This is a genomic window from Spiroplasma endosymbiont of Danaus chrysippus (assembly GCF_902809815.1).
Classification (GTDB): domain Bacteria; phylum Bacillota_I; class Bacilli_A; order Mycoplasmatales; family VBWQ01; genus Spiroplasma_E.
On sequence record NZ_CADDIL010000003.1, the window covers coordinates 173,015 to 230,685 of the forward strand.

At 23.6% G+C, this 57,671-nt stretch carries 59 protein-coding genes and 3 pseudogenes (2 of these 62 running past the window's edge); 23 read left to right on the forward strand and 39 right to left on the reverse strand.

Going from position 1 to position 57,671, the window contains the following annotated elements; genetic code table 4:
• Window positions 1-424, forward strand: the 3' portion of a protein-coding gene (locus tag SPIRDC1_RS04610; RefSeq protein ID WP_174480761.1) for a hypothetical protein. It extends 2 nt beyond the left edge of the window; only the last 424 of its 426 coding nucleotides appear in the window; only part of the start codon is in view: it crosses the left edge, with 1 base visible at window position 1; it ends in the stop codon at window positions 422-424.
• A gap of 196 nt (window positions 425-620) precedes the next feature.
• Here the strand turns inward: SPIRDC1_RS04610 and SPIRDC1_RS10495 are convergent.
• The 12 genes and pseudogenes from SPIRDC1_RS10495 to SPIRDC1_RS04660 form a co-directional block, all read right to left on the reverse strand.
• A pseudogene (locus tag SPIRDC1_RS10495) lies at window positions 621-1,029 on the reverse strand (transposase); the annotation flags it as partial.
• Window positions 1,030-1,112: 83 nt separating this feature from the next.
• Window positions 1,113-1,391, reverse strand: a complete 279-nt coding sequence (locus SPIRDC1_RS04620; protein ID WP_174480763.1) for a hypothetical protein — start codon at window positions 1,389-1,391, stop codon at window positions 1,113-1,115.
• Between the two features lie 3 nt (window positions 1,392-1,394).
• Window positions 1,395-1,652 (reverse strand): hypothetical protein, encoded by a 258-nt coding sequence (locus SPIRDC1_RS04625; RefSeq protein WP_174480764.1) that lies wholly within the window; start codon window positions 1,650-1,652, stop codon window positions 1,395-1,397.
• Between the two features lie 604 nt (window positions 1,653-2,256).
• Window positions 2,257-3,078, reverse strand: coding sequence for a RecT family recombinase (locus SPIRDC1_RS04630; RefSeq protein WP_174480765.1), 822 nt, complete (start codon window positions 3,076-3,078; stop codon window positions 2,257-2,259).
• The gene (locus tag SPIRDC1_RS04635) at window positions 3,071-3,211 is read right to left on the reverse strand and encodes a hypothetical protein (protein ID WP_174480019.1); all 141 of its coding nucleotides are present in this window, start codon (window positions 3,209-3,211) and stop codon (window positions 3,071-3,073) included. The genes SPIRDC1_RS04630 and SPIRDC1_RS04635 overlap by 8 nt, the downstream gene beginning before the upstream one ends.
• A complete protein-coding gene (locus tag SPIRDC1_RS10275; protein ID WP_255495916.1) occupies window positions 3,204-3,329 on the reverse strand; it encodes a hypothetical protein in 126 nt (41 codons plus the stop codon). Before SPIRDC1_RS10275 ends, SPIRDC1_RS04635 begins: the two co-directional genes overlap by 8 nt.
• Before the next feature lie 9 nt (window positions 3,330-3,338).
• Complete coding sequence (locus tag SPIRDC1_RS04640; RefSeq protein ID WP_174480766.1) at window positions 3,339-3,530, reverse strand: hypothetical protein; 192 nt, start codon at window positions 3,528-3,530, stop codon at window positions 3,339-3,341.
• Entirely contained in the window at window positions 3,523-3,747 is a 225-nt protein-coding gene (locus tag SPIRDC1_RS04645) for a hypothetical protein (RefSeq protein ID WP_174480767.1), read from the reverse strand. The genes SPIRDC1_RS04640 and SPIRDC1_RS04645 overlap by 8 nt, the downstream gene beginning before the upstream one ends.
• Window positions 3,737-4,396: a PD-(D/E)XK nuclease family protein gene (locus SPIRDC1_RS04650; protein WP_174480768.1), complete on the reverse strand. Its 660-nt coding sequence runs from the start codon at window positions 4,394-4,396 to the stop codon at window positions 3,737-3,739. Before SPIRDC1_RS04650 ends, SPIRDC1_RS04645 begins: the two co-directional genes overlap by 11 nt.
• Window positions 4,389-4,511 carry a hypothetical protein gene (locus SPIRDC1_RS10280; protein ID WP_255495917.1) on the reverse strand — a complete coding sequence of 41 codons (123 nt, stop codon included), beginning with the start codon at window positions 4,509-4,511 and terminating at the stop codon, window positions 4,389-4,391. Before SPIRDC1_RS10280 ends, SPIRDC1_RS04650 begins: the two co-directional genes overlap by 8 nt.
• Window positions 4,512-4,528: 17 nt before the next feature.
• Window positions 4,529-4,768, reverse strand: coding sequence for a hypothetical protein (locus SPIRDC1_RS04655; RefSeq protein WP_174480769.1), 240 nt, complete (start codon window positions 4,766-4,768; stop codon window positions 4,529-4,531).
• A 587-nt stretch (window positions 4,769-5,355) separates the two neighbouring features.
• A complete protein-coding gene (locus SPIRDC1_RS04660) occupies window positions 5,356-8,418 on the reverse strand; it encodes a DNA polymerase III subunit alpha (protein WP_174480770.1) in 3,063 nt (1,020 codons plus the stop codon).
• Between the two features lie 326 nt (window positions 8,419-8,744).
• On the opposite strand from SPIRDC1_RS04660, the gene SPIRDC1_RS04665 reads away from it, so the two are divergent.
• A complete protein-coding gene (locus SPIRDC1_RS04665) occupies window positions 8,745-9,467 on the forward strand; it encodes an ankyrin repeat domain-containing protein (protein ID WP_174480771.1) in 723 nt (240 codons plus the stop codon).
• Between the two features lie 103 nt (window positions 9,468-9,570).
• Here SPIRDC1_RS04665 and thiI read toward each other — a convergent pair whose 3' ends face one another.
• The 7 genes from thiI to rsmD form a co-directional block, all read right to left on the reverse strand.
• Entirely contained in the window at window positions 9,571-10,743 is a 1,173-nt protein-coding gene (gene thiI / locus SPIRDC1_RS04670) for a tRNA uracil 4-sulfurtransferase ThiI (RefSeq protein WP_174480772.1), read from the reverse strand.
• A 23-nt stretch (window positions 10,744-10,766) separates the two neighbouring features.
• Window positions 10,767-12,455 carry a hypothetical protein gene (locus tag SPIRDC1_RS04675; protein ID WP_233214981.1) on the reverse strand — a complete coding sequence of 563 codons (1,689 nt, stop codon included), beginning with the start codon at window positions 12,453-12,455 and terminating at the stop codon, window positions 10,767-10,769.
• A gap of 50 nt (window positions 12,456-12,505) precedes the next feature.
• On the reverse strand, window positions 12,506-13,279 hold the full coding sequence (locus SPIRDC1_RS04680) for a type III pantothenate kinase (RefSeq protein WP_174480774.1): 774 nt from the start codon (window positions 13,277-13,279) through the stop codon (window positions 12,506-12,508).
• Between the two features lie 2 nt (window positions 13,280-13,281).
• Window positions 13,282-13,956: a diadenylate cyclase gene (locus SPIRDC1_RS04685; RefSeq protein WP_174480775.1), complete on the reverse strand. Its 675-nt coding sequence runs from the start codon at window positions 13,954-13,956 to the stop codon at window positions 13,282-13,284.
• A 213-nt stretch (window positions 13,957-14,169) separates the two neighbouring features.
• On the reverse strand, window positions 14,170-14,676 hold the full coding sequence (locus SPIRDC1_RS04690; protein ID WP_174480776.1) for a hypothetical protein: 507 nt from the start codon (window positions 14,674-14,676) through the stop codon (window positions 14,170-14,172).
• Window positions 14,677-14,866: 190 nt separating this feature from the next.
• A complete protein-coding gene (gmk, locus tag SPIRDC1_RS04695; protein WP_174480777.1) occupies window positions 14,867-15,445 on the reverse strand; it encodes a guanylate kinase in 579 nt (192 codons plus the stop codon).
• Window positions 15,446-15,459: 14 nt separating this feature from the next.
• Window positions 15,460-16,017, reverse strand: coding sequence for a 16S rRNA (guanine(966)-N(2))-methyltransferase RsmD (gene rsmD, locus SPIRDC1_RS04700; protein WP_174480778.1), 558 nt, complete (start codon window positions 16,015-16,017; stop codon window positions 15,460-15,462).
• An 86-nt stretch (window positions 16,018-16,103) separates the two neighbouring features.
• Here rsmD and def point away from each other — a divergent pair, with 86 nt between their 5' ends.
• Together def and SPIRDC1_RS04710 are read left to right on the forward strand one after the other, a co-directional pair.
• Entirely contained in the window at window positions 16,104-16,709 is a 606-nt protein-coding gene (gene def, locus SPIRDC1_RS04705) for a peptide deformylase (RefSeq protein WP_233214982.1), read from the forward strand.
• 159 nt (window positions 16,710-16,868) lie between these two features.
• On the forward strand, window positions 16,869-18,581 hold the full coding sequence (locus SPIRDC1_RS04710) for a ribonuclease J (protein WP_174480779.1): 1,713 nt from the start codon (window positions 16,869-16,871) through the stop codon (window positions 18,579-18,581).
• Between the two features lie 70 nt (window positions 18,582-18,651).
• On the opposite strand, the gene SPIRDC1_RS04715 is transcribed toward SPIRDC1_RS04710, so the two are convergent.
• From SPIRDC1_RS04715 to SPIRDC1_RS04730, 4 genes are all read right to left on the reverse strand, one after another.
• A complete protein-coding gene (locus SPIRDC1_RS04715) occupies window positions 18,652-18,849 on the reverse strand; it encodes a hypothetical protein (RefSeq protein ID WP_174480780.1) in 198 nt (65 codons plus the stop codon).
• A gap of 84 nt (window positions 18,850-18,933) precedes the next feature.
• Window positions 18,934-19,929, reverse strand: a complete 996-nt coding sequence (locus SPIRDC1_RS04720; protein WP_174479968.1) for an IS3 family transposase — start codon at window positions 19,927-19,929, stop codon at window positions 18,934-18,936.
• 84 nt (window positions 19,930-20,013) lie between these two features.
• The gene (locus SPIRDC1_RS04725; protein ID WP_174480781.1) at window positions 20,014-21,147 is read right to left on the reverse strand and encodes a phage portal protein; all 1,134 of its coding nucleotides are present in this window, start codon (window positions 21,145-21,147) and stop codon (window positions 20,014-20,016) included.
• Between the two features lie 2 nt (window positions 21,148-21,149).
• Complete coding sequence (locus tag SPIRDC1_RS04730; protein WP_174480782.1) at window positions 21,150-22,208, reverse strand: hypothetical protein; 1,059 nt, start codon at window positions 22,206-22,208, stop codon at window positions 21,150-21,152.
• A 458-nt stretch (window positions 22,209-22,666) separates the two neighbouring features.
• Between SPIRDC1_RS04730 and SPIRDC1_RS04735 the strand changes: the two genes are divergently transcribed.
• From SPIRDC1_RS04735 to SPIRDC1_RS04770, 9 genes are all read left to right on the forward strand, one after another.
• Window positions 22,667-22,876 (forward strand): hypothetical protein, encoded by a 210-nt coding sequence (locus SPIRDC1_RS04735; RefSeq protein ID WP_174480717.1) that lies wholly within the window; start codon window positions 22,667-22,669, stop codon window positions 22,874-22,876.
• A gap of 17 nt (window positions 22,877-22,893) precedes the next feature.
• Window positions 22,894-23,016: a hypothetical protein gene (locus SPIRDC1_RS10285; protein ID WP_255495914.1), complete on the forward strand. Its 123-nt coding sequence runs from the start codon at window positions 22,894-22,896 to the stop codon at window positions 23,014-23,016.
• Window positions 23,009-23,650: a PD-(D/E)XK nuclease family protein gene (locus tag SPIRDC1_RS04740; protein ID WP_174480718.1), complete on the forward strand. Its 642-nt coding sequence runs from the start codon at window positions 23,009-23,011 to the stop codon at window positions 23,648-23,650. Before SPIRDC1_RS10285 ends, SPIRDC1_RS04740 begins: the two co-directional genes overlap by 8 nt.
• A 3-nt stretch (window positions 23,651-23,653) precedes the next feature.
• Window positions 23,654-23,878, forward strand: a complete 225-nt coding sequence (locus SPIRDC1_RS04745; RefSeq protein WP_174480719.1) for a hypothetical protein — start codon at window positions 23,654-23,656, stop codon at window positions 23,876-23,878.
• Entirely contained in the window at window positions 23,871-24,062 is a 192-nt protein-coding gene (locus SPIRDC1_RS04750) for a hypothetical protein (RefSeq protein WP_174480720.1), read from the forward strand. The genes SPIRDC1_RS04745 and SPIRDC1_RS04750 overlap by 8 nt, the downstream gene beginning before the upstream one ends.
• 110 nt (window positions 24,063-24,172) lie before the next feature.
• Window positions 24,173-24,997 (forward strand): RecT family recombinase, encoded by an 825-nt coding sequence (locus SPIRDC1_RS04755; protein WP_174480783.1) that lies wholly within the window; start codon window positions 24,173-24,175, stop codon window positions 24,995-24,997.
• Between the two features lie 604 nt (window positions 24,998-25,601).
• Window positions 25,602-25,859 carry a hypothetical protein gene (locus SPIRDC1_RS04760; protein ID WP_174480332.1) on the forward strand — a complete coding sequence of 86 codons (258 nt, stop codon included), beginning with the start codon at window positions 25,602-25,604 and terminating at the stop codon, window positions 25,857-25,859.
• A gap of 3 nt (window positions 25,860-25,862) precedes the next feature.
• The gene (locus SPIRDC1_RS04765) at window positions 25,863-26,693 is read left to right on the forward strand and encodes a hypothetical protein (RefSeq protein ID WP_174480784.1); all 831 of its coding nucleotides are present in this window, start codon (window positions 25,863-25,865) and stop codon (window positions 26,691-26,693) included.
• 126 nt (window positions 26,694-26,819) lie between these two features.
• A complete protein-coding gene (locus SPIRDC1_RS04770; protein ID WP_174479940.1) occupies window positions 26,820-28,058 on the forward strand; it encodes an IS256 family transposase in 1,239 nt (412 codons plus the stop codon).
• A 51-nt stretch (window positions 28,059-28,109) separates the two neighbouring features.
• On the opposite strand, the gene SPIRDC1_RS04775 is transcribed toward SPIRDC1_RS04770, so the two are convergent.
• Window positions 28,110-28,403 carry a hypothetical protein gene (locus SPIRDC1_RS04775; protein WP_174480785.1) on the reverse strand — a complete coding sequence of 98 codons (294 nt, stop codon included), beginning with the start codon at window positions 28,401-28,403 and terminating at the stop codon, window positions 28,110-28,112.
• Window positions 28,404-28,523: 120 nt separating this feature from the next.
• On the opposite strand from SPIRDC1_RS04775, the gene SPIRDC1_RS04780 reads away from it, so the two are divergent.
• From SPIRDC1_RS04780 to SPIRDC1_RS04790, 3 genes are read left to right on the forward strand one after another with little or no spacing between them, the layout of a single operon-like run.
• Window positions 28,524-29,387, forward strand: coding sequence for a hypothetical protein (locus SPIRDC1_RS04780; RefSeq protein ID WP_174480786.1), 864 nt, complete (start codon window positions 28,524-28,526; stop codon window positions 29,385-29,387).
• A gap of 42 nt (window positions 29,388-29,429) precedes the next feature.
• Complete coding sequence (locus tag SPIRDC1_RS04785) at window positions 29,430-33,449, forward strand: ABC transporter permease (protein WP_174480787.1); 4,020 nt, start codon at window positions 29,430-29,432, stop codon at window positions 33,447-33,449.
• Window positions 33,450-33,469: 20 nt separating this feature from the next.
• Window positions 33,470-34,474 (forward strand): ABC transporter ATP-binding protein, encoded by a 1,005-nt coding sequence (locus SPIRDC1_RS04790; protein ID WP_174480788.1) that lies wholly within the window; start codon window positions 33,470-33,472, stop codon window positions 34,472-34,474.
• A gap of 477 nt (window positions 34,475-34,951) precedes the next feature.
• On the opposite strand, the gene SPIRDC1_RS04795 is transcribed toward SPIRDC1_RS04790, so the two are convergent.
• Window positions 34,952-36,190 carry an IS256 family transposase gene (locus tag SPIRDC1_RS04795; protein ID WP_174479940.1) on the reverse strand — a complete coding sequence of 413 codons (1,239 nt, stop codon included), beginning with the start codon at window positions 36,188-36,190 and terminating at the stop codon, window positions 34,952-34,954.
• A 743-nt stretch (window positions 36,191-36,933) separates the two neighbouring features.
• Here SPIRDC1_RS04795 and SPIRDC1_RS10020 point away from each other — a divergent pair.
• Window positions 36,934-37,083 (forward strand): annotated as a pseudogene (locus SPIRDC1_RS10020) (transposase); the annotation flags it as partial.
• Window position 37,084: 1 nt separating this feature from the next.
• Here SPIRDC1_RS10020 and SPIRDC1_RS10500 read toward each other — a convergent pair.
• The 6 genes and pseudogenes from SPIRDC1_RS10500 to rpmB all read right to left on the reverse strand — a co-directional run.
• Window positions 37,085-37,918 (reverse strand): annotated as a pseudogene (locus SPIRDC1_RS10500) (IS256 family transposase); the annotation flags it as partial.
• A gap of 255 nt (window positions 37,919-38,173) precedes the next feature.
• Window positions 38,174-38,851, reverse strand: a complete 678-nt coding sequence (gene phoU, locus SPIRDC1_RS04815) for a phosphate signaling complex protein PhoU (RefSeq protein ID WP_174480791.1) — start codon at window positions 38,849-38,851, stop codon at window positions 38,174-38,176.
• A 37-nt stretch (window positions 38,852-38,888) separates the two neighbouring features.
• A complete protein-coding gene (gene pstB / locus SPIRDC1_RS04820) occupies window positions 38,889-39,824 on the reverse strand; it encodes a phosphate ABC transporter ATP-binding protein PstB (RefSeq protein ID WP_174480792.1) in 936 nt (311 codons plus the stop codon).
• Window positions 39,749-41,770, reverse strand: coding sequence for a phosphate ABC transporter permease PstA (gene pstA, locus SPIRDC1_RS04825; RefSeq protein WP_174480793.1), 2,022 nt, complete (start codon window positions 41,768-41,770; stop codon window positions 39,749-39,751). The genes pstB and pstA overlap by 76 nt, the downstream gene beginning before the upstream one ends.
• 14 nt (window positions 41,771-41,784) lie before the next feature.
• Window positions 41,785-42,750, reverse strand: a complete 966-nt coding sequence (locus SPIRDC1_RS04830; protein WP_174480794.1) for a PstS family phosphate ABC transporter substrate-binding protein — start codon at window positions 42,748-42,750, stop codon at window positions 41,785-41,787.
• Between the two features lie 210 nt (window positions 42,751-42,960).
• Window positions 42,961-43,152 (reverse strand): 50S ribosomal protein L28, encoded by a 192-nt coding sequence (rpmB, locus tag SPIRDC1_RS04835; protein ID WP_174480795.1) that lies wholly within the window; start codon window positions 43,150-43,152, stop codon window positions 42,961-42,963.
• A gap of 230 nt (window positions 43,153-43,382) precedes the next feature.
• Here rpmB and SPIRDC1_RS04840 point away from each other — a divergent pair, with 230 nt between their 5' ends.
• On the forward strand, window positions 43,383-43,730 hold the full coding sequence (locus SPIRDC1_RS04840; protein ID WP_174480796.1) for an HPr family phosphocarrier protein: 348 nt from the start codon (window positions 43,383-43,385) through the stop codon (window positions 43,728-43,730).
• 107 nt (window positions 43,731-43,837) lie between these two features.
• Window positions 43,838-44,359: a transcription elongation factor GreA gene (greA, locus tag SPIRDC1_RS04845; RefSeq protein WP_174480797.1), complete on the forward strand. Its 522-nt coding sequence runs from the start codon at window positions 43,838-43,840 to the stop codon at window positions 44,357-44,359.
• A gap of 313 nt (window positions 44,360-44,672) precedes the next feature.
• Here greA and SPIRDC1_RS04850 read toward each other — a convergent pair whose 3' ends face one another.
• Window positions 44,673-44,894, reverse strand: a complete 222-nt coding sequence (locus SPIRDC1_RS04850; RefSeq protein WP_174480798.1) for a hypothetical protein — start codon at window positions 44,892-44,894, stop codon at window positions 44,673-44,675.
• A gap of 145 nt (window positions 44,895-45,039) precedes the next feature.
• The gene (gene asnS, locus SPIRDC1_RS04855) at window positions 45,040-46,458 is read right to left on the reverse strand and encodes an asparagine--tRNA ligase (protein WP_438363301.1); all 1,419 of its coding nucleotides are present in this window, start codon (window positions 46,456-46,458) and stop codon (window positions 45,040-45,042) included.
• Between the two features lie 181 nt (window positions 46,459-46,639).
• Between asnS and SPIRDC1_RS04860 the strand changes: the two genes are divergently transcribed.
• The 3 genes from SPIRDC1_RS04860 to tsaE all read left to right on the forward strand — a co-directional run bounded on the left by SPIRDC1_RS04860 (window position 46,640) and on the right by tsaE (window position 49,042).
• Window positions 46,640-47,176, forward strand: coding sequence for an NUDIX hydrolase (locus SPIRDC1_RS04860; RefSeq protein WP_174480800.1), 537 nt, complete (start codon window positions 46,640-46,642; stop codon window positions 47,174-47,176).
• A gap of 194 nt (window positions 47,177-47,370) precedes the next feature.
• Window positions 47,371-48,366 (forward strand): IS3 family transposase, encoded by a 996-nt coding sequence (locus SPIRDC1_RS04865; RefSeq protein WP_174480801.1) that lies wholly within the window; start codon window positions 47,371-47,373, stop codon window positions 48,364-48,366.
• A gap of 205 nt (window positions 48,367-48,571) precedes the next feature.
• Window positions 48,572-49,042, forward strand: a complete 471-nt coding sequence (tsaE, locus tag SPIRDC1_RS04870) for a tRNA (adenosine(37)-N6)-threonylcarbamoyltransferase complex ATPase subunit type 1 TsaE (RefSeq protein ID WP_174480802.1) — start codon at window positions 48,572-48,574, stop codon at window positions 49,040-49,042.
• 41 nt (window positions 49,043-49,083) lie between these two features.
• On the opposite strand, the gene SPIRDC1_RS04875 is transcribed toward tsaE, so the two are convergent.
• The 5 genes from SPIRDC1_RS04875 to SPIRDC1_RS04895 all read right to left on the reverse strand — a co-directional run bounded on the left by SPIRDC1_RS04875 (window position 49,084) and on the right by SPIRDC1_RS04895 (window position 56,111).
• Window positions 49,084-50,451 (reverse strand): rhomboid family intramembrane serine protease, encoded by a 1,368-nt coding sequence (locus tag SPIRDC1_RS04875; protein WP_174480803.1) that lies wholly within the window; start codon window positions 50,449-50,451, stop codon window positions 49,084-49,086.
• Window positions 50,451-51,317 carry an RluA family pseudouridine synthase gene (locus tag SPIRDC1_RS04880; RefSeq protein ID WP_233214983.1) on the reverse strand — a complete coding sequence of 289 codons (867 nt, stop codon included), beginning with the start codon at window positions 51,315-51,317 and terminating at the stop codon, window positions 50,451-50,453. Before SPIRDC1_RS04880 ends, SPIRDC1_RS04875 begins: the two co-directional genes overlap by 1 nt.
• Window positions 51,262-51,969: a signal peptidase II gene (gene lspA / locus SPIRDC1_RS04885; RefSeq protein WP_174480804.1), complete on the reverse strand. Its 708-nt coding sequence runs from the start codon at window positions 51,967-51,969 to the stop codon at window positions 51,262-51,264. Before lspA ends, SPIRDC1_RS04880 begins: the two co-directional genes overlap by 56 nt.
• A 31-nt stretch (window positions 51,970-52,000) precedes the next feature.
• Complete coding sequence (gene ileS / locus SPIRDC1_RS04890; protein ID WP_174480805.1) at window positions 52,001-54,763, reverse strand: isoleucine--tRNA ligase; 2,763 nt, start codon at window positions 54,761-54,763, stop codon at window positions 52,001-52,003.
• Window positions 54,764-55,115: 352 nt separating this feature from the next.
• Window positions 55,116-56,111: an IS3 family transposase gene (locus SPIRDC1_RS04895; RefSeq protein WP_174479968.1), complete on the reverse strand. Its 996-nt coding sequence runs from the start codon at window positions 56,109-56,111 to the stop codon at window positions 55,116-55,118.
• A gap of 764 nt (window positions 56,112-56,875) precedes the next feature.
• Between SPIRDC1_RS04895 and SPIRDC1_RS04900 the strand changes: the two genes are divergently transcribed.
• Complete coding sequence (locus SPIRDC1_RS04900) at window positions 56,876-57,043, forward strand: hypothetical protein (protein ID WP_174480806.1); 168 nt, start codon at window positions 56,876-56,878, stop codon at window positions 57,041-57,043.
• A gap of 152 nt (window positions 57,044-57,195) precedes the next feature.
• On the opposite strand, the gene SPIRDC1_RS04905 is transcribed toward SPIRDC1_RS04900, so the two are convergent.
• Window positions 57,196-57,671: the 3' end of an Mbov_0401 family ICE element transposase-like protein gene (locus tag SPIRDC1_RS04905; protein WP_174480807.1), read on the reverse strand. 700 nt of this gene lie beyond the right edge of the window; the window shows 476 of its 1,176 coding nt (coding positions 701-1,176); its start codon lies off the right edge, out of view — the gene reads right to left on this strand; the stop codon is at window positions 57,196-57,198.

The following is a 57,671-nucleotide window of genomic DNA, read 5'->3' on the forward strand; positions in this document are numbered from 1 at the left end:
GAAAAATAAAGCACTTAAAAAATTACAGTTAATAACTGTATCATTATTTATTTTAACTATTTTAACTTTAATTATAGGATTAATATTAATAGATTTTAGTCATTTTAATCTTTTTTATTTAAACAAAAAATTAAATTGTATTAATGGATTTGATTTGTTAAAACACTTTCGATTAAGTTTTATCATAGAGCATTCTGCAAAATATTTTTATAATTTTGGAACTCATCATATTAAAGAAAATTATTATGAATGAATTGAATTACAAAGTGGAATTTTTTTGGTTTTATTTTTACTTCCAATTTTATTTTTTATAACTATATCATTAACTTTTTTCATTATTGGTTTAAAAGTAAAAATAAAAAATAATAATTTTTGAGATGCTATTCAAAATTGTGAAATAATCAATAATTATTACATTCATTAAAATTATGTTTCTAAATTTATTTTATTACATTTAAAAATAACCATTTGGGAATGTTTAGTAATCTGTGTGACTTACAAAAATAACTATGTTTAATTAATTCTAGTAAATATAATTTATATATCTAGAAAGAGTGAGTTACAGATGGCTAAAAAAGATAATCTTAATAACAATGATCCAATATCAAAAGCAGTAGATNACTCTTGCAACTGCATTCTAATATCTGATAAAGTCATACCTTTTGCATATAGTGAAAGAACTTGTTGATCAAAACCATCAAATCTTCTCTGTCTTTTTGTGATTATTACTGGTTCAAAATTACTATTGCGATCTCTTGGTAGATCAATTTCAATTTTACCTTGTTGAGTTATTAATTTTTTTGATGTTGTACCATTACGAACATTGTCATTATTACTGCGTTGATTTCTTTCGTGTCCTAAATAATTTTGCATCTCAGAATTCAACATTTTTTCTACCAATCGTTTAGTTAATTCTTTATATAAGCCTCCCTCTTTAAAAACTGTTGTTAAATCCTCAGTATTTTCTAATAATAAATCTACTGCTTTTGATATTGGATCATTGTTATTAAGATTATCTTTTTTAGCCATCTGTAACTCACTCTTTCTAGATATATAAATTATATTTACTAGAATTAATTAAACATAGTTATTTTTGTAAGTCACACAGATTACTAAACATTCCCAACTAAACCAATTGTTCCTAATCCTAATAATATTTTTTTACTACTATTAATTAATTTAGTTTTTGAACTTGGCATTTGATTTAAATTTCAAATATCAATTCCTAATTTTTTACTAAATAATAAAGCATTTATACTTCCTAAAATAGGATTATCTATTAATTGACCATAATATGAAGATGTTCCTATCATTGCACTTAATGGTGCAATTCCAGTTCTTATTAATTTTAATAAAGTATAATTTGATTGTGAGTTTTCTGTATTTGGCATTTTCTATTCTCTTTTTATAAATTTAAATTTCATATTTCCAATAGTATCTCTATTATTACCGACAATAATTAAATATCCAGTTTGATTATTTTCTAATATTCATGAATAATAAATATCTTGTGGATATAATTTTGGATATAAATTTAATGCTAATAAATAACATAAAGCATCTTCTTTATTTTTTAATAAACTTACTGTTTTACATATTATTTCTTTAGGACTTTTTTCATTATAAAATCATTCAGTTTTAATGTTTCTCATTATTTCACATCCTTTTATGAACTCATCAGCACCGTTTACTACGGTGGACTATAGAATTATAATGTTATCCAAATTTTAATAATTCTATAGTTTCGTTCTGTATAAAATAAAATTTAGGACTTACATTGACATATTTAAATAAAAATAGGAGTTAAACAGGTTATATGTCAAATGCCTATCATTTTATTTAATCTTTTATTATTGCTATTGCTCCTAAAATAAGAGCAACTAAACAAAATAATAATATGATTGCTATTGGTGTAGTTGCTATCACTATTAATAATATTCCTCATCAAGGCATTATTTACTCTCCTCTTTTCATGTCATTTCAAACTGAATTTTAAATTTTCCAAATAAAATAAATGCTAGTAAATTATAAGGAATAGAGATTAAAGATAATAATAAAAATATTGGTAAAATTAATATTCTTAATAAGATATAAAATAATTTCATTAATCAAATTCACCTTTTTATATAAATTCAAGTACTTTATAATAAGCAGTAAGTTTACCGGCTTCTTTTAAAGAATCACATAAACAAATACTAATTTGTTTTTTTATTCAAATAATTAATTTTTCTTTATTCATATTAAATTTACCTTTCACTAGACCTCAAAATTTTCTATAATTTCTTCTTCTTTTTCTAATTCTTTTAATTTAGATAAAGTAGAATTTATATCAGTATTATCAATATTATTATTTGAATTAATAATTTTTATTTCATCACCAGTATTATCTTTATAAGCAATTGTTTCTTCATCAATTACTACACCTTGGTCTAATTGAAGTGCTAAATTAATATCATCTTGATTATTTAATACTATAATTGGTGTTTTATTAATTTCTCTAATTAATGCTTTAACTACTGTTTTTAAAGACATTTGGTCAAAACTAGTATTTCAAGGACTATCTTCACGCTTAGTTTTACTAAATTTTTTTCTTCATTCTTGACATTCTTCAACTGTCATACCTTTATAAAAATTATTAACTTTACCATTTTTATCTAAAAGAGAAATATAACAATAATAACCAATAGTAGTAATAGTTTTTCTTTCAAAAATTAATGCTGGATTAATTTCTCATTTATTATTTTCTTTATTAAATTTATGTGCTGATGTTATTTTTTCTCTTTGAAAATCCATTACTAATCCAGTTCTTTGTAATAATGTTAATCAACCATCTTCTTGAATTTGCAATTGTAATTCATCACCATATGGAATTAATGCTAATTCTTTTTTAATAGGATTAATTGAAAGATTTAATTTATATAAATTAATTAATGCATTAATTAAACTTTGAGTATTCATATTTTTTAAATCTTTACTAGAATTTATAATCATTTCATAATAATTTCTAAATTTTACATATTCTTCTTTATTACTTTTAATAAAATTAGGAATTTTTAATTCATTTTTATTATTACTCATTATCAAATTCACCTCTTTCAATTCTTTTAATTCAATTTTCTAATTCATAAAGTTTCGATGAATCTTGTCTTAATACATTATTTAAAAAATCTATTCTTTCTTTTATACAAGCGATTATTTTTTCTTTATTCATTATTTTCTTCTCCTTCATCTCAAATTATTTTTTCAGCATTTAATATTTTTAAAATTTCATCTAATTTTTTATTAATTTTTCCTATATGTTTTAATAAAATTAAAATTGATTTATCCATAAGTTACTCCTATCATTTTTTAATTGTTTTAAATCTATTATCTAAATGTACTTCAATATTTTTACTAGGATTAAGTATTAAATGACTATTAATAACAATTCAATTATTTTGATTACTATCTAATTTTTTAGGTAACTTATCAAATTCAATTGAATTACAAGAATAAATAGTTTTTTCTTTAATTGTTTTTTCATTAATCATTTTTATTTCTTCTCAATCATTCTTTAATATTATTTTTTAAAATATTTAATTCTTTAATTTGACCTCTTAAAACATCTAATTCTCATAAATTTAATTGATTTAAATTAATTTCTTCAATTTGATATTCTAAAAATTCAATTCTAGCATTAAGATTTTTAACTAATAATTCATTAAAATTACATTTTTTATTTTTACAATATTCCAATTTATATTCCATTTTTATTTTCTCCTTTAAAATATTTTGTTTTTGCTTTAAATCATTCAAGTAATAATTCATTCGTTATTTGAATTTCAATTTCTTCTTGAACATTTTTATTAGTTAAATAAACATAAGTTTTATCTGATATATTAATGCCAACTTGACCACTTTTAATCATTCAATAATAAGCAGTTAATTGTAATTTAATTCTTTTTAATTTATCTTCATCAATACAAGCATAAGTTTTATAATCAACTAAATAATATTTATTTTCTTTTTTATCTAAATAAACTAAATCTGGTGTTCCGGCAATTACACTATCAACAATAGGTTTTTCTATAATAAATTCATAATTATTTTTATTTTTAAATTTTTCTTGTAAAAATATAAGTGATTTTTTACAATAAGAATAATTTATATTATTAGTTACTGGTTTTAATTTTTTTAATAAATTATTAATAATATTTTCTTGATTAATATTTTGTAAATATAATTCATTAAGTTTATGAACTCATTTACCACGATTTGAAGCATTTTTTAATATTTCTGGTGATATATGACTATAGCCAAAACCTAAATAATTATCAATAATTCTAGAAACTGATATTAATTCTTTATCATCTAAAAAATATTGATGAGTTTCTTTTTTAAAAAAGAATTTACTCATATTTATTTCTACCTATTAATATTCAAAAACATTTATTACATAATCTATTACCAAAAGAAGATTTTTTTCTACATCTATCACAAGAACCATTCATTCTATATTCTCTATATTCCATAAATATTGTTCCTTTCATTAATTAAGTTTTTCATTTAATTCCTTATTATTTAAATTTATATCTAATTCCATTACTAATATTTCATAATGTGTAATAAATGCTGGTTCTTGATTTTTTTGACTATTATAACTGCCAGTTAATATATGATGTTTATAATTTTTATGAAAATTAATAACATTTTCAATTGTAGAAAATAATTTATATTTTGTTTCATAAACATAATTAACTTTATATTTTAATAAATAAGCATATTTCATTTTTAATTTCTCCTTTATTTTTTTTATTGTGTTATGATATTGTTAATGAGGTATGTATTTATATATAAAACCCCCTATTTTTTAAATAATACAAATGTAATTATTAATATAGATTAATGGGTTCTTTACTGAGCCATAATAAGGCTATTCAAATTAATCTATAATTACATTAAGCGATACAGTGTAACATTTTAACTTGCTTAACATTAAATGCTCTTTTATTCTGATATAGAAGCATTTACATGCAGTACTCACTATTAGACTTCTACGACAGTTTTATGAAGTTTTAATCTTTTAACAAAAAAAAGAACGATAGTTATATCGTTCTTTGTTATCCGTTTTATTTTATGAATCTATCCATTAAAGTTATGCGCCCTTTATAACTATATTACTAATCTTTTTAAATATTTATTTAAAAATAAAAAAAGTAGATAATAACTTTTGAGATGCTATTGAAAATTGTGAAATTATTAATAATTACTATGTTCATTAATTTTTTATTTATTATAAGTTAAACTAAGAAATTTAAAGACTATTGATTATATTTATTATTTAATATAGTAAGCATAGATAAAATTATATGCTTACTATAAATTTTTAATTACTCTTGATAAAATTAACTGAATATTATCATTATAAATTTCTACCTTTCCTTCCATTAAAATTACTTTATTAACTTGTAAATATTCTTGGTATATTTGATATAACTTTTCAAAAACCGTTACTTCAATAATATTACTGTCATTTTGCATTTCAAAAAAAGCCATTAATTTTTTAGTTTTAATTACTCTAATATTATTGATAACTCCATATACTCTAACATGTTGATCAACATAATTATTAATATATGCTAAATCAATAGCTTTATTATGAGGATCTAATTGTTTTTTTCATAGTAATTTAGGATTATATTTTAAATAAAGTCCTAATGCACGATGTTCATTAATACTATTATTATTTCAATCATCTTCTCTTTGTAACATAATTGGTTTAGGAATTAAATTAAAATTTAATGATAATTCACCACTAGTTTCATCTTTTACCTGCACCATATTGGCATATTCTAATGCAGCATCCAAGTTTAATAATAACATTGTTCGATTTGATTGAATATCATCTAAAGCACCAGCAGCAATTAAATGCTCAATGTTTTTACGATTCAAACCAATAAATATTGCTCGAGCACAAAAGTTAAAAAAATCTTGAAAAAATCCATTACTAGTACGTTCTTTAATAAGATTACTACAACTACCTTGACTCATTTGCTTAATTGCTTGTAAACTATAACGAATAGCTTTTTTAGCACCATCAATTAAAAAATCAATGTCAGAAAATTGAATTGATGGTGGTAAAACTTTAATTTGATATTTTTGACATTCATTCAAATATTGTAACATTTTTTGATCATTACCAATAACGCTACTTAATAACGACACCATAAATGCCAATGGATAATTTGCTTTTAAATAAACTAAATAATAACTAATTAATGAATAAGCGACAGCATGAGATCGATTAAATCCATAACCAGCAAATTTTTCAATATCTTCTCATATTTTCTTAACAACTCTTGGTGAATAACCTCTATTAACAGCACTTTTAATAAATGAGTTTGCTTGTTCTTTCATAACTGTAGTATCTTTTTTACTAATTGCACGACGAATTAAATCAGCTTTTCCCAATGAATAACCAGCAACTTTCTGTAAAATTAATAATATTTGTTCTTGATAAATAATAATGCCATAAGTTGATGCTAAATAAGGTTTTAAATCTTCATGAATATACGTAACTTTTTGTTTTCCTAATTTACGATTAATATAATCTTGAATGTATTCTTGTGGTCCAGGACGAAATAAAGAAGAACTAGCAATAATATCTTCTAAGTTATCAACTTTCATTTTAATTAAAATTTGACGCATTCCTGAAGATTCCAATTGAAAAATACCGGTTGTATCACCATTTTTAATAATGTTAAAACTTTTTTCATCATTTAAAGGAATTTGAGATAATTTTAAATTTAAAAAATAATGTTTGCTTACTTGTTGTAAAATATTTTGCAAAATAGTTAAATTACGTAATCCTAAAATATCCATTTTTATTAAACCAAGAGCTTCTAGGATTTGCATTGGAAATTGCGTTTGATAAATACTTTGAAATCCTAGTTGTAATGGAATAGCAGTAACTAACGGTGCTCTTGTAATAACGATTCCTGCTGCATGAGTACTAGTTTGTCGTGGAAAACCAAGAATTTCTTTGGTTAAAGTAAACAATAAAGGATACTTATTTGCATATCATGCTAATTTTGGTGATTGTTTAATAGCCATATCTATTTCAAAATTATATTGAATTGGTATTAATTTTGTCATTTCATTAATATCTTCAATATTAACTTGAAAAACTCTTCCCAAATCACGAATTGCCATTTTACTAGCAATTGTTTGAAAAGTAACAATATATGCAACATGTTCTTTGCCATATTTTTGATGAATATAATTAATAACTTCATCTCTTCTTGTATCTTCAAAATCGATATCAATGTCTGGTAATGATATTCGTTCTGGATTTAAAAATCTTTCAAAAATTAAATTATAAGCAATAGGATCAACACCAGTAATTCCTAAAACATATGCCACTAAACTACCAGCAACACTTCCTCTACCTGGTCCAACCATTATATTCTTGCTTTTTGCAAATTTAACATAATCATTAACAATTAAAAAATAATCAGCAAAACCCATTTCATTAATTACTTGTAATTCATATAAAACTCTTTTAACATATGTTTCAGGAATTTCACGACTTTGAAAATGCGCTTCTAATCCCTGTTTACATAATTCTTGCAAATATAAATTACTAGTAAGATTATTAGGGCAAGTAAATTTTGGTAAACTTAATTCTGCACTATTTGGCTTATTTTTAGGAAATTTTAAATTACATAATCAAATAACCTTTTCAATATTTTCAATAATTTCATTTGGATAATGTTGCATTAAATCTTGTTTAGTTTTATATAAAAACTCATTACTTTTTGATAAATCTTCTGATTTTAATGTTTTTTGTTCTTTAATAGCTTGTAAAATTTGATAAGTACGATGTTGTTTTTCATCTAAATATAAAACCAAATCAATTGGAATAATATTAGATGTAATCGATTTTAATAAAGTAATATTATCCATATCACTAGGTACTAAACCAAAATAAATTAATTCATGACCTGTTGAATTTAAAATATCATAATTATTTTTAATATATCTAATATTTTTATTATTAGCATGAATAATAACTAAAACTTCACGTGTTTGATTAAGATATTTTTTTACATCATTAGTAGTAACAATATTATTATTAGTACTAATAATAGTAGAAAGTTCTATTAATCTTTGATAACCAGCATATGAAGTTGCCATAATAGTTAATTCAACTTTATCAGTAGCACTTTCTCAAACACAATTTAAACCAATTAATGGTTTAATATCATTCTCTATACATAAATTACAAAATTCATAAGCACCATACATTATATTTTTATCTACTAAAGATAGAACTTTTAAATTATTTTTGTCAGCAAATTCAATATAATCACTTATTTTAATAGTTGATGAAAGAAATGAATAATTAGAACGAACATTTAAATTAACTATATATTTCATACTATCCCCTACAATTCTTGAATGACTTATATTACAAGTTAATTTTAACATCATTTTATCTTGCTAGGTTATTTTTAAGTTATTGTTTTTAATACAAAACTATTTAAAACACTTAAAATAAACTTTTTTAGAAATAAAATAAAAAAATAAACATTATTTTTTCAATAATTAATAATAAATAATTTGGAAAAAATTATAATATATTTTTTTACATATTAAAACCAATAATATGTTAAAATCTGCATAAACTTAATACAAGTTTTCAACTTATTACTTCATTTTAAAGTAAGTGAGTTTGTTATTTTTAATCAAATAAGGAGAAAAAAATGGATATTCAAAATATTAATTTAATAAAAGCTGCTAAAATAGGTGATCTACAAGTAATTAAAAAAATTATTAAAAATGGTGGCAATGTTAATTATATATGCGATGATATAACCGCTTTAATATGAGCAGCGCAAAATGGTCATTTAGATGTAGTTAATATCTTAATAAATAATGGTATTAATATTTATCATGTAGTTAAAAATAGACCTGATCCTTGAATATTAAATAATATTAATGGACAAATAATTATAGCCAAATATTTAAAAACAAATGGTTATTATAACTATGCTAATCTTTTACTAGATACCATTGAAAATGGTGATACAGCTTTAACAATAGCTGCTAAAAACAAACACCCAAAAATAGTTGAAAGATTAGCCTATGAAATTTATGAACAAGAAATAAAGCAACGATATAAATTTGGATTACCTACTATTCTTAATGTTACAACCAATAAAAATAATTTTGAAGTTAAATCTCTTCAAGAATTAGCAAATGAAGTACAAAAAATAACAACCAATATTGACTTTAGAGAACCAAATCCATATCAAAAATTACAAATAAATTTAAAACTTGCTCAATTAGAAATTGATAAGAAAAAATTAAATGAATTCAATAAAAGAATTGAAAAAACAAAATTATTAGTAAATGAAATAAATGCAATTGATTTACAAAATCAAACTTCAACCAGTAATCAAAATACTTATTGTAATATTTTATAGTTTACTATTAAAAAATAACAAAAAGAGTGAAACTTCACTCTTTTTGTTATTTAAAGTAAATAAACTGCATTTAATAAAAATATTAAATTATTAATAAATTTATTTATATTTTTTCAATATCTTTAAAACTATTTATTAAAATTTGTTCTCAATCAATTATTTGCTTTAAATCATTTTCTAAAAGTTCAAATTCTTTAATCTTTGGTTGTGTAACAGGGTTTTTGGGAACAAATAATGAACAACAATCAGCGAATGGTAAAATTGATGTTTCATAAGTACCAATTTTTTTAGCAAGATTAATAATATCAACTTTATCTTCGGCAATTAAACTACGCAAAATTGGTAAATTGCTAACAATATTAATAGCATTAATACTTGCTAATGTTTGTGAAGCAACCTGACCAATCGCTTCACCAGTTGCTAATGCTTGAATTTTATATTTTTCTGCAAATAAACTAGCAATTCTAATAAACATTCTACGCATTAAAGTAATACGATAACTTTCTTTCTTAATATGACTTAATTCATTTTGCAAGTTAGTAAAATTGCAAATATATAAATTTTTACTACCAGCATTATAAGGTGCTAAAATTTGAACTAAAGTTTCTACTTTTTTTAATGCTGTTGGTAAAGTAAAAGGTGGAGTAGCAAAATGTAAATATTGAACTTGTAATCCTCGTTTCATTAATTTATATGCTGCTACAGGGGAATCAATACCACCGCTCAATAATAATAACACTTTCCCTGAACTACCTACTGGAAATCCACCAGCACCAATAATTTTATTTGCAAATAAATAAATATCATCCTTATTAACTTTGATATTTATTTTTAAATCAGGATTAGTAACATTAACTTTTAAATCTGTTTTTTTTAAAATTATAGAAGCTATAATTTTAACTATTTGTTCTGAATTTAATGAAAAACTCTTATCACTACGACTAACAAAAAGTTTAAATGTTTTAAAATTTGTTAGATCTTGACTTAAAATTAATGATATTACTTTTTCTGATAATATTTCCATATTTTTAGCAATTCTAAAAGCAGGTGATAATGAACTAATGCCAAATATTTTCACCAAAATATTAATAACATCATTCATTACGTCAAGAGATAAATTAGTTAGTTCCATCCGATCATGAAAATGAATAATATTTATTTGTTTATAATCACTAAGAGCATACTTAATATTTATTTTTAATTGTTTAATAAAATCAATCCGATTTTTACTTTTAGTTGTTAATTCACCATAACGAATAATAATAATTGGTACCATTTAATTTTCCTCTTTTTTAAAATTTATTCCATTAATTCCAATAATAATGTTAATGCTTTTTGATTATGATTATTAGTGATATTATTTTCAATTTCATTAAATTTACTATTAAGTTGCTGATTAATTGAACGATGACGATTAGCATAAACAAGAGTTAAATGTGATAATTTATGAATAGTAATTTCCATTTTTAATTCAGTATAAAGATGAAAAATTTTATTTTGTAAATCATTAAATTTACTAAAAGAAGAATTATCATAATTTCCATTTTTAAAATTTAAAATAGTATCATTTATTAAATATTGTAAATCACTAAACTTTTCTTTATAAATTTCATTTAAATAATAAAAATTAATATTATTTAAAATATTATCAATTTGTAACATCATTGAATTGATTTTATCAACATAAGTTTTAAATTTAATTTTTGCTTTATTTTGTTCATTCAACAATTTATTATACTCTTTTAAACTATTAAAAACAACAATACTATTTTCAAATAATGCTGCTAATAACATCACTAATGTTTCATAACTAGTATTTTTTATTGATTTTTGATGTTCTATGATTAATAAATTATCAAAATGATTAACAGTAGCAAGTTGTTTATTAATAATAGTTTCTAAGTTAGTTTTTTTGCTATTTTCTATCATTTTAGAATTAATTTTATTTGAAAGAGCAATTTCATTTTTAATAGTTTCAAATATTTCATTAAAATTAAAACTCATAACTAAAAATTTTTCATAATTTTGTTTAAAAATATTATAAAATATTTGTTCTTTATCAATTTTATTACTAAAAGTGGCAATTAATTTTAATATTTCTTGAGTGTTAACCTTAGCTTTTTTGTATTGTAAATTATTAATTTGTTTATTAATAAAACTTAACTTTTCATCAACGTTTGCTACTAATTGTTCGTATTGTAAAAGTAAAGTATTATTTATTTTTATCATTTGATATTTATTTTTTAAGGCCGCCATTTTCTGTTTAATTTCATATGTTATAATATAACGAAGTGTTGGTAAATTATCTAAAATTTCTGCCAATGTTACAACAGCAATCGCAATCTCACTTAAAATAGTAATAATTTGACTAACATTAATAGCATTAATATTTGTTTCTAATTCTTTAAACATATCATTAATTATTTTAATAACTTCATCTAATTGTTCTCGATTAAGATCGTTTTGTAAATTAATCTTGATCATTTGATCTTGTAAATAATTAAAATTTTGTTTAAAAAATAATTGATATTCTCGTAATAATTGATCAATACTAATAAAATAATCTATTTCAATTGTTAATAACTGCAACTGATTTTTTAAATTATTACTCTTATTATGCATTCTATACATTAATTTATATCTTTTTCATAATTCTTTATTATTTTGTAATTTTAAAATTTGAATATAATTTTTAAAAACCTTATTTAAATCTTTTTTTAAAAAAAGATTATAACGACTAATTCAAATCCCTAAAATAGAACTATATTGTTCATTTGCTTGTACCATTTGATTAATACGATTTAATCTTTCTTTAATATTAATATTTTGAATATATTGCAAATTTTTATAAACCATAAATTGTTTATTTTTATACGAACTAAAAATTACTAATAAACTTGTTAAAACTATAATAGTAAAAATTAATAAACTAATAATAGTTATTATAATAATTTGTGCACTAGTTAATTTATAAATTTTTATTAACATCAACATAGTTTTATTCTCCTTTCCTTATATCTTAAATATATTAAAAGATATTAATCTTTTATTTTATTATTACTTCTAAAATATTTAATAATATCAACCAAACCTAAAAATAACATTTGTGGTTCATAAATATAAGAAAAATCAAAATAAGATTTTAAAATTGGTACACTACCCCCTGTTAAAATTACAGGTAAACTAATATTTGTTTCATTTTGAATTCTAGCAACTATACTATTAATCATTGCACTAAAACCATAACCATAACCAATTGATAAAGCATGATTAGTATTTTTACCTAACATTGATTGATAATGTTGCATTTCAAAATCGACAAGTAAAGCAGCATTATCAATCAATGCATCTTTACTTGTACTAAATCCAGGTCCAATAATAAGGCCAACCAAAACATCATTAACAACAACACTATAGGTAGTAGCAGTTCCCAAACTGACAACTATCGCATTGTGATACTTAGTATAAGCAGCATATGATAATGCTATCAAATCACTACCTAATTGACGATTTTCTAAATTAAGTTTTAAAGGTAAAGAACTTAGTAAATTGAAATCAACAATTAACGGTTTTAAATTATATCTAAAAACAATTAATTTTTCTATTATTATTAAAAAATTTGGAACAACACAACTAATAACAGCTTCTTCAAAATGTAATTTTTTATTTAATTTAAATGCTTTTTTCAATTGAACAATTGCAGTTTTACTTTTGGTTTCTATTACTGCTCATTGTTCAATAATTTCACTATCATTAATCATAGCAATCTTAATTAATGTATTACCAATATCTACTAATAACAAACTTTTCATTATTATACTTGTTGAACCATTTCTTTAGTTGAAGCTAATTCATCATATAGTGTACGAACAAGATTATTTAAGTTTTCAACTTGTAAAAACTTACCACTACGAGCTATTGAAACAGAACCATTAGTTTCACTAACAATAACTGATACTGCATCAGTTTGCTCTGATATTCCAATAGCAGCACGATGACGTGAACCAAATTGACTAGATATTTTTTTATTAGTTAGTGGAAAATAAGTAGAGGTACATTCAATACGACCTAAACGAATAATAACTGCACCATCATGCAATGGTGAACCTTTAATAAAAATAGATTGTAATAGTTGTGAAGTTACTTCACCATCAATTTTTACTCCCAAATCAGTATATTCATTTAATGAAACATTCCTTTCAATAGTAATTAGTGCTCCAATTTTTTCTTCTGCTAATTTAATCACTGCTTCTGCTAAAACACTTGCTAACATTCTTTTTTCTGAAGTTGCTAGTAGTTTCATATGAGATTTATTTCTTGTTGTTCATCAAACTTTTTTACCACGAATAAAGGTATTCATAACTATTAAAATAAGAATTGTCATTAATAAAGAAATGGTTATTCCAAATAAAACCGCTATTTCAGCAATAACTGTTCCAATATCTGCTGAAATTACAGTCGAAATAATATTTAACGGTAATACACTCATATTAAATACCACCATTCCTTTATTTTTTGATTTCACTACTTTAATTATAAAGTAAAAAAATTATTTTTGATATTATTAGTATAACAACTTATCATAATTTACAAAATACTCCTTTTAAAAATAAATTTAAAAGGAGTACTAATATTTTTGATAATTTTAGATTTTATCTTATATAAGTTTATAAAATTATTATTTGTTAATTATCTTTATTAACTATAAATTTGGTACAGTGTTATGAACATAATTTTTATTTACTACGGATAATGTTGATAAATTCTTATTTACTTCTGCTTTTATTAAAAAATCATTATCACTATCTTTACTGTTTTCTGATAAAGATATTTTTTCTTCTACTATTGTTATCTCTCTTAACACTGCTGATACTTTTTCTTTTAATTCTACTAATAATGTTAATGATTTTGCTGTTTTTAATTCTTTAGCATCTAATACTTTTTTTTCTAATATTTCCAATACTTGTGATAATGATATTTTTAATTTTGTTAATGTTTCTTTTGTTTTTTCCACTGATAAAAGTTCTGTTTCTAATTGTTTTAATGATTTCAAGAAATATGATAAATCATTTTCTAATGTAGATTTGTATACTGCTAATTCTGATTTTCATTTCTTTTTTGTTTTTTGTAATTCTTTTATCATTAATTCTATTGGCATTACAATACCGTAGGCTATTAAGCTGGCTAATGCCTTTAGTGCTAAACCCATCTTTTAATCTTCCTTTTCTAATTAAATAAAAAAATCTATTACTTTAAAATTAAAGAAATAGGATTTAAAATAAACTTGATATTAAGTTTATAAAATTATTGTAATATAGTTTTCTATACCATTATATTTTTATACAAATTAACATCGTTAAATGTTTTTAATATTTAATTCTAAACTATCAAATCAAAAACTAATTAATATTATTTTTAATAATATCTGTTATTTTTTTAACAGCAATATCTAAGTCATCGTTAATAACAATATAATCATATTCATGTTGAACTTTAAATTCTTCTTTTGCTTTATTTAACCTTTTCTCAATAATTACTTCTGACTCACTAGCACGCATACGAATTCTTTGTTCTAATTCTTGATAAGAAGGAGGCATAATAAAAATACTCATAATATCATTGCGATGTTCATAATTTTTTAAAACTTGACTAGCACCATCAACCTCAATTTCCAAAATAACGTTATAACCTTGATTTTGCAAATTTAAAACATAACTCTTACTAGTACCATAGTAATTACCAATAAAATTTGTATATTCTAAAAAATCATTACCTTTAACATGATTTAAAAAAGTTGATACATCAACAAAAAAATAATTAATGCCATCTTGTTCTTTATTACGTGGTTTTCTTGTTGTCATCGAAACTGAATATGCTAAATTTAATGATTTATCAGCAAATAATTTAGCAATAATTGCACCCTTACCAACACCACTTGGTCCAGAAAGAATAATTAATTTTCCTTTTTTTTGTGCCATTTACATTCTACTTTCTACTTTTCATAAAATTGAATTATTTTAATATATATTTTACCGTATTTTTTATTAGATACTACTTTAAAATGGAAATTTAATTGTAAATTTTCAAGTGATACATTTGTTTCTAAAACAATTAAAGCATTATTAGCAAGTAAATTATTTTTATAAAAGAAATCAATAATTCACTGTTGACAAGTAATATTTGCAAACGGTGGATCAATAAAAACAATATCACACTGTTGTACTAGTGTTTTACTAAAAATTTGATAATCCAAATTACTTATTTTAACTTGTTCTTGTAAATTACAAGCAAAACAATTTTGATTAATAATATTACAAGCAGCTTTATTAATATCATTTGCAAAAGCAAATTTTGCCCCTCGTGATAAACTTTCAAGAATTAAATTACCACTTCCAGCAAATAAATCAACAACAATTTTATCTTCAAAACTACAATAATTTAACATAATATTAAAAATATTTTCTTTAATTCGATTTAATGTTGGCCGTGTTGATAAACCATCTAAAGTAATTATTTTTTTTCCTTTTAATTTTCCAGCAATAATTTTCATGTTTTCTCCAAAATTTAGTTTATAATAACTTTATCATTAAATTTGATAAAAGCAAATTAGTTTAATTTATTATTTATTACAAACTGATGAAAGGATCTGCAATGTTAAAAAAATTACAAAACGAAGTACCATCAGCATCTTGAATTACTGAAGATACAAAACCTAGTTTATTAAAACCTTGTGCTGATGTTGTTTTACCCTTAACACCTAAAGATGAAAATATTATGAAACGTATGATTGATTGAGTAAAAGCATCACAAGATAAAGAATTTAATGCTAACAACATTTTAACCGAAGCTATTGGTATTGCTGCACCACAAATTGGAGAAAATATAAAAATGTATTATATTTTATTACCAATTCCTGATAAAAATGAAAAGATTATTTACTATGAACATGCATTAATAAATCCAAAAATCATTGGTAAAAGCGAACAAATAGCTTATTTAAAAAAAGGTGAAGGTTGTTTAAGTGTAACTAATCACCCTCATGAAGGTTTAGTTCCACGTAGTTATAAAATCAACATTACAGGTTATGATTATTTCAAAAAGAAAAAAGTAACTTTAACTGTTAGAAGTTATGAAGCAATTGTTTTTCAACATGAGCAAGACCATTTAGAAGGAAAACTCTTTTATCATCACATTAATAAGGATAATCCTTGACTTAATGATGATAAATGGATTATGATATAAAGTAGAATGATAAACTTAAGTTTTTAAATTGTTTTATTATAGTTAAATATAATATACCAAATAAGTAATAAGTAAAAACATGATTAAATTCATTACATTTTTTATGTTATGTTTTATGTTATTTCCTTATAATTTTAAAATGAATGAAGGAGAAAAAATATGAGTGATACACCCACAAAAAATACTATACCAGTTAAAAAGTTCGTCACGAAAATCTTTGCGCTTGGTGGGCTAGAAGAAGTTGGAAAAAATACTTATGTAATTGAACAAGATAATGAAATTATTATTATTGATGCTGGAGTAAAATTTGCTGATGCTTCTATGCCAGGAATTGAAGCAGTAATTCCTGATTATAGTTACCTAAAAGAAAATAAACATAAAATTAAAGGAATATTTATTACTCATGGTCATGAAGATCATATTGGTGGTATACCATACTTATTAAAAGAAATTAGTGATATTCCAGCTATTTATGCTCCTAACTTAGCAGCAGCTTTAATTCGTCATAAAATTAAGGACAAAGGAATAAAATCAAAAATAAAAATAAATATTGTTGATGGTAATAGTAAAATTAAAACTAACAGATTTATTATTAGTTTTTTTGCTGTTAATCATTCAATTCCTGATGCATATGGAATTTGTGTAGAAAATTCAAATGGAACTGTTGTAACAACAGGTGATTATAAATTCGATTGAACACCTTTAGGTCATAAAGCAGATATTGATAAAATGGCACAAATGGGTCAAAAAGGAGTAACATTATTTTTAGCAGATTCAACGAATGCTGAAGTACCCGGTTATACAATGACAGAAATGCTTGTTGTTAAAAGAATTAGTGAAATATTTGCTAAAGCAAAGGGCAGAATTTTAATTTCTACTTTTGCTTCTAATGTACACCGTTTACAACAAATTATTGAAGTTGCAACAAAACATAATAGAAAAGTTATTGTTGTTGGAAGAAGTTTAGAAAGAATAGTTAATGTTATTCGTCAAATGGGACATTTAAAAGTTCGTGATAGTTCATTTATTAAAGCAGAAGAAGCTAAAAAATATGATAATAATCAAATTGTTATTATTTGTACGGGTTCCCAAGGTGAACCAATGGCAGCATTATCAAGAATTGCTAATCGCGAACATCGTCAAATAAAAATTATACCCGGTGATACAGTAATATTCTCTTCATCAGCAATTCCCGGTAACCGTGCTGACGTTGAAAGAGTAGTTAATAAACTAACACGACTTAGTGCGATTGTTGAAGAAAATTCACCATTAAATTGATTGCATACTTCTGGTCATGCTTCACAAGAAGAACAAAAATTAATGTTAAATTTAATTAAACCATCATACTTTATGCCAATGCATGGTGATTATCGAATGTTAAAAGTTCATAAAGAAACAGCTGTATCAATTGGAATCCCTGAAGAAAATATATTTATTTGTGCTAACGGTGATCCAATTATTATGGATAATGGTAAATGTTCTTTAAGCGATAAACGCATTGCTGCTGATCCTATTTATGTTGATGGTGGTAAAGATATGTCAGGAGTAACAACCGCTGCAGTAATCCGTGATAGACAAATTCTTTCTAAAGATGGTTTAATTGCAATTGTTGTTTCTATTGATTCACAAAATAATAAATTATTAGCACCACCAACGTTTATTTCTCGCGGTTCTTTCTATGTTCGTGATGCAGCACCTTTAGTATCTGAAGCAATATCATTACTAACAAAAGCTATTAATGAAGTATTAAAAAGCGAAAGACCTACTTTTGCTACAATAAAAAATGCTATCAAATCAACATTAGCACCTTATATATTTAAAAAGAAAAGAAGAAACCCTTTAATTATTCCTGTTATATTAAATAAAAAATAGTTTTTAAAACTATTTTTTATTTTTTTGATATATTTTATTAAAATAATTAGCATTGAGTATGATGCTATTATTAAGGGTTAACTATTAATTCTTCTCCTACAAAAATCATAAATTCACCGATTTTAAATCTAACTGTAATTTTATCATTGGCTATAAAATTACCTGTTGATTTATCATTTTTTGTTACTAACAATTTTAATGATCCTTTATTTAATAATTTTTGGATTCCAAAGATTGTTTTAACATTATCTTTAGAATTATCTAACATTGAAGTCAAATCACTCTTAATTTGAAATTTACTTACTGATTGGTGGTTAGCCCTAAATACTGGACCACTTTTGGATAGACAGTTTTAAATTTTTATTTGTGAAATTGGTGGTTTTAGAAATTTAGAATGTATTCTTTCGTAATTATAAAACATAATATATTGGTTTACATCATTTATAGCTTCATTGAGAGAAAAATATTGATTTGAACCTTTAGGTAGTCATTCTTGAGATAAATGAGAAAATCAGTTTTCAGATATTACATTGCCACCAATATCATAAGGTTGTTTTTTGCTTAAAATTATTTGCTTATCAGCAGCTCAATTTGTGATGTCTTGACAATAAAATTCGTTGGCGTTATCTGAGTGTAAAATAACGTTTTTTACTTGGTTTCAAGAGAATTGTTGATTTATTTTTTCAAGTGCAGGAAGGATTAAATCTTGATAGGATTTGTTTGAACATGTATTATAGCTTACAATATTATTTGAATAAAAATCAATAATTACAAAAAGATATAATCAACCTTCTTTAGTATTTATTTGTTTAGTGTCCATTGATCAAATTTGATTTGAAGAGGTTGTACTTTTATAATCTTTGTTTACTTTATCCATTGTAGGTATTCACTTATTTGGATTTTTTTTGTTTTTAGGATAGTTATTTTTAGTTTGTTTTAATCCTTGAAGATTGTGATCTTTCATAATTTTTCGCATTTGTTTTGTTGATAATTCTAGATTTAAAATAATATGTTTGTATTGTTTTAATCATTCTTTAAATGCTGAAAAAATTCGTAAATAGCCATAAATTTGTCCTTTTCTTGTAAAATGAAATTCAAGTAAAAGTTGGCATAATTCTTGATATTTATGTGTACAATTACTAATTTGATTTTTTTCTTTTTTAATAGGGTTTTGTTTGTTTTTTACAAAATAATATGTTGATCGGTTTAGTTGAAGATGTTGGCAAAGATATCTAATTGAATATTGGTTTTTGCTATCATCAATAATTTGAATTTTTTGTTTGATATTTAACTTGTTAATTACTAATGCTATTTGTTTAATTTTATCCATTATTAAAAATCCTTTCATGTCAAAATTAGTGTTAATTGTATAACACAATTGTTTTTCGAATACATTCAAGTTTTTTTTAAATTAATGGTCTAGTAAAAAGGGCTAAGTAGCAAGTAGCAAGTAGCCAGTCATAGCAATTGGAATAAATTTAAATGAATAAGGTCTTTCTCCAATACCATTTCATAAATTTTCACTAATAAGTAATAAATCAAATATATGATAAAAATAAGCACTATAAAATGCTATTTTTATTTCTGTTGTTTCCATATCAAATTTATTATTAAACATTGATTGAGTTTTATTAGTATAAACATCATTACCATGTTCATCATAATCATAACCTGCACCATTAAATATTACTTTAGCAGTACCATTATAATCTAATCAATATTCATTAAATTTAGGGTCACCTTGAATAATTTGCATACCTCCATTACCATTTTTATCATAACCAGCACTACCAACATTAACAAACATATCTTTTTTAGGATTTTCAATAATATTACCATTTTCTTGCATTTCTTTAACTGTTTCATTATCTAATGCAGCAAATAAAGTAGTAACATTTAATTCTCTTTCTAATCTTTTTTGTCTAATTACACGATTTAAATCTCAAATTAAATCTCATACTGGTGTACAATCTGGATATGCATTTAAAGTTGTAGCATTACCATATAAATTTATTATTGGTAAATTTGTTATTTCAAAAATAGGTATATAATTAAATGGATTTTTAATTTCATAAGTTTTTAATGGATTAATATTTGGTTTTAATTTAGTACGTGTACAACCTAAAATAATATCTTTATTATTATCTTTATATGTTTCATATTTTACTTTTCCATTTTGTATTGTTACTCAAGTTAAAGTTGCTGAATCTGCTTGTTCATTAATAAAATAAAATTCTGCTGCTTGTTCTTGTTCATTATATTTAGCCACTCTACCACAAAAACTATTAGGTAATATTTTAAGTGATTTACTATTATCTTCATTAATAATAATCATAATAAATACTTTACCCATAAGTGAATTTTGTAAACCAAATTTATAAAATTTTTCTAATCATTTATCTTTTAAATTCATTTCATTAAGATAATCTAATATTTCTTTTTTACTTGAATTAAATAAAAAACCTTTACCTAATCATAATTTAGTTGATTTTTGAGCAATTCTCATAGGAATATCACTATATCATTCTCTTCTATTACAAGAAAGATATTCTAATGGATTATTCATTTTTATCACTCTCCAAATTTATTTTTATTAATTAATCATTTCATTTTATGCATTAAAGCATACATATCACTATCTCAAGTATCATCATGTAAATCTAACATTTTGGGTTGATTATTAGTATCTAATTTCTTTTTATCTAATCATTGCATTAAACTATATTGTCTTTTAGTTTCTGGACATCTTTCTCAATTAAAACTAATAATATTTTTAAGCATACAAATTGTTGTAAAATCAATTCTATCATTTAAATATAAAGTTAATTTATCTACTGCGATAAATTTTAATCATGTTATATTACGTTTTTTAACTCAACTTTTTAAAACATCAATAAATACTAATCCACAATTACCATAATCAACATAACAAGTAAAACCAAATAACATTGCTATATAACGTTTACTTTCATTTAAATAATAATTAATAATATCATTTGCTAAAGTATCAGTATCTTTATATTGCATAGTAACATTACTATGATAAAATTCACTTTCTTTATGAGCTCTTCTACTATTATCATTTTCACCAATAAATCATAATGAAGCAGCAGTTGGATGACCACTTGAACTTGTTGCCATACCAATATCTAATCCACCAGTTATTTTAGAAACTTGAAAATCTAATTTAGTACAAACTTTATCTAAATATCTTGCAAATATAGCACCAGTAAGAATACTAGGTACCCCATAATATCAACTTTGTGCTTTAATAGGGTCTAATATTTTTAATTCTTCTAAATCATTAATCATATCTAATGTCAAATTATGAGAATTTATTTTTCAATTTGAATAATGAAATAATTTAAAAATATTATTATCAAATATTGATTTAATTTCTTCATTATTTTTTTTCATACTTTCTAAATTAAAAGGTACTATTTTATTAATTTTTATTTTTATTCTTTTTTTAGCATTACCTAATGCAAATGTTATTGCTTGAAATTCTGCTTGACTAAATTCATTTGCTTCTTCACATCATTCAATTGCTAAATCAAAACCTTTTATTTCACTACGAGAAAGACCTTTTAAAGGTATTCTATCATTTGAATTACTATATACACCCATAACTCTAATAAATGATTTACTACCTTTAAAACAAAATCTGCTTGTTTATTTGGGTATTTTAAAGTAAAATCTTTGGGCGGTTGTCAAAGGGCGCATCACTTTAACCCTTAGATTCATAAATGAATAACAAAGAACGATATAACTATCGTTCTTTTTTTGTTAAAAGATTAAAACTTCATAAAACTGTCGTAGAAGTCTAATAGTGAGTACTGCATGTAAATGCTTCTATATCAGAATAAAAGAGCATTTAATGTTAAGCAAGTTAAAATGTTACACTGTATCGCTTAATGTAATTATAGATTAATTTGAATAGCCTTATTATGGCTCAGTAAAGAACCCATTAATCTATATTAATAATTACATTTGTATTATTTAAAAAAATAGGGGGTTTATATATAAATACATACCTCATTAACAATATCATAACACAATAAAAAATTAAAAGGAGAAAAATAAATATGAAATATATTTACTTATTAAAATATGAAGTCAATTATACTAATCAAATAAAATTTAAAGCATTTTCAACTGTAGAGCATGCTAATAATTATCATAGAAATTATAAACATCATTTAATTAAAGATGCTTATATTGAAAAATATGAAATATTAGTAATGGAATTAGACATAAATTTAAATAATAAGGAATTAAATAAAAAACTTAATTAATGAAAGGAAAAATATTTATGGAATATAGAGAATATAGAATGAATAGTTCTTGTGATAAATGTAGAAAACAATCTTCTTTTGGTAATAGATTATGTAATAAATGTTTTTGAATATTAATAGGTAGAAAAAAATATGAGTAAATTTATTTTTAAAAAAGAAACTCATCAATATTTTTTAGAAAATAAAGAATTAATATCTGTTTCTAGAATTATTGATAATTATTTAGGTTTTGGATATAGTCATATAGCACCAGAAGTATTAAAAAATGCTTCAGTTCGTGGTAAATGAGTTCATAAACTTAATGAATTATATTTACAAAATATTAATCAAGAAAATATAATTAATAATTTATTAAAAAAATTAAAACCAGTAACTAATAATATAAATTATTCTTATTGTAAAAAATCACTTATATTTTTACAAGAAAAATTTAAAGATAAAAATAATTATGAATTTATTATAGAAAAACCTATTAATGATAGTGTAATTGCTGGAACACCAGATTTAGTTTATTGAGATAAAAAAGAAAATAAATATTATTTAGTAGATTATAAAACTTATGCCTGTATAGATGATGATAAATTAAAAAGAATTAAATTACAATTAACTGCTTATTATTGTATGTTACTTGCTAATGGTATATGGCCATCTAATAAAACTTATGTTTATTTAACTAATAAAAATACTCAAAAAGAAATAGAAATTGAAATAACCAATGAATTAATACTTGAATGAATAAATGCAAAAACAAATTATTTTAAAGGAGAAAAATAAAAAATGGAATATAAATTGGAATATTGTAAAAATAAAAAATGTAATTTTAATGAATTATTAGTTAAAAATCTTAATGCTAGAATTGAATTTTTAGAATATCAAATTGAAGAAATTAATTTAAGTCAATTAAATTTATGAGAATTAGATGTGTTCAGAGGTCAAATTAAAGAATTAAATATTTTAAAAAATAATATTAAAGAATGATTAAGAAGAAATAAAAATGATTAATGAAAAAACAATTAAAGAAAAAAATATTTATTCTTGTAATTCAATTGAATTTGATAAATTACCTAAAAAATTAGATAGTAATTTAAATAATTGAATTGTTATGAATAGTCATTTAATAGTTAATCCTAGTAAAAATATTGAAGTACATTTAGATAATAGATTTAAAACAATTAAAAAATGATAGGAGAAAAATTATGGATAATCAAACTTTAATTTTATTAAAACACTTAGGAAAAATTAATAAAAAATTAGATGAAATTTTAGAATTATTAAATAAAAAAGGAGAAGAAAATAATGAGTAATAATACTAAAAATGAATTAAAAATTCCTAATTTTATTAAAAGTAATAAAGAAGAATTATTAAAATTTAGAAATTATTATGAAATGATTAGAAATTCTAGTAAAGATTTAAGAAATATGAATCAACAAAGTTTATTTAATGCTTTATTTAATTTATATAAATTAAATCTTTCAATTAATCCTATTAAAAAAGAATTAGCATTAATTCCTTATGGTGATGAATTACAAGTTCAAATTCAAGAAGATGGTTGATTAACATTATTACAAAGAACTGGATTAGTAGTTGATTTTCAAAGAGAAAAAATAACAACTGCACATAAATTTAATAAAGAAAATAATAAATGAGAAATTAATCCAGCATTAATTTTTGAAAGAAAAACTATTACTACTATTGGTTATTATTGTTATATTTCTCTTTTAGATAAAAATGGTAAAGTTAATAATTTTTATAAAGGTATGACAGTTGAAGAATGTCAAGAATGAAGAAAAAAATTTAGTAAAACTAAGCGTGAAGATAGTCCTTGAAATACTAGTTTTGACCAAATGGCTTTAAAAACACTAGTTAAAGCATTAATTAGAGAAATTAATAAAACACCAATTATAGTATTAAATAATCAAGATGATATTAATTTAGCACTTCAATTAGACCAAGGTGTAGTAATTGATGAAGAAACAATTGCTTATAAAGATAATACTGGTGATGAAATAAAAATTATTAATTCAAATAATAATATTGATAATACTGATATAAATTCTACTTTATCTAAATTAAAAGAATTAGAAAAAGAAGAAGAAATTATAGAAAATTTTGAGGTCTAGTGAAAGGTAAATTTAATATGAATAAAGAAAAATTAATTATTTGAATAAAAAAACAAATTAGTATTTGTTTATGTGATTCTTTAAAAGAAGCCGGTAAACTTACTGCTTATTATAAAGTACTTGAATTTATATAAAAAGGTGAATTTGATTAATGAAATTATTTTATATCTTATTAAGAATATTAATTTTACCAATATTTTTATTATTATCTTTAATCTCTATTCCTTATAATTTACTAGCATTTATTTTATTTGGAAAATTTAAAATTCAGTTTGAAATGACATGAAAAGAGGAGAGTAAATAATGCCTTGATGAGGAATATTATTAATAGTGATAGCAACTACACCAGTAGCAATCATATTATTATTTTGTTTAGTTGCTCTTATTTTAGGAGCAATAGCAATAATAAAAGATTAAATAAAATGATAGGCATTTGACATATAACCTGTTTAACTCCTATTTTTATTTAAATATGTCAATGTAAGTCCTAAATTTTATTTTATACAGAACGAAACTATAGAATTATTAAAATTTGGATAACATTATAATTCTATAGTCCACCGTAGTAAACGGTGCTGATGAGTTCATAAAAGGATGTGAAATAATGAGAAACATTAAAACTGAATGATTTTATAATGAAAAAAGTCCTAAAGAAATAATATGTAAAACAGTAAGTTTATTAAAAAATAAAGAAGATGCTTTATGTTATTTATTAGCATTAAATTTATATCCAAAATTATATCCACAAGATATTTATTATTCATGAATATTAGAAAATAATCAAACTGGATATTTAATTATTGTCGGTAATAATAGAGATACTATTGGAAATATGAAATTTAAATTTATAAAAGGAGAATAGAAAATGCCAAATACAGAAAACTCACAATCAAATTATACTTTATTAAAATTAATAAGAACTGGAATAGCACCATTATCTGCCATGATTGGTACCAGTGCTTATTATGGTCAATTAATAGGAAATCCTATTTTAGGAAGTATTAATGCTTTATTATTTAGTAAAAAATTAGGAATTGATATTTGAAATTTAAATCAAATGCCAAGTTCAAAAACTAAATTAATTAATAGTAGTAAAAAAATATTATTAGGATTAGGAACAATTGGTTTAGTTAATTATAGTAAATTTACTAATGCAGATATTAATCCTAATCCAACAGAAAATCCAATAACAACTACTACTGTTGACCCATTTCCACCAGATTTATTATTTAGTAATCATGATACTATTGATAATCATTTAATGGATTGAGATACATATATATCTTTAAATTCATATGGTATTGCCAATTTGGTTGCTGGAATTACTGAGTTAATACCTAATAAATTTGAAGCAATAAGAAAGATATGTAATATGGCTACTGGTGGTTGTTTGATTAGTAGTGGTGTAGCAATGGGTATAAATAATGATTTTATGAATGCTTATGCAGTACCTACCATAATTGCTGGTGCAAGTGAAATTATTCATAATTTATTACCTATGGAAACAACTAATCATATTGAAGAAATGCAAGAAACACCATTTAATAATGAAACTACAAGATTAATTAATGATAATAGATTCACAATTAATAGTGAAACATCAAGTCAATATTATGGTAGTGATAATATGACCGAAGTACCATTAAATTATGATAATGCTTCATTAAATTGAGATTATAATCACATGAGTTTATAAATAAGTAAAAATGCCTATTAAAGGCATTTTTGGGAATGTTTAGTAATCTGTGTGACTTACAAAAATAACTATGTTTAATTAATTCTAGTAAATATAATTTATATATATAGAAAGAGTGAGTTACAGATGGCTAAAAAAGATAATCTTAATAACAATGATCCAATATCAAAAGCAGTAGATTTATTATTAGAAAATACTGAGGATTTAACAACAGTTTTTAAAGAGGGAGGCTTATATAAAGAATTAACTAAACGATTGGTAGAAAAAATGTTGAATTCTGAGATGCAAAATTATTTAGGACACGAAAGAAATCAACGCAGTAATAATGACAATGTTCGTAATGGTACAACATCAAAAAAATTAATAACTCAACAAGGTAAAATTGAAATTGATGTACCAAGAGATCGTAATAGTAATTTTGAACCAGTAATAATCACAAAAAGACAGAGAAGATTTGATGGTTTTGATCAACAAGTTCTTTCACTATATGCAAAAGGTATGACTTTATCAGATATTAGAATGCAGTTGCAAGAGTTATATGATGGCGCAGATATTAGCGAAAGCGTAATTAGTCAAATTACTGATGATGTCATTGATGATGTCAAAGCATGGCAAAATCGTCCATTAGATAGTGTTTATCCAATCATTTATTTTGATTGTATCGTAGTTAAAGTACGTCAGGATAAACGTATTATTAACAAATCAGTTTATATAGCTTTAGGAGTTGATTTAGAAGGTAAAAAAGATGTTTTAGGTTTATGAATTAGTGAAAATGAAGGTGCTAAATTCTGATTAAATAATTTTACAGAAATGAAAAATCGAGGCTTAAATGATATTCTTATTGCTTGTAGTGATAATTTAACAGGCATGTCAGAGGCAATACAATCAGTTTATCCTAAAACTGAACATCAATTATGCATAGTTCATCAAATTAGAAATAGCTTAAAATATGTTTCATACAAACATCGAAAGTCTCTAGTTATCGATTTAAAGCCAATTTATACAGCATGTAGTGAAGAACAAGCAATGCAAGCTTTAGAATCATTTGAAAGTAAATGAAATAAACAATATCCACAAATTGCTAAATCTTGATATAAAAATTGAGAAAATTTAATGGTTTTTATTAGTTATCCAGCAGAAATTAAAAGGGTAATTTATACTACAAATGCTATTGAATCTGTTAATAGCCAATTACGAAAAGTTATTAGAAATAAAAAAGTTTTTCCTAATGATATGGCAGTTTTTAAAATTTTTTACTTAGCAATTGAAAATATCACAAAAAAATGAACATTGCCTATTCAAAATTGAAATACAGCAATTGCTCATTTTATGATAAAATTTGAAGACAGAATTAATCTGAACTAGTACTTTGTAAAACAAAGAAACACAGATTACTAAAAAGCCTCCTTTTCTTATTTATAAAAATATATGTTTAGTTTGATTTTCACTTTCTTCTTCAAAAATAGTAATATTATTAATATTAATTTCTTGTATCTTTTTTTTCAATGGTTTTGAAATAATTTTTCTATTTGAAAAAACTGTTGATGTATTTTTAGTTGGTTGTTCAACAGCTATTGTTTTAGTAGTAGATGTAGTAGTTTGATAATTAGTAGTGGGGTAGTACATATAGTTTGAATCCATAGGTTGTAAATATTGATATTCATTATCAAAATTATTACTAAAGAATTTAATATAGCAGTTTCATAACATTTTCTTTTTTCCTTTTCTTTTTTGAATATTTGAACACTATCTAAAACTAAATAATTGCATTATTTAATTTTAATAGTTTATAATTATAATAATAGCAAAGTTTATTTAAAGGTGAATATAATGTTACGTAGTAGTAATATTTTAAAAATTAATAGTATTAATAATTTTGAACAATTATTTATTTTTTTTGGTTTACCAGTTCTTTTTTTACTTTTAATTATGAAATTAACTTTTTTAATTACTATTAATTTTCATAAAAATAGTATTAATAATAAAAAAATATTTAATAAAACAAAAATCATTATTCTTCAATTTAGTTTATGATTTTTATCACAATTTTGTTTATTTTTATTACCAGTTCAAGAAATGGTAATTAATATTAATTTTTTAGATTTAGAAAGTTTACCAATGCTATCATTGATTTCGATTTTACATTTATTTATTTGTTTTAGTTTTTTAAGTCGTAATAATAATCAGATTATGAAAGTGATGCGTTTTACTATTTTGTCAATTATTATAATTACTATTATTTTACAATTTAATTTTACTATGATTAAAATATCATTACCATCAATAAATAACTTTGTTTCAGTACTAATTTTAGTGTTCTTTTACTATTGATTAGGTTTTTTTTCATGAAAAATGTTTAGTGATAATTTATTTACAATTTTTAATTTAATGAAAAAAAATTGAGTGACATTATTTAGTAATTCTTCATTACCCAATATTATTAATAAACAATTTCCAGTAAAAGCATATACTAAAACTAAAATTATCATTTTAACATGGCAATTTAAAAAACAAATGTTTACTAATTTTGACCACCAAGTTTCTATTACTGATAATAATAAAAAACTTTTAATTGCTATTTTTAAGAAGAATTTAACTTATTTTTTAAGTGCCCAATTAACACTACTTATTACTAAAACTATTCAAGATTTAAAAACTTTAATTAATGGCTGAAAAATGGCTTTAATTCAATAACTTTTTTTGTTTTAAAATTTATAAAAGAAAGGAAGAACGAATATGAAAAAACAATCATTTTTGCTTTTTAAAAATGCGTTTAAACAAGCATTTCGTAATAAAATTCAATTAGTTGGTTTAATTGTTTTAGTATTATTATCATCAACTATTTTTTCATTAATGCAAACAAGTTTAGCAAGAATTTCTGATGAATATTCAACATTAGTTGCAAAATCTAATTTACATGATTTTGTTATTGATTTATCTAATACTACTCCAAAAACTATTTCTAATAAAATCTCAACATCAACAACTGCTGTTGATGAAAAGAATGATTTTGATATTAACAATATTGCAAATGATGCTGGTAATGAATTTATATGAGATCGTGTTGAAGGCAGAACTATGCAATTAGATAATAATAGTAATCCTAGAATTTTAAAAATATTAACTTATAATCAAGATGCTCGTATTGATAAATTAATCATTAGTGATGGTTATCAATTAGGAGATAGTAATAATCCAGATAAAACTCCAAGTTGAAAACAGGTAGTTATTAATAAAGAATTTGCTCAAAAAAATAATTTGCATATTAATGATACAATTCGTGTGCAATCAGATCAATTAGGAAGTAGTTTAAAAGTTTCAGGATATGATTTAAATGATGCTGCTTATAGTAGTTATAATTGATTAAAAATTGTTGGATATGGTGTATCTGCTGATTTCACAACCCCAATTATTGATCAAACTACACCAATTCCAAATAAAACTCGTGAAGGTTTATTATACGTTGATCCAATGCAATTTGGTTTAAGTAAAAGGTTAGAAAAAAATAATTATATTTGATCATATGATAAAGCTAATGAAAAAATCACAATTTCTTCTGATAATGATCGCGAAATTTATTTTGTTGGAAAATCAACAATAGGTAAAATTAATGATATTAAATTAATTTCACAAAGTTTAAGAAGTAAATATATTAATACTATTGATTCTGATGCCGCTTTAGTATATAAGTTAGGAAATAATAAGTATACGTTTAATAATCGTACTGCTACTTTGAATGCAACTATTATTGGATTTAAAAGTTTATTAATTGGTTTATTGTTAATTGTTTTAATTATTACAGGAATTACAGTAATATTAATTACTTATAAAAATATTGATAATTCACGAACACAAATTGGAATTTTAAAATCATTAGATTATAGTAATATTAAAATTTTAATTACATCTTTAGCTTATCCAATGGTAGCAGCATTTATTGGTACTATTTTAGTGTTTTTACCAGCAAGTGGTTTACAAGTAATTATAGTTCAAACATTTGCCAACTATTTTAATCTAGATTTTGGTCATTTTATTTTTAATGGTTTAGGATTTATATATTGTTTAATTTTAATATTTGGTTTTTTATCAATTATTGCATGAGTTATTAGTGCTTTAACAGTTATTAAAAAACCAATAGATTTAATTAAAAACGAATCAGCTACTGTTAATTCTCGCTTTAGTCGAATTATTAAAACAAAAAGTATTAATCGTGGATTTTTAACAAGATTCCGTTTATCACTATTTACATCATCAATTGGAAAAATGGCAGCAGCATCATTAACTATGTTTTTAGGAACAACTTTAATGACAACATCTATTATTGGTCCAAAAATTATGGCTGATAATAAAAGATTTTCATATACAGGTATGAATTATCAATCAATAGTAGAATATAATATGCCAAGTTATAATTCACCATATACAATGTATAAAACTTATAATCCTAATAATCAAGATAAATGAAAAAATAAAACTATTACTGATCCTGATGGTACTAGTTATATTCGTACAGATCGTGATAACCCAAGTCAGTATCTTGATGAAATACTTGTTAATAATATTAATTCAGAAGCATATGCACCAATGTCATTAAGTACTAGTGCTGCGGCTGCTCCAGCTGAGTTAGGAATGAGTAGTTTAACTTTTTTATATGGTAAAATGCTTACTAAACAATTTTTAAATAATCTAGATGAAAGTAATATTAATAATGCAATGTTTGCAGGACAACTTATTGCACCTAGTGCTTGACCAACAGTGGTACCAATTTATGATATTTTAGCTAATACTAATAATGATACTTTTTATAATAATGAAACTTATAATACACTTAGAAAATTTTATGAAGATTATCGAGTGACAGTAGCAATGAGTATTAACGGTAAAGTTTCTAAAACTAAAAATAATAGTATTAATGCTGATGATTGATCTGCTACTGAGTTTAATAATTTTGCTAGTAGTCATGATCCTGATGGTAACCTTAATTTACCTGCTTATAATAATAAACCAAATGATGGTGGAATTAGTTTAAAAGAAGCAGTAAATAATTTTCAACTTGATGGTTTAGATAATAAATATCCACTTCATATTCTTGATGAAAAAGAATTATTAGATAATGATGCTTCAAAACTTCCTTTTGCAATAAGAAATAATTGAATTAATAAAGTAACTATTTGATTTGGTTCATTATTTTATGGTCGAGTTGGACAAACAGTAGTACAAGGTGCATACAGTCGTTCGCCTTATTTTATTCGTCAGAATATTGCTAAAGCTTATAACAATCCTGATTCGCAATTTAATGTTAGTTTTAATGTGATTCCTTTTGACAAAAATAATGATGAATTAGGAACTTATTTTGTAGGAACACCTAATATTAAGTTTAAAGGGCATAAGTATCCGATAAAAGTTTATGGTTTACAAAATCAGCAGCAATTGGGTAAGCCATCAATGATGCAGTTATATGATACAGGTGGTTCAGCTTTAAATCCATTATTAGAACAAATTAATAATGATAATAGTATTAGTATTGTTATTAATCAAACAATTGCTAAACAATTAAATTTAAAAGTTGATGATAAATTTACAATGAATACTAATGGTAATATTATGAAATATAAAGATAATAAGTTACATAAATATGAAGAGTTTGCTCCTAAATTAGTTGATTTTTCTAATATTAGTGATAATTCTATTGATAACAATGTTACATTAAAAACTCAAAATGTAAAATTTAATGATTCTGGTTTTGTATCAAGTGGTAAAGATGTTTATTCTAATCTGGGTGGTCTTACAGAAATGTTAAAAAACGTTAGAGATGGTGATGTAGTTAATGAACATGATAAAAAAATGAAACGATTTAAAGTAGTAGGAATATACAATGGTTATGGTCAACCCAATGCTTACGTTTCTAAAACTAGTGCTGATAAGTTATTACATTATAATGATATGTCCAAGTCTAATAAAGATCATGATAATGATACACGTAGTATGTTATTTAGAATATTTCAACAAGAATGGCAAAATAAAGGAAATATTAATGGAATTGATTTTAATGTTTTAAAATCAATGAAATATTCTGATTTTTTAAATTTATTTGCTAATTCTAAACTTGTTATTGCTTTTGATAATGAATATCCTATTTTTAATTTTAAATTTTCAAGTTCCCAATCATTACCAGATATAACTAGTTCATTTTCAACTTCACAAATATATGGGGATTATAGTGCTTTTGGCTTAAATGGTGGTATGGATAATGATAGTGGTGTTAGTTATCAAGGTTATGGTGCAGGTAGTGCTATTAATATTACACCACAATCTGTACATCGTCAGTTATTAAATCAAATTACTGCTTTAGTTGATACAGTATTGGTTGCATTTATTATCTTTTCATTAATCATTTCGTTCTTTATTATTTTATTAACAAGTAATTTAGTAATTTATGAAAATCGTAAAACAATAGCAACAATGAAAACACTTGGTTATAGTGATGCAAAAATAACTAATATTGTTATTGGTATGTATTTACCAGTGATTGCTGTTATGTTTGTTATTGGTTTTCCTGTAGGATGAATAATTGTTAAGTTTATTCTTAACTATTTAGCTGCTAATACAACATGGGTTTTACCATTATTCTTTGTTTGATGATTACCGCTTGTGGTTGGTTTAATTGTCTTTGGTATTTATGCAACAACCTTTATTATTGATTGATATGCCATGAAGAAGATTAATCCAATTAAAACTTTAAATCAAATTGATTAAAAGCAGAAAGGAATAAAAACATGAAAAATGATAAAAAAAACACTAAAAATTCAAGTGAACAAGTAACTAAAAAAAAGTTAGAATCTAGTTTTACAAAGAAGTCAGTATCTAAAAATGAAGGTACAATACCACCAGTAACTCATAAATCTCATGATAAACCAGAATCAAAGGAAGAAATAGAAGCTAATAAAGCCAAATTGCAAGCTTTTAAAGATAATCAAAAATCAATTAAAAAATTAACAAAAACTCATTCAAAAGAAATTTTAGCAGGTAAAATTGTATCAATGACTAATAATACTCCTGATACTAAAACTAATGTTATTGAATTATTTGATGTTAAAAAATCTTACTTAACGGGAGACTTAGAATATGAAGTATTAAAAGGAGTAAATTTAAAAATTAAATTAGGTGATTTTGTTGTTATCTTAGGACCATCGGGAAGTGGTAAGACAACATTATTAAATATTATTTCGGGATTGGATAAGCCTAATACTGGTGATGTTTTTGTGGCCGGATACAATTTATCTTTATTAAAAGATAGTCATTTAACTAAATTTAGACGAGATAACGTTGGTTTTATTTTTCAACAATACAATTTATTAACTAATTTAACTGCTCGTGAAAATGCTGAAGTTGGTGAAAATCTTGCTAAAAATAAAAATAAAAATATGAGTATTGATGATATTTTTCAAGTTATTGAAATGGATGAACATATGAATAAGTTTCCAAGTCAATTATCAGGTGGACAACAACAAAGAGTATCGATTGGTAGAGCACTAGCAAAAAATCCGACAATTTTATTTTGTGATGAGCCAACAGGAGCACTTGATGAGGAAATGGGGCGTAAGGTATTAGAAATTTTATTGGATGTTAATCGAGAATATAAAACATCAATTATTATGGTTACTCATAATCCTAACTTCCAATATGTTGCAAATACTGTTATTAACGTTAAAAATGGTAAAATTATTAGTGTAAAGAATAATGAAAAACCAATGAAACCAAGTGAAATAAATTGATCATAAGAAAAGGCTATAGATGGGGGGGTTGATTTAATAAATATAAGAAAAATGCATAAAAATATGCATTTTTCTTATATTTATATAGAGTAAATACTTGTATAAAAAAAATATTAAATTATAAGAATCTAATAGAAAATACTATATTTTATTTAGTTTAATTATTTTTTAGAAAGAAAAAGGTGCAAGGTAATGAGTATTGGTTTAATTACATTTATTATATGAATATGTTTAGTAATTTGAATAGTGTTTTTAATTTGAGGTATAAGTTTATGTAATAGTAATAATGCATTAGGCATCATATTATTATTTTTAACATTAAATTTAATTGGTTTAATAATAGGAATTTTTTTATTATATAATAAAAATAAGCAAAATGTAGATAACAAAAAAAATATTAATAGTAATATTAAAATAGAAGAACTAAGTTAAACATTTCTTTGAGGCTTTTTAGTAATCTGTGTTTCTTTGTTTTACAAAGTACTAGTTCAGATTAATTCTGTCTTCAAATTTTATCATAAAATGAGCAATTGCTGTATTTCAATTTTGAATAGGCAATGTTCATTTTTTTGTGATATTTTCAATTGCTAAGTAAAAAATTTTAAAAACTGCCATATCATTAGGAAAAACTTTTTTATTTCTAATAACTTTTCGTAATTGGCTATTAACAGATTCAATAGCATTTGTAGTATAAATTACCCTTTTAATTTCTGCTGGATAACTAATAAAAACCATTAAATTTTCTCAATTTTTATATCAAGATTTAGCAATTTGTGGATATTGTTTATTTCATTTACTTTCAAATGATTCTAAAGCTTGCATTGCTTGTTCTTCACTACATGCTGTATAAATTGGCTTTAAATCGATAACTAGAGACTTTCGATGTTTGTATGAAACATATTTTAAGCTATTTCTAATTTGATGAACTATGCATAATTGATGTTCAGTTTTAGGATAAACTGATTGTATTGCCTCTGACATGCCTGTTAAATTATCACTACAAGCAATAAGAATATCATTTAAGCCTCGATTTTTCATTTCTGTAAAATTATTTAATCAGAATTTAGCACCTTCATTTTCACTAATTCATAAACCTAAAACATCTTTTTTACCTTCTAAATCAACTCCTAAAGCTATATAAACTGATTTGTTAATAATACGTTTATCCTGACGTACTTTAACTACGATACAATCAAAATAAATGATTGGATAAACACTATCTAATGGACGATTTTGCCATGCTTTGACATCATCAATGACATCATCAGTAATTTGACTAATTACGCTTTCGCTAATATCTGCGCCATCATATAACTCTTGCAACTGCATTCTAATATCTGATAAAGTCATACCTTTTGCATATAGTGAAAGAACTTGTTGATCAAAACCATCAAATCTTCTCTGTCTTTTTGTGATTATTACTGGTTCAAAATTACTATTGCGATCTCTTGGTACATCAATTTCAATTTTACCTTGTTGAGTTATTAATTTTTTTGATGTTGTACCATTACGAACATTGTCATTATTACTGCGTTGATTTCTTTCGTGTCCTAAATAATTTTGCATCTCAGAATTCAACATTTTTTCTACCAATCGTTTAGTTAATTCTTTATATAAGCCTCCCTCTTTAAAAACTGTTGTTAAATCCTCAGTATTTTCTAATAATAAATCTACTGCTTTTGATATTGGATCATTGTTATTAAGATTATCTTTTTTAGCCATCTGTAACTCACTCTTTCTAGATATATAAATTATATTTACTAGAATTAATTAAACATAGTTATTTTTGTAAGTCACACAGATTACTAAACATTCCCAAANCGCATTTGTTTTGTTGATAATTCTAGATTTAAAATAATATGTTTGTATTGTTTTAATCATTCTTTAAATGCTGAAAAAATTCGTAAATAGCCATAAATTTGTCCTTTTCTTGTAAAATGAAATTCAAGTAAAAGTTGGCATAATTCTTGATATTTATGTGTACAATTACTAATTTGATTTTTTTCTTTTTTAATAGGGTTTTGTTTGTTTTTTACAAAATAATATGTTGATCGGTTTAGTTGAAGATGTTGGCAAAGATATCTAATTGAATATTGGTTTTTGCTATCATCAATAATTTGAATTTTTTGTTTGATATTTAACTTGTTAATTACTAATGCTATTTGTTTAATTTTATCCATTATTAAAAATCCTTTCATGTCAAAATTAGTGTTAATTGTATAACACAATTGTTTTTCGAATACATTCAAGTTTTTTTTAAATTAATGGTCTAGTAAAAAGGGCTAAGTAGCAATCCTCAGTATTTTCTAATAATAAATCTACTGCTTTTGATATTGGATCATTGTTATTAAGATTATCTTTTTTAGCCATCTGTAACTCACTCTTTCTAGATATATAAATTATATTTACTAGAATTAATTAAACATAGTTATTTTTGTAAGTCACACAGATTACTAAACATTCCCCAATTATGCATAGTTCATCAAATTAGAAATAGCTTAAAATATGTTTCATACAAACATCGAAAGTCTCTAGTTATCGATTTAAAGCCAATTTATACAGCATGTAGTGAAGAACAAGCAATTCAAGCTTTAGAATCGTTTGAAAGTAAATGANGTATGAAACATATTTTAAGCTATTTCTAATTTGATGAACTATGCATAATTGATGTTCAGTTTTAGGATAAACTGATTGTATTGCCTCTGACATGCCTGTTAAATTATCACTACAAGCAATAAGAATATCATTTAAGCCTCGATTTTTCATTTCTGTAAAATTATTTAATCAGAATTTAGCACCTTCATTTTCACTAATTCATAAACCTAAAACATCTTTTTTACCTTCTAAATCAACTCCTAAAGCTATATAAACTGATTTGTTAATAATACGTTTATCCTGACGTACTTTAACTACGATACAATCAAAATAAATGATTGGATAAACACTATCTAATGGACGATTTTGCCATGCTTTGACATCATCAATGACATCATCAGTAATTTGACTAATTACGCTTTCGCTAATATCTGCGCCATCATATAACTCTTGCAACTGCATTCTAATATCTGATAAAGTCATACCTTTTGCATATAGTGAAAGAACTTGTTGATCAAAACCATCAAATCTTCTCTGTCTTTTTGTGATTATTACTGGTTCAAAATTACTATTGCGATCTCTTGGTAGATCAATTTCAATTTTACCTTGTTGAGTTATTAATTTTTTTGATGTTGTACCATTACGAACATTGTCATTATTACTGCGTTGATTTCTTTCGTGTCCTAAATAATTTTGCATCTCAGAATTCAACATTTTTTCTACCAATCGTTTAGTTAATTCTTTATATAAGCCTCCCTCTTTAAAAACTGTTGTTAAATCCTCAGTATTTTCTAATAATAAATCTACTGCTTTTGATATTGGATCATTGTTATTAAGATTATCTTTTTTAGCCATCTGTAACTCACTCTTTCTAGATATATAAATTATATTTACTAGAATTAATTAAACATAGTTATTTTTGTAAGTCACACAGATTACTAAACATTCCCATTTCTTTTTAGAAATTTTAATATTAAATTAAAAAATCATACCTTAATTTAATACAATTAAAAATAAAATAATAATAAGTATTATCATATTAAAGTATGACTTAAAAATATTTAAATGAAACTTGCAAAAAAAGTAATTATTTTAACAATGATTGATAAATTATTCAGATATTTTTGTTGAAGATAAATCATAAAATTTACCTTTAATAATATATACTATTGTTTCACAAATGTTAACTAAGTGATCACCTAGTCTTTCAATATATTTCAACTGTTGCATTGTTGATGTATATTGAGAGAGTTGATCATTATTTTTGTTTACTTTTAACATATTGACAATGTTTTTCATTGATTCACGAAAACGATTATCAATATCAATATCATATTCTGCTGCTTGATAAGCTTTGTTAATATCATTTTCATTTATAGATTCACCAATTAAATCCATCATTTTAAATACTTTTTTCATTAATCCTGATAATTGAGATGTTAATTTAATTTCTGGTTTATATTTGACATTAAATTTGGATAAATTTTTAGCATAATTTGAAATACGTTCTAAATCACGAATAATATTCATATAGCCAATAATAGTACGTAAGTCAGTAGCAAAAGGATTTTGTTGAGCAATACTTCAAATTGCAGTAATTGTTAAACTTTCAGCGACTGTTCTAATTTCTTTATCGGTTTCAACAATTCTTTTTGACATGTCAAAATCTTGTGTTTCCATTGCTATTAAAGCGTCTTTATGTTCTTTTTTTACTTCTTTTAATAAAGTTAATAAGTTTTGTTTTAAATTTATGATATCTAAATCAAATCTACGGTTAATTATTTTCATTTTTTCCTCCTTTCTCTATAATTAATTATATATATTTTTAACCAAATCTGCGGGTAATATAATCTTCTGTTCTTTTATCTTTTGGTCGTGAAAATATTTTTTTAGTATTATTATATTCAATGACTTCTCCATTTAAGAAAAAGGCAGTTTTATCAGAAATTCGTGCTGCTTGTTGCATTGAATGTGTAACAACAATAATTGTAAAGTCTGATTTTAAATCATTCATTAAGTCTTCAATTTTAGATGCGGCAATCGGATCTAGAGCTGAAGTTGGTTCATCCATTAATAGTACTTCTGGTTTTAGGGCAATAGCACGAGCAATGCATAAACGTTGTTGTTGGCCACCTGATAATGATAATGCTGAATCAAATAAGTGTTGAGCAACTTCATCTCATAAAGCTGCTTTTTTTAAAGCATCTTCGACAATTTGATTTAGAATCTTTTTATTTTTAATACCTTGATTTTTTGGGCCATATGCCACATTTTCATAAATTGACATTGGAAAGGGATTAGGTTTTTGAAATACCATTCCAACTTTAGTTCGTAATGAAATAATATTTTTTTTATTTTCATAAATATCTTCATTATTAAATAATATTTGTCCATTAATTTTAACACCATCAATTAAATCATTCATTCTATTTAAAGTTCGTAGTAATGTTGATTTGCCACAACCACTTGGTCCAATAAAAGCGGTTACTTGATTACGACTTATTTCTAAATTTATATTAAATAAAGCCTGTTTTTTCCCATGATTATAGAAAAAATTTAAATTTTTAATAGTAAAAACATAATTACTTTTTGGAATATTTTCTATATTTGATAAATTATTTGATTTGTTATTTGGTTTTTTCTTAAATTTATCTTTCACTTTTAAAAAGTAAGGTTTAATCACATTTACTTTTCTTTTTTTATTGCTATTCGCTGATTCTTTCTTGCTTTCATTTTTTCTTTTAATAATTCAATTGAGCATTTTGTTTTCACCCCGATTCCTGTTGTTAAATTTTTTTCAAAATGTTTTGCTATAAAATTTAAAATAAATATTAGTATAACTGTTATTAGTGCTGTTTGGTACATCATTCCTAATTTATTAGGGTCATTTGATTCTTTATTAACTAATAAAATATGGGTTGTTAAAGTTTGTCCTGAACTTAAGAAACCTTTATTGGGAAAAGCAACAGTGCTTCCTAATGTTAGATAAACTGGTGCTGATTCACCAATAATTCTACCCATTGATAAAATCATACTAGTAATAATGCCACCAATGGCAGCCGGAATAACTACTTTTCTTATTGTTTCAAATTTACTAGCACCTAGTGCTAATGATGCTTCACGGTATTCAATAGGTACTGATTTTAATGTATCTTCTACTGCTCTAATAATAAGTGGTAAAATAACAATTGTTAATGTTAAACTAGCAGCAATTGCTGAGAAACTTATTTGTAAGAAAGTAATAAAAAAAGTAAATCCAAACATACCAAAGATAATTGATGGCGTAGAAGCTAAGGTATTTAGCACAAAACGTAATATTGAAGGAAATCAACCATTTTTGGCATATTCGTGAAGATAAATTGCGCCAATAATACCTAATGGCATAGCAATAGTAATTGTTGTTAATACCAATAAACATGTCATTGTGATAATTGATAAGTAACCTTCATCACCGGTTGTTCAAATTAAAGCTGCAAAATTAAAATTGAAAACGCTACTACCAGCATTACCGCTAATGTTGAAGATACCATTAATAATAATATCACCAATAATTCAAATAATTAATCCCATAGTAATAAAACAAGCTAGCCCCATAAAGAATAATCGAAAATAGTCTTTAAAGTGTTTTCAGCCTTGATTTTTAATAGTTTTTTCACTAATAGTTAACATTAGTTGATTATCAGATAGATTTATTTTTTTTAAATTATAATTTCGTGGTTTTTTATGACCTTTTGCTTTTTTATCACTACGTTTATAAATTATTAAAACAATAAAGTTAATGATTGAAACTATAATAAATAAAAATAAACCAATTCCATATAATGCTGATATTTGTTGAGAACTAACTGCTTCTCCAATTTCTAGTCCAATTACTCCCGCTAAAGTAGAAATTGAACTAAATAAAAATGCAAGTGGACCATGTGCAAAATTTGGGGTTAGAGTACTATTACCAGCAATCATAACAACGGCCATTGTTTCGCCGATGACTCTTCCAAATCCAAAAATTATTGCACCAATGATTTTGGTTTTTGCCGCTTTAAAAATGACTTTAAAACTAGTGTCAGTCCTGCTAATACCTAGTGCTAATGATGCATATAGATAAGATTTTGGTACTCTAGTAATAGCATTAACAGATAATGAAATAATTGTTGGTAATGCCATCATTGATAAAATAAAACTTGCTGTCATCATATTTTCTTTGGTTGGTGCTCCCATTTTTACAAAAATAGGACCAATGGTCATTAAACCAAAAGCACCAAAAACAACTGAAGGAATACCAGATAATAATTCTACTAAAGTTAATGTTGTTTTTTTTAATTTTGGTGGTAAAAATTCACATATAAATAATGATGTTAGTAAGCTTAAAGGAATAGCAAGTATCATTGAAAATAGTGCAACTCAAAAAGTGGCAACGATAAAGGCAATAATACCAAAACTATTAGCACTAGGTAATCATTTACTATTTCCTAACATTTTAAATCAATTTAGAAAACTCATATTACTAAATGTTTGACCAATAATAAAACCAATTAATAATGAAGCGGCAATTAGTGCTAATGAAGATATAGACAGTACACAAATTTTAGCAATCAGATCATAAGTATGTTTTTTTTGTTCACTAATAAAAACATTTTTTGGATCATGATTTTTATTAAAATGATTAAAAGTTATTTTATGTCAAAACTTTTTAAAAGATTTGGATTTCATTTATTAATACTCCTTTATGGAAAATTGTTTAATCACTGATTTAAATCATGATTTAATTTGTCAGTTAATGGTACTGCTGATTGTGCGTACTGAGCTTCTGAAAAAGCAGGAACTACGTATTCGTTATGACCTGGATAGCCAGGAATAAACAAGAATTTTAGAAATTTAACTAAAGTATTAATTTGTTTAAAATTTTTATTTATTAAACCTGTAAATGGTCGTGATAACTGATAAGTACCATTTTTAATGGTATCTAAACTTGGAGCAATTTTTTCTCAATTAGCAATATGAATATTAGTGAATTGTTTATTTGAATCTAATTGTTTTTTATCTGAATATGAACTATAACCAACACCACCACTAGACATATTAAACATTTGTGTACTTGAATTAACGGTTATTGCTTGTGGATAATATGCTTTTGAATCACCCAGAACTTTTTCATTAAAAACATCTCGTGTTCCTGAACCATTTTCTCTAGTATAAGGTAAAATTTTGAGGTCACAAGTTGGTTTGATTCAACCTTGATTTGGTTCTGAAGTATTTTGTGGAAATAAATCTCTTCAGAAAATAGGTGATTTAGATAAATACATTTTTTTTACTTTATCTTGTGTAAAATTTAGAGGTTTATTATTACCTAAGCAATCTTGTGGTAGATTATAAACTAGAATCATGCCATCTTTTGATAAAACAAAAGAAATTAAATTATTATTAGGAGTTGTATATTCTTTTGAAAGTCAGCCAATACCAAACATATTTTTATTAACGGGAATTACTGCTGCATCTGAACCTAAACTGTTATAAGTAAAATCTGCTTCTTTATGATTATCGGGATAGTCTTCCATTAATGTATGCATTAAAGGTGCTACTGAAGTTGAACCGCCCATAATAAAATAGGGTTTATGACTAACTAAAGTTACAATAAAAATAGTAATCATTGTGATTAATCAAAATAATGACAAAATTCTTTTTTTTAGCATATAAATCCACCCAACTGAGAGTTTTCTTTATCATACACGTATTATAACAATATAATTGATAAAAACTAGAAAAATTATTTCATTTTTATAAAAAATGTAGGTTCTAGACTATATTATTAATATTTTTAATTTAATATAAAAAATAAAAGAAAAGTATTTCTTTCTTTTATTAGTATTCTTTATTTATATAATTCAAAAGATAAAATAAGTTTATTTTTTATTATCTAAAGCATTATTTTTCTTTAAAGTTTTTAAAGTACGAGCACTAATCATTAAAGTTTTTCCACCAATTTTTACTGGTTGTAAGTTTGGATTTCATTTTCTTCTAGAAGAGTTCATCGCATGCGAACGGTTGTTACCAGCTAGTGGACCAATACCAGTTAAAGCACATTTTCTTGCCATAGTTATTTTCTCCTTATTAATGTTTTAACTAATAAATAATACCATATTTATTTATTTATTTTAAAAAAAATTAAAATTTATTTGTAAAAAATTGAATATTTATTAGGACATTATTTTAATAAGAAAAATTTAAATTATATATTTTTTTTAAAAAATAAAAAATATGTTATAAATAAACTATATTATACAAATTTTTAAGAAATCTTGTTAAGAAATCTTGGAGGAAAAAAATGAATTGTATTATTTATGCTGTGCAAATTGATGATGAAAAAAAGATTGGTTTACATGCACGACCAATAGCCAAAATTGCTGTTGCTATTAGTAAGTATAAAAATATTGAGGTAGAAGTCATTAAATTACCTGATAATGCAGATATTACGAAGCCAGTAAAACTTACTGGAAATGAAACTAAAGTTAAAGCTAAGTCAGTTCTTAATTTTCTAGGTTTACAAGCAAAAAATTTTAGTAAAATTGCTTTTATTATTACAAAAATGGATGAGAAAGAAGAAGATAAAAAACTTGAAGAAGTTAAAACAGAAATTATTTCTTTATTAAAAGAAGAAAAATTAATAAAGTAAATGGTTTTAAAAAAGTATTCTTTTGAATACTTTTTTAAAACCATTTATCCTTATGATATAATTATTTATGTTCTTAAAATATTAAATTATAAAAATGGAGGCATTTAATGAGCGAAATTAACAAAAATAAAGAAATAATAATTTCAGAACAAGGTTTAGAAAAGTTAAAAACTGAATTATATAAACGAATTAATGTTGAACGTGAATCGATAAAAGAACGATTAAAAGCAGCTAGGGCTGATGGTGATTTATCAGAAAATGCTGATTATACTAGTGCGCGTGAAGAGCAAGGTAAAAATGAAGCACGCATTCAAGAACTTGAAACGATTATTACTAGTGCTGTTATTCTTGAAGAACAAAAACAACGTAAAAATAGTAATATCAAAGCAGTTCGTGTTGGTAGTTGAGTAACAATTGTAAAAATTAAAGATGGTAAAATTGTTTCTGATTGAGAAGAAAAATTTAAAATTGTTGGAAGTATTGAAAGTAATCCATTTGAAGGATTAATTTCTAATGAGTGCCCATTAGCAGTATCAATTATGAATTGTGTTGTTGGTGATATTGTTGATATTAAAGGTATTAAAGAAACATATAGGGTAAAAATTGTAGAAGTAAAAAATCAATTATAAATTATTAATTTATAATTGAACAGAATGATAATTATAAGTTTTGTTTTCTTTAGTATCTAAATTACTTTGTTGTTTGATTTTTTCAAAATTATTATCTGGGATTTTAAGCAATCATTTAGTAATTCTTTTATGTTAGAATTTTCAATATTAAAATTTTCACATATTTCTTTTAAAGAAAGTTTAGTTTCAAAGTATGTTTCATCATTTTTAATAGTTATACCTTCTTTAATAATTTTATTTTTTAAGTCATTAATTTCAGTTATATATGATGAATTTGGTAAATTAAAAGTTGCTGTTATTACTCATGGGATATCTATTTTTTAGATGCAACTGCATTATGGTAAGCATTTTTTAAAAATTCTTGTAATTCTTTAGAAAAAATGGTTGCTTTTGAACCATTGTAAATTGAGTGTTGAACATTAATTAGATCTTTTTGATTATAATCAATCATTATTTCTAAATTTAAACGTTTACTTTTTAATTTAAAAGTATTATTTTTTAATATTGTTTTTATAATTTCATATGACTTTGGCATATAAATATCCTTTCTTTTTTTAACTTATTAATAATTATTTAATACTAAATTAATTATATATTATGTTGGATTTTAATGTAGTAATAGGAGTTTTAAATAACATTATAAGTTTAATTTAAAAAGATATTATTAAAATATTATTATTTTAGAATAATAAGTTATTTGGTGTACGAGGAAAAGGAATAACATCTCTAATATTATTAATACCAGTAATAAACATTAAAAATCTTTCTAGACCTAAACCAAAACCAGCACTTGGTGCATATCCATATTTTCTTAAATCAAAATATCATTGTAGATCATTACCCTCAATTTTGAATTGGGTTTTATTTTTTAGTAATTGTTCATAATTATCTTCACGAACAGAACCACCAATTAATTCACCAATCCCTGGCACTAATAAATCCATAGCTGCCACTGTTTTTTGTTGTGGATAATTACTATCAATTGGATTAAGTTTCATGTAAAAAGCTTTGATGGTTTGTGGATAGTTAATAACAAAAGTTGGCTGTTTAGTTATTTCTTCACATAAATATCTTTCATGTTCTGATTGTAAATCAATTCCTCATTTAATTTCATTAAATTCAAATTTTTTTCCTTTTTTTTGTGCAGTTAAAAGTAATTCAATTACTTCTGTATAAGTAATAACTTTAAAATCAGATTTAAAATCAACAATTTTTTGTAATTTTTCAATTAGTGATTGTTCATTTTTAGTTTCTTGTTTTTGTTCTAAAAATTTTAATTCAGAATTACAATTATTTAGAACATCTCTAATAACAGTTTTTATTAGTTTTTGGGCTAGTACAATATTATCTTGTAGATTACTAAAGGTAAATTCTGGTTCTACCATTCAAAATTCTGCTGCATGACGTGTAGTATTAGATTTTTCAGCACGAAATGTTGGTCCAAATGTATAAACTTTTTGTAAAGATTGAGCGTAGGCTTCAGCATTTAACTGACCACTAACAGTTAATGAGGCTTTTTTCCCAAAAAAATCCTTTTCATATTTATCATTAGTTATAGTAGTAACAATAAAATTTTCACTAGCACCTTCAGCATCATTAGCTGTAATAAGAGGACTATGTAGGTAAATAAATTGATTATCATGGAAAAATTTATGAATAGATCATGATACTTGATCACGAATTCTAAATAATGACAAGAAAGTATTAGTACGAACACGTAAGTGTGCATGTTCACGAAGAAATTCATTTGTATGTTCTTTTTTTTGGATTGGATAATCATTAGCGCATATGTTGTAGACAGTAGCAGTAATTACTTTTAGTTCAAATGGTTGTTTCGCATTTGGTGTTAAAATTAAATTACCAGTAATAGTAACAGCACTACCAGTAGTAACATTAGTTAAATTGTTAGTATTTTCTAAATTTGGATCATATACTACTTGTAAGTTATTAATTGAAGAACCATCGTTTAAATCTAAAAACCCAACTTTTTTACTATTTCGATTAGAACGAACCCAACCGTTAACAGTTACTTGTGTTCGTATTTTTTTATTTTTATCGTTACTATTAATAAATAAATTATTAATTGTGTAAATCATTATTGTTCCTCCTATTTATTTTTATATAATAAATAAATTATATATTAACTATTATCTTAGTAGGGAATTATTTATGATTTTTTTCATTAATATTTGGGATAAATTTTATTTTTAGTTAGTATAAAATTTCAAATTGAATTTTAAGTTAATGTTATAATATTACTTATAGTAAAGGGGGTTTATTATGGGCAAATTTTTAAAGTTAATTACTAATGGCTTTATGACAGGTGTTAGTGAACCATGATGTAATAATGAAGGAGTTGCAGTTTTACCTTTTGTATATAAATACAATCAATATTGATTTTTATTAATGAAAGAAAAGAATCCTTTATTTGAAAATAAAAAGATATCATTTTTTAGTACTCTAACAGGTGGTTGTAAATTAGGTAAATCATCACTAGAAACTGTTAAGAATGAAATTTTAGAAGAGACAGGAATTAATATTAGAAGCTTAAAATTTGATTGTATTTATAGACTTGGTAGTTACTATGCTAATAAAACTTCAATAAAAATATGACATTTTTATGCTGTTGATTTATCTAGTTTGAATTTAGATTTAAAGTTAAGTTATTTTGGTAAAGGTGATGGTAGTATTGGTGAAAATGGTATTAATGGTATTTTCATTAATGAGAGTGAACTAGATAAAGTTAATGATGCACTTACATTGGCAATTTATGGAAAATTACGATTGAATAATACAATAGTGAACATAAATAAATAAATAAATTTAAAAGGAAGAAAATATGTTTAAAGATATAAAATTTAGATTTATAAAAAGAAAGAAAAATATAAAAGAATTTTTATTATCAATACCCAAAGATCGGTGGTTAGCCCTTTTTACTAGACCATTAATTTAAAAAAAACTTGAATGTATTCGAAAAACAATTGTGTTATACAATTAACACTAATTTTGACATGAAAGGATTTTTAATAATGGATAAAATTAAACAAATAGCATTAGTAATTAACAAGTTAAATATCAAACAAAAAATTCAAATTATTGATGATAGCAAAAACCAATATTCAATTAGATATCTTTGCCAACATCTTCAACTAAACCGATCAACATATTATTTTGTAAAAAACAAACAAAACCCTATTAAAAAAGAAAAAAATCAAATTAGTAATTGTACACATAAATATCAAGAATTATGCCAACTTTTACTTGAATTTCATTTTACAAGAAAAGGACAAATTTATGGCTATTTACGAATTTTTTCAGCATTTAAAGAATGATTAAAACAATACAAACATATTATTTTAAATCTAGAATTATCAACAAAACAAATGCGAAAAATTATGAAAGATCACAATCTTCAAGGATTAAAACAAACTAAAAATAACTATCCTAAAAACAAAAAAAATCCAAATAAGTGAATACCTACAATGGATAAAGTAAACAAAGATTATAAAAGTACAACCTCTTCAAATCAAATTTGATCAATGGACACTAAACAAATAAATACTAAAGAAGGTTGATTATATCTTTTTGTAATTATTGATTTTTATTCAAATAATATTGTAAGCTATAATACATGTTCAAACAAATCCTATCAAGATTTAATTCTTCCTGCACTTGAAAAAATAAATCAACAATTCTCTTGAAACCAAGTAAAAAACGTTATTTTACACTCAGATAACGCCAACGAATTTTATTGTCAAGACATCACAAATTGAGCTGCTGATAAGCAAATAATTTTAAGCAAAAAACAACCTTATGATATTGGTGGCAATGTAATATCTGAAAACTGTTTTTCTCATTTATCTCAAGAATGACTACCTAAAGGTTCAAATCAATATTTTTCTCTCAATGAAGCTATAAATGATGTAAACCAATATATTATGTTTTATAATTACGAAAGAATACATTCTAAATTTCTAAAACCACCAATTTCACAAATAAAAATTTAAAACTGTCTATCCAAAAGTGGTCCAGTATTTAGGGCTAACCACCTTTATCAATGATTTTTTGTAAAAAGTAAAGAAAAAGTAGTAGTTAAAAAAGAAACATATGAGCAGTAATAACTTTTAAATAAGAAAAATAATAATTTAGAAAATAAGTTATTATTTTGTATAATAGTTTGTAAAGTATAAAATAATTATCAAAGAGGTTATTATGAAAAAAAATGTATATATATTAAAAAATTTAGATGACACTAATACTCTTGCCAAAATAATTGCTAAAATTGCTAAATCAAATTTAATTTTATTATTAAATGGTCCGCTTGGTAGTGGTAAAACGCAAATTACTAAATTAATTGGTAATTTACTTGGAGTTAAAAATATTATTAATTCACCAACTTTTATTATTTGAAATAAGTATCAAACTAAATATGAATGAAATTTAATTCATATGGATGCTTATCGTTTAATTAATCCTCATTTAGAAGAATATTATGAAATAATGATGAATAATTTTATGATAATTGAATGATCAGAAAGATTAAAAATTAATTTTAATAATTATTCATATATTGCTATAGATTTTAAAATTATTGATATTAATAGTAGACATATAGTTATTAATACTAATCTTCTTACAAAAGAGGAAGAAAAGTATTTATTTGATGCATTAAAAAAAATATAGAATTTTATTTATAAAAAAAAGTAGGAAAAATCCCACTTTTTTTATACTTGTATATGAAAGTAATTAAGCATAATACTATTAATAGTACTTTGACTAATTAGACCAAGTTTTTGATATTGTTTTAATACTTCTAAAGTATAATTATTATCATCAACAGGATAATAATTATTTAAACCCCAAAGTAAACCAGCAAATAATACTAATAAACCAATAGCAATTGGACTAAAAGCATAATACACAGTTATTTTACGATTATGATATCCGATTAAAGAAGCAAATAATCATCCTGTGACAAAAGCAATCATTCAATATAATAATGTCACTGCTTGTTGATCATCAGTTCTAGATCATCAAAATATTAACATTAATAAAATAGTTGTAAAGAAACGACTCATAATTGGAGTTTTAAATAATTTATAATTTCAAATGAAAGGTAACATTGCTCCTAATGAAATTACAGGAAAAACTCAAAATCCTGACATGATATTAATATTATCAACAACACTACTTTGTAAAATACCGGTTAGAATCATTGCACCAATTCAAATGAAAATTGCTTTTCATCATCCATAAAATCCTTCAACAAATCTGCCAACACGATAAAACATTCAAAGTGAAAATATTAAATTAATAGGAGTTGAAGGATTTATATCATTACCAGCAAATGGATAAATTAATCATCTTCAATATTGATGTGCACCAAATATTAAGTTATGATAATTGGCACCAAAAAGCAAATGTTGTTGTTTATAATCTAATGCTAATCAATCATCTTGACTAAGATTTATAATTACTAGAAAAACAACAAATGTAATAATAGGAATTATAAAAAGAAATCAGGTAACTGACAAATTAGCATTAGTACATTTTTTTAATGTTTCGCTTAAGTAACGACGGTTTTGAAAATTAACTTTTTTTCAATTATCACTTAAAGTTCCAGTACTATTATCTTTATTAGTCTCTTCATTATTTTCGGTTTCAGTTTCAAGTTGGGGTAAGTCTACCTTAATAAATTTAGTAATACTAGGATAAAATTTAGATAATTCTTGAACAATTTTGTCACTAGTAGCAATAATAACATCAACCGCTGGTGACATTCGATTTTCGTTTTGGTTATCATCATTTAAAATAACCATTAAATAACGAATATCTTTAACACCTTCATCTGCTAATTGTTTATGTAAAATTTCATAAACTTCATCTTTGTTTTTTAAATGGTGAGGATTAAAATTATTTTCTTTAATAATTTTAATGATATGATAAGTATTACTATCTTTATTAGTTAGATATACTTCACCTTTAACATGTAGTTTTAATTCTTTAGGAACATTAAATGGTCGATAATCTTGATGACTAATAAAATAATCAACTAATTGTAAACCTAAAATATCTAGAATATTATCATCCATTATTTAACACTTTCCTTTCGTAATAATTGTAATTTATTTTCAAAAAAATCAGGTAAATTACATTCAAAAGTCATAACTTTTTTAGTTGTGGGATGAGTAAAAGTAATGACTTTAGCATGTAAGTATTGTCCAATATTAGCATTTTCCAATTTAAACTTGCTGTATAAAGGGTCATTTACAATTGGATGTTCAATTCACTCAAAATGAACACGAATTTGGTGTGTTCGACCAGTTTCTAATTGACATTGAACTAAAGTATAGTCTTTAAATCGCTCAATAACTGTAAAATGAGTAGTTGCTTTCTTACTATTTTGTTCATTGACCATCATTTTTAGACGATTATTATTGCTTCTAGCAATAGGCGCTTTAATGGTTCCTGATCTACCTTTAATTGTACCATGAACTAATGCAATATAAATTCGTTTAATTTCATGTTTTTGTAATTGTTCTGCTAAAATATGATGACTAATTTTATTTTTAGCTACTAATAATAATCCTGTCGTTTGTTTGTCAATACGATGAACGATGCCTGGACGTAAATTATTTTCATCAATATTTTCAATTTTAGATTGGAATAATAATCCGTTAACTAAAGTATTATCTCAATTACCTGCTCCTGGGTGGACAACCAAATTATTAGGTTTGTTAATAACAAGAATTTCATTATCCTCATAAATTATTTCAAAATCAATTGCAGTTGCTTTTAAAGTTTTCTCTTTTTCATTTTTAATAATAATATTTATTTCATCATTATTTTTTAATAATAAGTTAGCTGATGAAATAGTTTTATTATTAACTATTACTTGCCCATTAGTGATTAAATTTTGGATAAAATTTCGTGAATAATGATGTTCTGTTAATACCATTGCTAAATATTTGTCGATGCGGATATTTTTGTTTTCATGATATGTTAGTTTTATCATCTTTTGATTTTCTATCATTGATGATTGTTGTGAATGTTCTGTTGTTGACTTCATTATTGTGTTCTCCAAACTTTTCTTGATAGGCATTAATTATGGTTCCAATAATTATTTGTAGAATAATAATTGTGATACCAATGGTAATAAATATATCCGCAGTATTAAAAATAGTATATGGTGGGAATAGTTGTCATAATAAAAAGTCAATAACACCACCATTATGTAAAAATCTATCGGTTAAATTACCGATTGTTCCTGCAATAACAAAACTGAGACCTAGTGCTCTGTTAATAGATTTAGTAAATAATAGTCAGGTGCTAATAGCAATTGCTACTAGAAAAGCAAAAGTTATTAGAAAGATTTTTTGATTTTGAAAAAAACTAAAAGCAGAACCATAATTAATAATAAATTTTAAATTAATAAATCCTGGTATGAATTTATATTCTTCACCAACTTTTATTCCATTTTGTACTGCTAATTTTATCATTTGATCAGTGACAATTAGAATAATAATTGCACAAAAACAAATTATTTTAGTTAATCATTTTCAATCACGTGTTTTTAAATGATTTTTAATTGCTAATCAAGAAAATTCCATAATTACTTCTTTCTAAACTAATATTAGTTATTTACATTATTAAGGATAACACTTCAAAACAACGATTACAAACATCTTCTTTTGTTTCATTAACAATTAATCAACAGCGAGGACATTTAGTACCCTCTTTTGTTTTAACATTAATAGTTCAGTCATTAACGTTGCTATTATTATAATTAATATTAACTTCACTAACAATTAATAATTGTGCTAATTCTTTTTCATCAATTGTTGATAAGATATTATGATTATCTTTAAAAATAATAGTCACTATTGTTTCTAAGGCTGTTTTAACAATTTTGTCTTTTTTAGCTTGTTCAATAACTTTATTAACTTCATTTTTAAAGTTAATAAAATATTCTCATTTTTCCATTAGTTTTGTTGGTTTGTTTAAATTTCATGGTTGTGGAAATTTTTTTAAATGAATAGAATCACTGCTTGTGTTTAAATCTTTTTTAGTTAAACTTTGGAATGCTTCTTCAGTAGTGTGTGGTAAAATAGGGGCTAATAAACCAATTAAAGTTTTTACTATTAAAAACATTGTCATTTGTACTTGTTTTCTTCTAATGTCATTTTTGCTATTAACATATAAAATATCTTTAGTAAAATCACAATAAAAAGCAGACAAATCATTAGTAACAAAATTTAAAATTAAATGATAGATAGTATTAAATTGGTAAGTTTGATAATTTTCATTAATTTTAGTCACTAATCCGTTTAATTTATTTAAAATATATTGATCAACTTCTGATAAACTATTAATAATTTCTTTTTCTGTTTTATTTTCAATAGTTTTGATATCTAAATCAAATAAATTACCTAGTAAGAAACGAAAAATATTTCTGATTTTACGATAGTTTTCACTAACTTGTTTTAAAATTTCAGTACCAATTCTTGTATCATCAGTAAAATCAACACTGGCTACTCATAATCGTAAAATATCAGCACCATTAGTATCACAAATTGATTTAACACTAATAACATTACCAATTGATTTTGACATTTTATTGCCTTTAGCGTCAGTTACAAAACCATGTGCCAGCAAGTTTTTATAGGGACTACTATTATTAGTAATAGTTCCTGTTGTTAAACTTGAATTAAATCAACCACGAAATTGATCATTACCCTCCAAATATAAATCTGCTGGTCAAGGTAAATTATTATTTTTAATAACTGCTAAGTGGGAAACGCCACTATCATATCAAACATCCATGATATCTTGTTCTTTATAAAAAATACCATTTGGACTATCTTTATGTTGATATTTAGGTGGTAATAAATCTTTTGCTTCTTTTTCAAATCAAATATTTGAACCATGTTTAGCAAATAAATCACCAACATGATTAATAAGGTTTATATCCATGATTGGTTCTTTTTTTTCGGTGTAAAAAATTGGAATTGGTAATCCTCAAGCACGTTGACGAGAAATGCATCAATCATAGCGATTATTTGTCATTAATAACATTCTTTTTTTTGCTCATTCAGGAACAAAATTTACTTTATTAATATTTTTAGTAAGTAATGGTTTGATTTTTTCAATAGCGATAAATCATTGTAAAGTAGCACGATAAATAACGGGTTTTTTAGTTCGTCAATCATGTGGATATTGATGTTTAAATCATTTCATACCAATTAATGTACCATTATTTTTTAAGTGCTCAACAATAATTTTATTAGTATCATCATAAAATTTATTGACTAATTGTTCATCATTGATTTCTGCTGTAAATTGACCTTGATCATTAATTGGACAAAGAATTTTGATATTATGTTTTAATCCTAAATCAAAATCTTCTTCACCAAACGCTGGAGCAGTATGAACAATTCCAGTTCCATCATTTATAGTAACATGAGAACCATGAACGATTGGAGTTTTTCTTTGATATAATGGATGTAATGCTGTTAATCCAATTAAATCTTTACCAGAAATTGTTTTAACAATTATAAAATCGGTGATGTTGTTTGCTTTAGTAAAAGAATCAATCAATGGTTGTGCAATAATATATTGTTGTTCATTAGTTTTAATAATACTATATGTAAATTCTTCATTTACTGCTAACATTTGATTGCTAGGAATGGTTCATGGTGTTGTTGTTCAAATTATTAGTGAGGTAGGTAAGTTAAATATTTTTTTTTCATCATTTAGTAAAAAGGCAACATAAATAGCAGCACTAGTTTTTGTTAAATATTCAACTTCAGCTTCAGCTAAGGCACTTTCACTTGATGGTGATCAATATACAGGATATAAATTACGATATACTAGTTTTTTTTCTACCATTTTAGCAAAAACTTTAATTTGTTCAGATTCATATTTTTTATCATAAGTAACATAATGATCTTCAAAATCTGTTAATAATCCTAATGTTTTAAATTGATTAATTTGATTAGCAACTTGCAGTTCTGCATATTTTTGACATTGTTTTCTAAAATCTGATACTGCTATTGTTTTACGATTAATTCCCGAGTTAGTAACTGCTGTTTCAATAGGTAAACCATGCGTATCTCAACCTGCAATATAGGGTGCATAATAATTGCTACTATTATAATAGCGAACAATAATATCTTTTAAAATTTTATTTAATGCGTGTCCTAAATGTAGATCACCATTAGCATATGGAGGTCCATCATGAAGAATAAAAGTTTTCGTAGATTTTTTATTTTTGTTAATTAGTTGTTGATATATTTTTTGGTCTTGTCAATATTTTTGTAGTTGTGGTTCTTTTATAGTTAAATTAGCACGCATTTCAAAGTTAGTTTGAGGCATTAATAATGTATCTTTATAGTTTTTATTCATGTATATTATTCTCCTTTAAAATAACAAGTTTTATTTGTACTAATTATTCTTTTTTATTCTTAAATCATTATACTAGTAATTACTTGAAATTTGTATAATATTTACTTTATTTTAATAATAAGATTTTATAAAACTTAAAAGTTAAAAATATTACTTTTAGTGAGTATTATTTTATAATAAAGTATAAACTTATTAAAGTTTATAAAAAATATTTTTAAAATTTTAAAAAAGAGGTTAATGAATAATGTTAAAAATTTTTAACATTATTTAAGAGAACAAAAAGCAAAGGATGAATTATCAGAATTAATTGGTGGTTAGCCCTAAATACTGGACCACTTTTGGATAGACAGTTTTAAATTTTTATTTGTGAAATTGGTGGTTTTAGAAATTTAGAATGTATTCTTTCGTAATTATAAAACATAATATATTGGTTTACATCATTTATAGCTTCATTGAGAGAAAAATATTGATTTGAACCTTTAGGTAGTCATTCTTGAGATAAATGAGAAAATCAGTTTTCAGATATTACATTGCCACCAATATCATAAGGTTGTTTTTTGCTTAAAATTATTTGCTTATCAGCAGCTCAATTTGTGATGTCTTGACAATAAAATTCGTTGGCGTTATCTGAGTGTAAAATAACGTTTTTTACTTGGTTTCAAGAGAATTGTTGATTTATTTTTTCAAGTGCAGGAAGGATTAAATCTTGATAGGATTTGTTTGAACATGTATTATAGCTTACAATATTATTTGAATAAAAATCAATAATTACAAAAAGATATAATCAACCTTCTTTAGTATTTATTTGTTTAGTGTCCATTGATCAAATTTGATTTGAAGAGGTTGTACTTTTATAATCTTTGTTTACTTTATCCATTGTAGGTATTCACTTATTTGGATTTTTTTTGTTTTTAGGATAGTTATTTTTAGTTTGTTTTAATCCTTGAAGATTGTGATCTTTCATAATTTTTCGCATTTGTTTTGTTGATAATTCTAGATTTAAAATAATATGTTTGTATTGTTTTAATCATTCTTTAAATGCTGAAAAAATTCGTAAATAGCCATAAATTTGTCCTTTTCTTGTAAAATGAAATTCAAGTAAAAGTTGGCATAATTCTTGATATTTATGTGTACAATTACTAATTTGATTTTTTTCTTTTTTAATAGGGTTTTGTTTGTTTTTTACAAAATAATATGTTGATCGGTTTAGTTGAAGATGTTGGCAAAGATATCTAATTGAATATTGGTTTTTGCTATCATCAATAATTTGAATTTTTTGTTTGATATTTAACTTGTTAATTACTAATGCTATTTGTTTAATTTTATCCATTATTAAAAATCCTTTCATGTCAAAATTAGTGTTAATTGTATAACACAATTGTTTTTCGAATACATTCAAGTTTTTTTAAATTAATGGTCTAGTAAAAAGGGCTAAGTAGCAAGTAGCAAGTAGCAATAAACTAAATTGTTATTTTTCACAAAAACATAAATCAAAAAAATGATTTTTTGAAAAAGTTAAAACTGAAGTTAATAATAACGAACATTATTTTGAAAAACTTTTTAGTTGTGAAAATCTTTTAAAAGATTTTCAATATTATTATTAAGGTTAAAAATTAAAAAATATACTTTTTTATCAATTATTTAAGAAAATTTTATGTAATCAGAATGTTGTTTTAAATAATATTTTTAATTAGAAAAAAATAAATAATTGAATACCAATAAGAATACAGATGTATATTAGTAGTTAATTATAAATATCAAAAATATATAAAATTAAAAAGGTTTTAATTTTTTTAGTAAATAAAACTAAAAAAACTTTATTTTAGTAGTATAATAAAAATACTTACTTAGTTAAGGGTAAGTAAATATTCATTGCGGTTGGCACCTAACAGTGAATAGGAGTTACCATTATTGGTAACTCTTTTATTTTAAATAATTATTATATACCTGAAAATTTAATAATATTTAAATTATTTATATAATATGAAAATAAAAAATATTGTAAAAATTTCTAAAATTTGGTAAAAGATAAGTGTAAAACTAAATATAGTTTTTAACCCATTGCTTTGTTTGTAAGTAAATGGGTTTTATTTTACTAAGAAGGTGTATAAAATGCGTGATAATGATAAAAGAAAATCAACAACATTTCAGCCAATAATGGAAAATAATCCAGAAAATATTTTTGCTCAAACCGATGGTTCTATAAAAAAAAGACATGGAAGTTTAGCAATAAAATCTTCTAGAAGTGAAAATAGTTGGTCGTTTAAAAAATGCGTATAAAGTATATTTTTTTGAGAGAAAAATATCTTTAATTGTTGATATAATTATATCATATTATATTTAACAAATAAAGTATTTTAGTGTTTTATTTTTATTAAAATAATTTAAAAATTCCTAACTATTTAGGTTTAGAATTATTTAATTTTATATTATTAACAAATAACAATATTTTGATTATTTATATGCGCAATTCTTGTATTTAACATATTTACAAATGTTTTATAATTATATGATTTTGCACCATAACCTTTTAAAGATTTAACTAAATGTGAAACAGTACTTTCAGCATGACAACCAATATTTCAATCTTTACCTTGATTAATAATTCCTTGTTCATTATTAGCAAAGTAATTAAATGTTTTTTTATCAACATTAGGTTTTAAAATATTAATTAGTTCATGATAATTACCACTTTTAAAATTAAATGATGTATCAAAATAATTAGGTCAATTTGTATCAGATTTTTTCTTTCCTTTTACATTTATAAATGCTTTTCATAAATAACTAATACCATGAAAACAATCTAATACATATTTTCCACCAAATCATTTTGCCATTGCTCTAATTCATAATGCACCATCTCCACCAATAATAATATTATTATTTTCTCAAAATACATCAGTTAAAT